The organism is Bacillus cereus group sp. BfR-BA-01356, assembly GCF_022663635.1.
Classification (GTDB): domain Bacteria; phylum Bacillota; class Bacilli; order Bacillales; family Bacillaceae_G; genus Bacillus_A; species Bacillus_A cereus.
Genome location: NZ_JAKUFX010000035.1, coordinates 1 through 45,338 on the forward strand (window position 1 = coordinate 1; position 45,338 = coordinate 45,338).

Sequence of the window (45,338 nt, forward strand, 5' to 3'; positions counted from 1 at the left end):
TATCTAGAAATATCTTGAGACGTCCAAGTATTTTCTTTATTACTGGACTCTTATTAGAGAGTAAAACTAAGCCTGAGATAGGGCTTAAATATTAATATACGAGGGGGATGTATATTGTGTACCAGTAATATAGCATCTACTAATGTTTCTTTTGAAAAATTGAAAAGTCAGGAAGAGAATGAAAAAAACATAGTGTCAATATGCCCGAATTGCAAGAAACGCTCATTTAGAGCACTTTATAATGATTATCCAAAATGGATACAGTATTGCCTATGTTGTAATTATCGAGAAGTAAATACAATAGAGAGTCCGTTTGTTTATTAGATGTAGCTATTTACGTATTTTGATTAGGAGGAAGAATTTCCGATATGAAAATATGAATTAAGGCTATTTGTATAACATCATTTGTATTTCAAATGACAGCATGTAGCAATTCGACGCAAACAAAAAATGATTCGAGACCTGCCCAAGCAGTACAAAACGGAATACAACAGCACGTAGAAGGGAAAGGTATTGTTGATATTCCAGGGGATTATAAGGGGGAATTAAAAGACTTAGAGACCGTTAAAGGGAAGGTATTACATATAAAAGACGGAGATACAATAGACGTAAACGTAAAGGGGCAGAAACAGATGGTAAGGTTACTGTTATTAGATACCCCTGAGTCTGTATCTCAAAAAATTCCACCACAAAAGATGGGAAAAGAACCATCTTCCTTTTTAAAGAAACAGCTAGAAGGGAAAAGTGTAACATTTGTTTATGATCGGGGACCAAAAGAAGACAAATACGGTAGAAAATTGGCTTATGTATTTTGCGATGGAATACACATCAACGAATTAATGGTCAAGTCGGGTTATGGGATTATAGCCTATATTTCTAGACCTAATACTACAATTCTATCTGAAATGAAAGAAGCAGAAAATGAAGCAAAAGAATCAAAGGTTGGCGTATGGAGCATTAAAGGCTTTGTAGATGAAAAGAACCAGCATTATAACCGTAAAGATGCAGCTTAACACCCTAACCCATTGCAATACAAATATTTGTGCAAAATGGAGGTTTTTTGAATGAATGAAAACAAAAGAAATATGCTCTTATCCTTTATCATTTCAATTTTATTTATTTTCGCGAGTCTATTGCCATTTAGTAATAATGAATATGTGTATGTTATCTCCAAAATTGGTGCTGCAGCAGGTGTAATAAATATTGTGATGATGAGCGTTTTCTTGTATTTTCAAAGCAAAAAAACGGGACATTTATTAAATTGGTAATTAAAGCTAAATAGTTTTCCTTACTCATATCCTTTTAAGTTTGGTAAGGAAAGCCGAAAAGGAGTGTGAAAGGTGAGTCAAGTACCTGGATTTTTAAAGTTTGTTTTAGCGAAAGAAAGACGGTATGTATATTTAGTTGTAGGAGAAAAGAAAAACAAAAAAGTACATACACACATGGTATATAGATTTGGTTCGCTAGAAAAAGCATTAGAAACCATGTACGAAATGCGTGGTGATTTTGAAAATCTTTTCCCTCTAGAATTAAAAGAGAGGGGATACGACTGAGAAGATATCAATGATTGGATACTTTCTATTGAAACAGGGTACTCGAAACACGGAAATAAACTAGTCATATACTAGCAAATGTTTTGTATTTTAAAAAATAGGTGAGGCGAAAATAAGATGTTGATCATTCAAAAGTATCACATTGTAATTGCTTGGACGATAGCTACTAGTGCAATGTTAATTAGTTTGTTTTTTAGTGAATGGATGAAGCTGCCGCCATGTGATTTGTGCTGGTACCAAAGAATGGCCATGTATCCATTAGTATTAATATTGGGGGTAGGGATATATAGAAAAGATTCGCACGTAAGCACGTATACATTTCCATTTGCGTGTATCGGTTTAATGTTATCTGTATATCAAATTACAATTCAAGCGTTTCCTAATAGTGAGATGCAGATTTGTTCAGTAGGAGTTTCTTGCACAAAAGATTACTTAAATTTATTCGGTTTCATCTCGATACCTATGCTATCTTTTGTTGGATTTTTAGCTATCATAATACTTCTATATATTAAATCTGAGAGAGACAAAAGAATAAACAATACAGCGATTATGAACAATATGCTCGAATAAACAAAAAATACCTATAAATAGATAAAAAATATAAAGAAATTAAAAAAGGAGAAATAAAAAATGACAACAATGCAAGTAAGTAATGAAATGTACAAAATTCCAGAGGCGGATATAGAACTATTAAAAATTATGGCCCATCCAGTTAGATTACAAATTGTGAAGGAGCTAGAACGCCACAAAATTTGTAATGTAACACAGTTAACAGAGCTACTAGATGTGCCTCAATCTACCGTATCTCAGCATTTATCTAAAATGCGCGGGAAAATTCTTCGCTCAGAAAGAAGGGGATTAGAGATGTATTATCATATTGTGAATTTCAAGGCATGTCAGATTGTCGGAGTATTAGGTCTATAATTCTAACTCGAAATAGGGTGATAGAAAGAGTGTTGTTAAATATAGCTGCAAAAGCTGATGTACTGCAGAATGATAAATTCATAAGCTTAGAGTGTAGTCCTTCTAATAATGGGGAGCTGACTGTGGTGAAAAATTGATACAAGAGTTAATAAAAAAGAATGCACATTTCTGCACTCTTTTTTATTGTGCCCTAGCTACAATAGATAAAGTATTTTGTTGTGTATGACTCTGAATAGGGGATGCTGTGTTTTGCTAAGCGAAAACGATATTTTTGACTTTTTAAGCAAAGAAAATGTTTAGTTTACTGATTTGTATAGTTTGAATTAAAGTTTAGAATATTCTGTTTCAACATTATCAATTTACTATAGTTTCCAATTGTGTAAAGATAGAATTGATTATAATTTTCCGTAAATATTAGATTAAAAACTATTATAAGGGGAATTTGAGTATTTATAGCTTGTTTATAAACGATGATTGGGGATACAGATAATAGGGTGATCAAGTACTGGTAGAATTTACCGAACGAAATGAGGTGACTTTAACTTGAGAGAAATTGCGAAAAAAGTACAAATGATACGTTTACAGGAGGAGCATTCCAGGCGTAAGGCAGACGCAGAACAGTATTCTGCCAAGCGATGTAAAATAGAAAGAGAGAGTATTAAATTAGAAAAACATAGAGTTAAAAAAAGAACTCAAAAATTTCAAACGACAGAAGAAAAGTGGGACACAAAATGTAAAAAAGCAGTACAATTATTTAATCAAGGAGAGGAATATCCAACTATTGCAAAAAAACTGAGGTGCAATGTGAGTAGTTTGTATAGAGAACTTAAGAAACGAGGTACATTACAAATACCAAAGCAGGTATCAGTATCTAAATCATTAAAATCACCCACAACATCAGCACAAACAAAAAAAACGAATTTTGAAAGATACAAAGAATATTATATGTACAAATAGAAGAATTCATGGCTATAAATCTATACTTGATTCTTTAGTGTTAAAAAGATCAGGTTATAAAGGGTACAATGAAAAAATGCATGTTTAGCAGCAAATCTTCTTACAGTATTGATAGAGCATCTTTTTATTTTTTAGAATATTTATTTTCTGATAATAACATCCAACAAATATTGAAGGCTATTACCTGTTACTTAGATCATAAAAATATTCATAAAATTAAATCCTTACTTATATTTGTTGAGTAGTTGGGTAAGAAAAGTTTTTTTACAAATGTTAAAATAAGAATAATTTGTCTAAAGCAAAAGAATCCCCATGTCATAAAGGATTCTTTTAGAAGAGTTAGAGAGATGTTGTCACTTGACTCATATTGATTTTATGTTAAAAAGAAAGAATATTCAATCTTATTTTATGTTTCTCAATATATTTCGTTTATTTTCATATTATAATATAGTCAATTCTTTTTATTGATGTATCTCATTATATATATTTTCCTGGAGTGAATCCTTTTACTAAGGATTCTTTTTTTATTATTAATAAAAATAAAAGCCCTCACAATGAAGTGAAGACCTTTGTTTATTTAGGCTAGTATGGCCGCGAGCATATTGTATGATTTTATCCTCGCTAAATTAAGATCTTAACCACCATGATTTCCATGAGCATATTGAATAACATCAATAGCTTTATGTGTTTCTGTAGGGGATTGGGCACCAAACATTAAAGTAAAAATAGTAATTACACCAACTAAACCGAGAATTGTCTTTTTCATTTTAATGCCTCCTTCTCAATAACTTTTTTTCCTGCTTGAGAACATGAATAGAAATAATGACTTGCTTTAATATGGTTATTCTCTTTATAAAATGCAGTAGCAAGATATTCTTCGTATTCCTCAATGAATTCGAAAAGTTCTTGCTCTTTAAAATATGATACGCCTTTTAACACTGTCATTTCAAGTGCTTCGGCAGGAAAACCTCCATTCATTGCATCTAATATTTTAAAATGGTGTAGATACTCTATATTTTCAATCTCTTGACAAACGGAATATCCCTTTGCTATGAGATCTTTGGCAACGGAGTGATTTCCTTCCTTCATGTGTTCCCTTGCCTCAATAAAAAGAGCCTTATAATTGTTAGGCATTTTTTGATTTACTTCTGAAAGATATCTAATGGCTAATGGCGAAAGATTTTGAGTAGCATACATTAACCCTAAATTTTGACGCACCATTAAAATAAATTGTTCTTCGTCTATTTTTTGGAACATATCCATTGCTTTCGTGAAATATTCTTCAGCGAGCTCCCATTCTCTCAAATGAGTACAAACTAAGCCTATAAGATTATCACAGAATGCTACATTGATCTCATACCCAGCATGTTGAGCAAAGATTTCTCTTGCCTCTGATACTTTTTTATAAGATAATAGCCCTTGATATATGTCATAATGGAAAGCTCCAACTTTATAATAAAATTCCGCTTTTTCCAATTCATCAGGAATGCAGTCTAAAAGTTTTTCTGCTTTTTCATAACTCTCCTTTGCGATTTGATATTCGCCAATAGTAGAGGCATGAATCCCTTTGAAAAAGTGATAATAATAAGCTAAGAAATTATCTGTAGGCATATCAAAAGCCTCAACTTTGTCAAAACTGCTTTTTGAAACGCTTAAATTATCAATTACAAATTGGTATCTAAAATCTAGTAGTGAGTAGTAGAGTAATAAATCTTGATCCTCTTCAATATTATGCATCTTAGAATCAATTATTTCTTTTAATTGATGTGCATTACCTATACGCCTTGAGCGGATTTCAACATACCAATCGCTTAATAGCTTTGTAATTTCATTATTCCCCTTAGCTGAAACCATCATTATATATTCCCCCATCCTATAAAAGTCTACTAATGTTATATATTACCATTATAGCAAAGTATCCAGTTCGTTTAATTGTATTATATTTATTTTTCAATAAAATTCAGAAAAATAAATTAATTGTGATGACCCAATTATATTTTATTCATGGTTTTCTCATTAACAATTCACGCAAACGTGATGTGATTGAAGTGAGTCGGAAAATATCATGTTTGCATGAAAGGGGAATGAATAAATATGAAAGCCTATCTCTACTATAGTGGCAGCTTATTGAAGTTTTAGGTTTATAATTAATAGACAGTTTTAGTTAAGGAAATTTAAAATCCCTGTCTTTAAAGACAGGGATTAAAAAAAGGGATGACAGTTAACAACTGAAGGTACCATTATATTACCATTATTGGAATTTTTATTCCATGTTTTTGTGTTGAGAAATAAATAATATATGATGTAAAAGGTGAGATGAGTAGAGGGTTCTTATAGGTTTAGCAATATGAGAAAGTAAATATTTCAATTAAATTTTTCTTGAAACGAGGAGTGGAAGTATTGTTTTTGCTTAGAAAGCATTATTCAAAGTTATGTAGAAATTATAATATGAATAAAAAGAGTCTAGTTAAAAAATTATAAGACACCAATTCATTGGAACGGTAAAAAACTGTTTTCGGAATAGGTGTCTTTTTGTATTGAGTAGAATGTATTTTCTCAACAGGAAAAATTGTAATTATCTATAAGTATTACTTATAAGGATAATAGGAAAGTAGAAATTAATAATAAAGGAGAATGCGAAATGTTAACAGTAATATCTAATAATGATCTAGCTAAAATCCGTGAAGAAGATGTAGATGTATTGAAGGTAATGGCGCATCCGGTTCGATTAAAAATCATAAGTGAATTAATACATCATAAAATGTGCAATGTTATACAGTTAACAGAAATATTAAAACTTCCACAATCCACTGTTTCACAACACTTAGCAAAGTTAAGAGGAATTGTACTCCGTGCAGAAAGAAAAGGACTAGAGATGCATTATTATATTGATAATACTAAAGCTCGTCAGATTGTAGAAATTTTAGGGCTATAGGTAAATTATAAGTAAAAGTTTCCTATTATAGGGGAAACTTTTTTCTATGTTGATCAAAGTATAATCATTTGAAGAATGAAATTTGGAAAGGGTGAATTTCAGAATATTATATTGAAGTGTAAGTTTTTAATTCAAGCTATGGAACGTATAATTTTTAAGTAAGAAAGGATGGTAGTTGAAGAAAGTCCAATAACTGTCACAATTTCTTTGTAAGCTTAATAAATTATTATGTGATAATTTAATTATAAAGTTATTCGAATGTTATAAAGATAAATGAATAGTTGAGTATGAAGTTATGTATATTTAGCTTTCATTTACATTCATGCTCTTAATAAAGTGAAGAAATTAGTAAGGGGGACTATTAAAATGAACAAAAAATTCTTTAAGCAGTTAAAAAAAATGGCTACAAATAAAAAAGGATTAAGTGCCGCTGCAGTAGCAGTAGGAATTATGGGTACAACTTTAATTCCTCAAAATGCCTATGCACATGGGTTCGTTGAAAAGCCAGGTAGCCGTGCTGCTTTATGCAGTCAAAATTATGGGGCGTTGAATTCAAATTGTGGAAATATAATGTATGAACCGCAAAGCTTAGAAGCACCTAAAGGATTTCCGCAAGGCGGGCCAGCTGATGGGAAAATTGCTTCAGCGGGAGGTCTATTTGGTGGAATTCTTGATCAACAAACAGCTGATCGATGGTTTAAGAATACTATTAAGGGCGGGGAGAATACATTCACTTGGAAATATACTGCTCCTCATTCAACAAGTCAGTGGCACTATTACATTACAAAAAAAGGATGGAATCCAAATAAACCTTTAACAAGAATGGATTTTGAACCAATAGGAACTGTAAAACACGATGGTTCTGCAGCATCTAATAATCTATCACATAAAATCAATGTACCAACTGATCGCAGTGGATATCATGTCATATTAGCAGTTTGGGATGTAGCTGATACTGTAAATGCTTTCTATAATGTGATCGATGTGAATCTAATAAATAATGAAAAAATAGATACAGAAGCGCCAACTCAGCCATCTGGAGTACAAGTCGTAAAAGCTACTTCAAATAGTTTAGAACTTAGTTGGAAGCCTGCAATCGATAATGTAGGGGTCAAAGAATATCAAGTATTACGTAATGGTCAATTAATTAATACTGTATTGGGTACAAGTGTAGTTGATAAAAAATTAAGCCCGAACACTGAGTATACGTATACAGTAAAAGCAGTAGACGCTGCAGGGAATATATCAAGGGAAAGTGAAGCATTAGTTGTTAAAACAACAGTGGAAAAACCAGATACAGAAGCACCAACTCAGCCTAAAGGATTACACAGCATGGGAACCACTACGAATAGTATCGACTTAATGTGGAGTCCGTCTGAAGATAACATAGATATGAATCATTATATTGTCTACAGAGAAGTTGGGGGTGTTATGAAAGAAATAGGCACTGCTAATACAACTTCATTTATGGACAAAGATTTGCAAGCGAATACAATATATAAGTATGTAGTTTCTGCTGTTGATACAGCTGGCAATGAATCAATGAAAAGTGATGCCTTAACAATTGCTACAAAAGGACAAGAAAACACTTATGAACAATGGGGTGCGTATAAAGCGTATAAAAAAGGGGATAAAGTAGTTCATGAGGGTAAGGTTTACGAGGCAGTTCAAAGTTATCAAGGGAATGGAGATCCAAACTGGATTTTTGCTTTGTCATTATGGAATGAAGTAAATAAATAATTTAAACAGTTGCTCATTTTAACGAATTTACCGAAAGAATTCGCCTTCCTTAACCGTGTGAAGAGCGATAATAAAGCGGTAGGTGCATTTCAGTTTGGTATAGCCAAAAGCTTATGATTATTGGTGGAAGAACACAAATCTTTCCAAAGTGAGTCTAGTATAATTAATTTCTAAACTCACATCTTTTTATGAAAATAAAGATGTGAATTCTGTTCATTCTCATTTGCTTTGTATGAATTGTAATGTATACTAAAAGTAGGTGCAAAAATGCACTATTTGAAAAAGAGTGCAAGGCAAAAAGGAATCCGAAAAGGATTCCTTTTTTGTTTTTCAGCAAATAAAGCAACTTTCTAATTAACTCTTTCTTTTTATAAACTTAAAATGTATTTTTGAAAAATTGCCATATTCCTGTAACAAAACAAAGGTAAGTTATGTTTGTAAAATATAAAGAGAAAGAAGGAAAAGTTGTGAAAAAAATTTTGCCAATTGTTGCGTTATTAGGCATGATGAGTTTTGGAGTACAGGAAATGAATGTAAGAGCTGATACTTATCATAAGAGCGATTCAAAAATTAGTTTTTGGGATTCGAAAAGAAAGGGTACTAATTTCATGAATAGTACGTCATTACCTGAAAACTATAAAAGTGCAAAAGAAGCTAATATTGAATATGTTCGTTTAGCACCTGATAAATGGGCGAAAGATAAAGATTTTATATTTGAAGATAAACCAGATACTTCTGGAAAGGATTTTCTGATAGGTAATTCAGATAATTATCAGGGATTAGTAAAGGAAGATCTAGAAAAATTAAAGGCGGATTTAGATTCCGCACAATCACAAGGAATGAAAGTCGTTGTTACAATGTTATCCTTACCTGGTGATCGATGGCGCCAATTTAATAATAATAAGAATGACGACAGAATATGGGAAGAAGAGAAGTATCAAGATCAAGCAAGTCAATTTTGGAAGGACCTCGCTCTGGAACTAAAAGATCACCCCGCGGTGGTTGGTTATAATATTATAAATGAACCACATCCAGAAACAGCTAAAAATAATAGATATAATGATTTTTGGACGGAAGATTACGAGAAATGGTATGCAAAAGTGGAGGGAACGACAGCGGATTTAAACAGATTTTATCAAAAGGTGATCAATTCCATTCGTGAAGTAGACCAAGAAACACCAGTTATTTTAGATTCAGGTTTATATGCTACTCCATGGGCCTTTAAATACTTAAAGCCAGTAAAGGATAAAAAAACGCTTTACGCATTTCATATGTATGAACCATATGAATTAACGAGTCAAGGTGAAAAGAAAAATAAAGAATATCAATATCCAGGATTAGTAAAAGTAGGAGACTTAGAGAAACCTGTAATGTGGAATAAGCAGGGATTAGAGAAGTTTTTGAAGCCAATCCAACAATGGTCTAAGAAAAATCATGTACCACCTAAAAGAATTATTGCAGAGGAGTTTGGAATTAACCGTACTGTTCCAGGTGCTACCCAATACATGCAAGATCTTATTTCTATCTTTAACCAAAAAGGATGGCATAAATCATTCTATGCATTCCGTGAAGACACATGGACAGGGATGAATTATGAATTGGGAACAGGAAAAATAAAATGGGATGAAGAGGGTAAACCGATGCGTCAAGATAATTCACTCTGGGATGTAATAAAAAAAGATTTACAAACGCGTAAATAGTTTAGAATATTAGGCTTAAGGACTAAATGTAAGCATCTAATTCAAATAGAATTAGATGCTTTTTATTTCGAAAAAAGGTGGAGTTGAATTAAAGATTCCATCTTTTCTTTTGCATAAAGAGTACCAATCAGGTTTATTTACAACGAAAAATAAGCTTTTTAGAGAATAGCTTAGAAAAAAATTGTGGAGGTTCAAACAAATGTGGTCGTAATTGTCTAAACCTTTAAAGAGAAAAAAGTTTTATGAATTTTTTGTGAGATTCCAATCCTTGAATGGTGTAATTTATTTACTTATTTCTGCAATTGGATATATTTCTCTAATTGGATGTAAGTTTAGAATACAGAATTAAAACATAATAGGCTGTTATCGGTGAGTTTGTCGTAAAGTTGTTATTTAATGTGTCATCAAATAACATTTATATACAATAATAAATAAAAAAGAGGAGATACTTATGAAAAAATATAGAGTAATAGACACAACTTAAATAGTATGAATAGTTTAGATTGTAAAAACATGAAGAAGAAAAAAATCCTTAAGAGTACTAAGGAATAATGAGGGAGAAAATATGGGGAATAATTCAAAACATAAAACTAGAAAAATACTTGCAGCTACTGCTACAGTAACTATGCTTGCCACTGGAATGATTTCTTCATCAGATGTCTTTGCGGAGCAAAAGGAGCAGCAAAAAAATTTATCGACATCACTGCAAAGTGAAAAATCGGTTAAATCAGAAAATAGAATATTTACAGTCCCAGGAAAAGGGGATGTTGAGGTACTGAAACAACAGGAAAGAAAAAGTATGGCATTTAGTCCATATGAACCAACTGGTTTATATGCAAAGCCAAATGAACAAATAACGATTAATGTAGAAGGTAATCAAGATATTCAGGTATATATTGGAACGTATTCGTATGATGCTTCTTGGAGAGAAGATTCTAAGATAAAATCATTTACATTAAAACCTGGTGTAAACACAATCCAATCTCCAAATGGGGGGCTGATTTATTTTTATAATAAACAGCAAGGTGGTAGCATTCGAACAACAATTACAACAGGTGGAACGACTACGCCTTTCTTTGAACTAGGAAAGCATACGAAACAAGATTTAATAAACATGCTGGACCAGTATCCTAATGCACATGCAGTAGAGTTAAAAGGAGAACGTGTATTAATTACGGCTAGTCCTGCACGTGTTAAGAAATATTTGTTGGGTTCTAATACAGATCCTGTACAACTCTTAAAAAAGATGGATGAAGCTACTCGAATTCAAGACAAAGTAGCTGGATTATCCGAAGAACAAGTAGATAAACATTATGTTCATTACGTAGAAGAAAATCATTCTCCTGATTATTATATGTATGCAACTTCTTATCGAACCGCATATGTAGGAGATGCAATCCAATACGTGTTAGATATTAATAAATTTATAACAGATGGCTGGGGCCCTTGGCATGAGGCAGGACATTTGAGACAACAATCGCCCTGGAAGTTTTATAATATGACAGAAGTACAAAATAATATATACAGCCTTTCTGTAGAAAAAGCATTTAATCAACCATCCAACTTAGAGAAAAGTGGAATTTATCCAAAAGCATTTCAATATCTAGAGCAAGTGAATAAAAATTATGATGAAATTAGCGATGTTTTTGTAAAGCTTGTTATGCTTTGGCAACTACAGTTAGCGTATGGAGAGGATTTCTATCCTAAATTACATCAATTGTATAGAGACATGCCTTCAAGTGAACTTCCACAAACTGATGAAAATAAAAAACAACTATTTATGATTTCAGCATCAAAAGTAGCCAAACAAAATTTAATTCCTTTCTTTGAGAAGTGGGGATTACGTCCAAATAACGATACAATTCAAAAAGTAGCTGCATTAGGATATCCGATTTTAACAGCAGAGATTTGGAAGGGTACGGATTCTAATCCAATTAAACCAGATATGCCTAATGTAAATAATATTTTAGAAGGAAACCAGTTTGCATGGTCACTAAAAGGAATTAGTGATTTCGAGTTTGCAAAAATCAATTTCAATAAATCAACAGAAGAAATGCAAATTGATTTAAAAGCAGGCGTACCACATCATTATTTTAATGAAACATATGCGAGTATTAAAGTACAAAATGCATCAGGTAAAGTAATGTACAATAAAGACATTTATGGGAACAAACAACAAAATGCTGAATCACAAAAGGTTCCAGTCAAAGTAGGAGATTATATTGAGCTGACACATTTAGAAGGTGTGCATAGAGCTACTTTAACAAATGTAGGCAACAGTAAACAAGAAAGCTTTGGAAAAAAAGTAATATACCAAGTTACAAAGGAAGGTCTGAAGAAAGTTGAAAAAATGCCAGAAGCAACAATTTTAGATGGAAATCAATTTGCATGGTCACTAAAAGGAATTAGTGATTTCGAGTTTGCAAAAATCAATTTCAATAAAACGACAGAAGAAATGCAAATTGATTTAAAGGCAGGCGTACCACATCATTATTTTAATGAAACATATGCGAGTATTAAAGTGCAAAATGCATCAGGTAAAGTAGTATACAATAAAGACATTTATGGGAACAAACAACAAAATGCTGAATCACAAAAGGTTCCAGTCAAAGTAGGAGATTATATTGAGCTGACACATTTAGAAGGTGTGCATAGAGCTACTTTAACAAATGTAGGCAACAGTAAACAAGAAAGCTTTGGAAAAAAAGTAATATACCAAGTTACAAAGGAAGGTCTGAAGAAAGTTGAAAAAATGCCAGAAACAACAGTTTTAGATGGAAATCATTTTGGTTGGTCTTTAAAAGGATATAGTGATAGAGAAATCGCAAAAGTAGATTATAATAGGACAACAGAGAAAATGCAGGTGAATTTAGAAGCAGGCGTACCACATTCTTACTTTAATAATACGTATGCAAGTATTACAGTAAAGAATTCAACCGGTAGTGTTGTATACAATAAGGATATAGTGGGAAATAGTCAACAAACTGCTGAAAGTCAAACCGTGCCGGTAAAAGTGGGAGATTACATTGAGTTGACCCATATAGAAGGGGAAGCAGTAAAGGAAAAGACACGCGCTACACTTATTAACTTTGAGAATAATAAACAAGAATATATAGGCAAAAAAAGAATCTATCAAGTTACTTCAACGGGATTAAACAAAATAGATTAATATGAAGAACATTCTAATTATTAGTTAGATGCAAATAGTCGTTCATTATGAACGGCTATTTGGCTTTTATTTAACAATACGCTCTCTTTTTTATATACTCTCGTTGCCATCAAATGCTACATTTTTTTATAAATATGTTTTTGAATTAATAAATGTTTAAGTGCAATAGATTTGAGAAAAAAGAAACAGAATAGTAGGGTATTTGTTGATAAATCCTCTCAAATATTACAATGTTTTACATATTTGATATGATGTAAATGAGTTCTATGTATATTAAGGGAGGAATGGGAATGAAAAGGTTTATAACACGTGCAAGAGGTAATACAGTCTCAAAAAATTTAGTTTTAATGGTGTTGTCGATGGTTTTAATGATATTTATGATTACACCATCCAATGATGTATCTGCAGCCAACCTATCAAAAGCAGCTACATTAAAAGGCGTGAATTTATTTAATGGAAGTTGGACAGTTGCTATACAGGCAGCAAATTTACAATATGTTTCTGCTGAGCCTTTGGGAAATGTAACAGCAAATCGTAATGCAGTTAATGAATGGGAGAAATTCGAATTAATTCCGACTGGAGAATTATATACGTACGCTTTAAAAGCCAAAAGTAATGGGAAATATGTTTCGTTTGAGCCAAATGGTAGAGTAGTAGCAGATCGTACATCAATTGGGGCATGGGAAAAGTTTATCTTATATAATGGTGGAGACAATAGGATATATGTATTACAAGCACTCAGTAATGGCAGGTATATATCAGCAAATGGTGGTAGAGAATTAACAGCTACTAGTTATGTAGCTGGAAGCTGGGAACGATTTGTTATTGTATACTTCTAAACTTTAAAGTGTTATATGTCTAAATGATAATGGCATGTTTAGTATGTATGAATGCCTAATACAATAAAGTGTTAAGTATTTAATACAAGTGTATATTAATGTGTAAAGGGCTGCAGGTAATTAGCAGTCCTTTTTGTATGGACTTACTGAGGTTATAATGAGAAGAAAAAGAACCCTATAGGGTTCTTTTTCAAGGCATATTAACAGTAAGGAGAATCATGAAATGCTACTTCAAATCTTTATTAGGGGAAAGATTTTGAAAAAGCTTAACATACATCCATTTTTACATATATGTAATATATAGTAAATTGATAATATTTATACTTACTATTACTAATATTCAATTAATATAGTTAACACTATTTATATGATGTTAAATGGCGCTTAGTACAGTATACATTTAGAAATCTAATAGTAGATTTCATTTGTTAAAAAAGGTAATAAATATATTATTTCACATTAAACTATAGGCATATCGAAATAGGTGAAAAAGCTTGAGTAACGTGATTAAATTGCCTTTAAAGATGAGGTTTAGATTAGAGGGCTAATTGGATCTTACTGAAAAGGAAAAATGTTTTTTAGATGAAAAGAAGAAAAGACACCTTTTGGGTGTCTTTTCTTTAGGCAAACAGTTCACATATTGCTGAATTAGATATGAAACCAAAATTCGACTATGAAGTAAATTTTAACATAATCTGAACAGAAAAAAATATGTAATAATCCATTTTTAGTTTTTAATTATTTTATGAAATATAGAGCAGCAACGTAAATAAAAAGGGCATGCAGTCGTATCTGCAGCCCTTATTAGGAGGAATTCAAGACACCATTAGGACACGTATTGGTAAACAGGTCCAAAAATAGTATATGTGAAAAGAAAAAGTCCTATACCAACAGTAGACAGGATCTTATCTTTTTTACATTTTCAAAAATGAAATTCCGTCCTTTTTGAAATCAGTACAGCACACACTTGGTTCGTAATGAATTTAGAAAAAGTATACTTGAACTACCCCCACTTTCACTTCGTTTAGAAGTGAGGGATTCCTAAGTAAAGAGTTCTATCGAACTCTAATTGATTAGGCTAACCCCGCAGTCCTTGCGGTTAGAAGCCTTATCGCTTCATTCTTTAGATTGATACTTGCGTAAATATCCCTATCATGGTGTGTACGACAAGAAGGACAGTCCCATTCACGTAGGTTTAGATTTTTAACGTCTTTATTTTGATATCCACAACAAGAACATAATTGGCTGGAAGCAAATGTTTTCGATACGACAATGACTTGTTTGCCATACCATTTTGCTTTGTATTCTAACATGGATCGAAATTGCGACCAAGATACCTCACTAATTGCTTTTGCTAACTTATGATTCTTTAACATATTGGATATTTGCAAATCCTCTATACCGATAACATCGTGGTTTTTGATGATTTCAGTTGAAATTTTGTCCAAGTAATCTTTTCTAGTATTTGATATGTATTCATGAATTCTAGCTACCTTTACTCGTTGTTTATTCCAGCGAGAAGATCCTTTCATTCTTCTAGAAAGAACACGCTGTGCTTTCGCCAACTTATCTTCTAATGATCGGAAAAACTTCGGATTTTCATAGTGTGTTCCATCTGACAAAATAGCGAAATCTTTTAGTCCTACATCTATTCCAATGTAAGAATGTGTTTTCGGAAGTTGTTGTACTTCTGTTTCAACTAATAGTGACACAAAATATCTACCAGAAGTGTTCCGTCTAACTGTAGCATTTACAATACGCCCCTCTACTTCGCGACTTTTGGCAAATCGAACAAGGCCTAGTTTTGGCAACTTTATTTTGTTCCCTACAACGGTGATGTTTTCATTTGTTTGTTTTGTGGTATAAGATTGTACGTTGTTCTTCTTAGATTTAAAGCGCGGTGCGCTGTTTTGTTTTTTGAAAAAGCGTGTATACGCATCCGCAAGGTTGCGAACAGACGACTGCATCGCAATACTATCCACTTCTTTTAGCCAAACAAGCTCTTTCTTCATGGCAGGTAGTTTGGCAGAGCATGTACCATAGGTCAAGCCTTTTCCTGTCTCTTTGTATGCTTGATCCCATAAGGATAGGAAATGATTGAATACAAAGCGAGAACACCCAATCGTTTTGTTGATTAGAATTGCTTGTGCCTGATTTGGATAGATACGAAACTTATAGGCTTTATTCATCATTATTTGATTCACCTCCATTTCGGTATATGACTATTATACACCAAACGTACATTCGATAGGTAGTGGAGTAACACTTTCTGTATGTCGAACAATTAAGATGGCTTCCTGCCACCCCTTGTTTGAAGCCAATTCATCTCCCACCTTACTCACTGGGCTGTGCCCCTACACGCTCCTTGAGGAAGGAGTCTTCTTGGCTAAAATGATAAAAATGGCAGACAACTATTTTGTTGCCTGCCGGTGCTAGTGGGTTGAATGAGTTAGTCAATTCAATAAATTGTGCTATCCCATTACCAGAAGAGTGAAGCCGCTAGTTCAAACGGCTTAGACATAGTTTGCCTAATAAAGAAAAAATTATAAGTCGAGATTTTGTTTGCTCTATATGAAAAGATAAATAGATATTCATCAGACAAGGATAATTTAGCATATCTTGAATAGGGTGTAGGAACTAATTAAGGAAAAGGAATTTTGTTTAGGAAGGGACTGACTCAGGAGTGGGACTTTCGGACAGGGTTTGGGGAGCGATGATTGCCTTTGGCATTGCGACTAATATCGTTGCTTGTATGATGGCAGTATACATTCAAAAATATGAGCTAATGATAAATCATCTTACAAATATTTTATTTTTAATAATTATCTCTTTAACGTTTATTAAGATGAAAATTAACAAATGGGTGGCTTTAGGATTTACATTTGTTGTAATAGAGAAAGGTATTAAGGCGGGATATGACTTCTACACACATGATTATTATGGTGTCAGTTGGAGTTTAGCTATCATTGTCTATTGCATATACGAGATGGAAAAGTATCATATTGAAATAAATGAATAGCCTCAACAATAAGGTGTTAGTAGGCGTGATTCTTTAAAAATACTATAAAAAAGACACTACAAGAGTGTCTTTTTTTTGAAAATACTCTATAATTAACTTTGGGGAAGGTAATGTTAGAGTATTCGTTTAGCATTATCTTTATATTTGATAAACCATGAAATCGAAAGATTTTGTGGTTTATTTTATGAACAATAGACATTACAGTATTGGCAGTGAGCTATTGATCATTATAAGCATTAAGAGAGAAGGGATTAAAAGTCTAACATCGAATAACAGTTCCGGAATATAGTGTTGCGAAATGATCTCCCATATCCCAAACGGTACTTGCCTGTATATAGCCCTTAAAGCCTTCTGAAGAATAATAAATCTCTTTTGGTATACTTTCTTTAGTTTGGAAATGTGCTTTAGAGTACTTTACATAATGATTTTTAATAACTTTTGATTCGGGAACAATAGTGTTTTTTTGTTCCAATGCTGGCCTAGCACTAGAAGGTGGTATGAATTTTACATTGTCTTGGTAATTAGGATCTAAGGTGTCAGCTTGTACACTGTGCGACGAAACAAAGGTACTTAAACTACTTCCCGCGATTAAAGTTGCAAATGCTAACTTTGAGAATTTTGTTAATCTACTCATTCTATAATCTCCTTTTTATTATTTTGTAAGATATCTCCTTACACCTCACAGTCTATATCCACTACAAAAGGGTGTACATACATATTGATAGACAAAATTCTACAAAATACCCCATGTTTTAGGGGTTGTGTATAATAATCCAATGTTTAATAATTTATCAGAAGTAAAAAAATAGGTGTTATATAAAAGAAAATGAATAATTTATGCAGGGAATGTATATATAATTATTGTTTAAATATTCTAAAATGAGTTGATAAAGATGTGGAATTGTTTTTTAGAAAATAATTGATTGTTGTCGAATGTACTTATAATTTAACGTATTTCCCGAAAGAATTCTCCTTCCTCAAGCGTGTGAAGAACATAGCACGACGATAGGTGAGAGATGAATTTTGGTTTGGTGGAGCCAAAAGGCTTTGCTTTTTATTTTTCCAATGTTGATATGTATTTATTGTAGCTAGGTACATAGAGCTAAAAATAAGATATTCTTGTGAACTCAAAAAGCCAAAATTCCTTAACTTAGGAATTTTGGCTTTGACGTTATATCATGGAATTGCAATTGGAATGGCATCTGGCATATCTACTGCACCAGAGTTATAATTTCTTCAGCTCTTTAAATTAGAAACTGGTACTTGATTTGCGTAGTTAAATTATTGCCTTTTAAAAGAACGGAAAGAGTTTTTTCGAGTTAGCACCTTTTACATGATAAATATTGAAGAGGAAAAAACCCACTTAGAAAGACTTTTGAGCAGAAAAATAGACTAGTCTATTTTAATTTCTAATGGTCCCAGTATCTTTTATTTTGACGTGCGTCTTTACATTTATTTTAGCCTCTGCTAACGCTTGCAACCAATCTCCTTTTACTTTTTTCCATTCTTTATATTGAAAAGCTCTAGCATATAGGGATAATCCGATTGGATCAATTTTATTCTGCTGTATTTCATTTAATATATTTTGTAAATTATTATTAATTTCTTTTTGAATAGCACTTTTTAAATGATATATATTTTTTTTATTATCATAGTACCCCTTAATTAAATTCGGATTGGTTTTTTCTATTAAAGCTACATTAGCATATATATCGAGATTAAATACAAACTTTCCGTTTTGAAAAGTAACATCTACTTTCCTTGTCGCGTTCTGTACGAAGATAGAAGTATTTGTTTTTTTGTTGGAATTTTTAGGAGGCAGTGCAAGGTGTAGTATCATTCGCCCGTTACTTTTTGACTTATTTAAAAGATTGAAAAATTTAACATCTTTTTTAGGGATATAAGTTAAATATTTCCCTTTTCGATTTAAAAATGCAATTCCTACTGTGTCGATTTCATTCTTTGTTTTTTTGATAATTGGAACAGTTTGCGTCATTCCATCTTCATTTTGTTCTCTCATTAATTGCTGAATTGTAGAAGAGACGGATTGGTTATTTTGAATTGAGGATTCGATTACACCATTTATATAAGATGATAGTGATGGTTTACTAGGCTTATAAATTTTAAAAATTTCTTCTGCAGGCCCATCTACAAGTACTACTTTAGCATTAATGGTAGCGTAAGGATCACGGTAAGAAGAATCAAGCTCCTGTAACCAATTTGCTTCTTGCGCTAATTTTTTCCCAATTAAAATGATTTCAGCTTTGGAAGCTGTCATAAAGCCCGTTAACTTCGTATCTATCTTACTGAATCCAGTATATACAGTTGATGCTTTTGTCCAATGTTCTATAGTACTTTGTTGCTGCTTATGATGAAAGAGTGGTATACTTGTTCCAACTTTTATGTCTCCATTAGCGGTTCTATCCAAGCCAATTAACAGGATTAATGAAACCTTCTCAAGAGGAATTCTTTGACTACAACCAATTATATATACACAACAAATTAAAACCCATATCCATTTTCGAATCAAAGTTGTTTCCTCCTAGTAACCCAAGTAAAAAGAATACTGTAAACGAAAAAAATAATTGGTAATAGAATAAAGAAAATGACATTTAAGATATCCATAAGAGAATATATAAACAAATATTGATCCACATCGGGATTTAGGAAAATAAATAGACCAACTATAAATAACATAAAAGCAAGTAGCGCCCAATTACGGACGTTTTTTTGAAGTGAAATGGTCACAGATTCAAAACTGAAAAATAAATACGGATATATTGTAGTGGAAAATACAATCAAGTAGTAAGCGATATATATAATTTCTAATCTTTCCATGAAAGAAAAACGAACCCCTTTTAACAGATGAAATACTGGCCAGATTACGTCTTTTATCCCCTCTGGACTAAAGTATATATAAGAAAGAATAGTCACATATAGATAGAAAAGCATAGTTCCAGTATTCGCTATTAGTAGCCCTTTTATGGCTTTTTGTTTTTTTTGTAAGAACGGGTATATATAATATGCAATTTCTAAGCCAGCATAAGGTGTAATGGTTTCTTTTGTTGCCTTTATAATAGGGTATAATCCATCTTTAAAAATAGGTAGTAGGTGTAAAGGGTTGTAGTTAGTCTTTAGTGAAAAAAGAAGAAATAGTGGCATCCAAGTAGTGAAGAAGAAAACAAGCATAGAATAACTAGTAAGAGCCCTTAACCCACTCAGAGCTAAAATAATAAAAGGTAATAGTAATAATATGGTGATTTGATAAGCAGGAGTGGAAGGGAATATCCAAACTTTTACAATATCAGTTGCCTTTAGTAAAGTATTAAAGCCAGCAAAAAATAGATAACAGGCATATAAAAGAAAAAGAATCGTCCCTAGCCATTTACCAAAGTATGTTTTTAAGATTTGCGAGAAATTTTTGTTGGGATTTTTTTGTAACATTAATATAATAAATACACCGATTATAGAAGTAACCATCCATCCAAGAATGATTGAAATCCAGCCATCTGTACCAGCAGTAGTAGCAAGTGGGCTTGGCATAATTAACATACCAGATGCAAGTTGCAGCGAATGGATGAAAATAATAAATTCGAATAAAGTTATATTTTTGAATTTAAGATTCCCCATGCGGACCACCTTCTTTTTTCTTTTCTTGTTTCGGCTGTCCAGTACTCGAGCGGGTGGTAATCATCGAAATAGGAAACCTTACAAAAGAATCTTTTAACTCTTGAAGCCGAAATGGCGCGATTGGCAATCCGTATGGTGAACCATAGGAAGTCAGTGAAACAAAATGAGCAAATAAGAGCATTAATCCACTAACAATACCTACAACCCCATAAAAGTATGCCAATAACATCATTGGAAAACGAATAAGGCGTATAGAACTTGATAAATCATAATTAGAAACAATAAATGATGCAATGGCTGTAATAGATACGATAATAACCATAACGTTACTCACAAGTCCAGCTTGAACAGCCGCCTGTCCAATTACAATCCCTCCAACAATACCAATAGTTTGTCCAATAGGTTGTGGTAAGCGAATACCAGCTTCACGTAGCATTTCCAGTGTAATTTCCATTATAAAAGCTTCCAATAAGGGAGAGAAGGGGACCTTAACTCTTGACGTTGCAATAGAAGTGTATAAATCTATAGGAATGATCTCAAAGTGAAAGGATACTATAGCAATATAAAATGCGGGTAAAAAAATAGCTATAATAAATCCTGCAAATCGTAATAAGCGAAAAAAAGATGCAATGAGCCAATGAATATTATAGTCATCTGGGGTTTGAAAAAATCCAATCAAATTCATAGGAACAACCATAGCACCAGGGGATCTATCCATTAACACTGCTACTTTCCCATCAAGTATATGGTTTGAAATGGCGTCTGGACGTTCGCTTAAATAAGCCTGTGGAAAAGGAGTCCAATTTTGATCTTTTGTATAATTAGATAGCTCTCCAATACTTAATACCGCATCTGTTTTGATTTTGCAGATTCTAGTTTCTATTTCTTGGACTACATCTGCGTTTGCTACATCACCTAAGTAAATTAAATAGACTAAAGAAGTGGCTCGTTCTCCAATCGTCAGCTTTTTGATTTTTAACTCTGTAGAAGGAATATATCGACGAATTAGGCCTATATTTTTTGTGACATTCTCAATAAAACCATCATGTGAGCCTTTAATAGTAACTTCTGAAATTGGTTCTTGAATGGCTCTCTCTGCCCAGCCTTTTGTATTTATTAGAAGTGACCGATTTTCTCCTTCCATAAACAGTACACATTGACCCTCAAGTAATCCTTCTTTAATTTCATTCCATGTATATACGATTTTTGTATGAGTAGCAATAATATTAGAATTAAAAATTTGACTGTCTTCATTTACTTCTTGTAATAATGGTGTAACAACATTGGCTTTTAATGCAACACCATCTGTAAGGCCTTCAAAATAATAAAGTAAAATATTCGTGTTTGTTTTTAATTGCAAAGGATGTTCAATCAAATCTGCACTAATATCAAAGATATTATCTAGTGTATTTTTAAGTTGTTTTAGGTTATTTGTTTCGATCTTTTCAATGGTTTTATATGTCTTAGTTTCTAAGGTCTCTTCATTTAAGGACAAAATTGACACCTCTTTAATATATACCGATTAGTTGTAGTTATTATTTTTATATAATTGAATTTTATTCATTATTTTAATCGAATTGGATGTAAGAATTGATAAATTTGATGTGCTATATTATTAATTCAATAATTGAGAGGAAAAAAGTAGAGGTAATTTGTGTGAAAATCTAAGTTTCAAGATAGAATTAAAATTTCAATGATTATAACAAAAAAGAACCATTGATAGGCTCTTTTTCATAGTTGGTAAATATGTTATCAACAATAGATGGCGATTAAGGTAGTAATTTAGATGCCTTTAAGTTAATCATCTGAATTTTGTAGGAAGAATTCTTTTTCCATACCTTAATGCTCAATGAAAAAGGATATTTCATTTATTTGGGTGTTCTAGTGTATTTGAATCTTGCGCACTAACAAATTTTGTTTAGGGACAAAATGTATTTTCTTAATAATCAGAAAAATAACGCGGCAAAATTCTTATTAATTATTTTGGTAGGTATCAAATATTCCTTTGGCCTTATTTTCATGATATTACCGTACGCTTATATGTTTCTAAGGGAAAGAAATACTTTCATTTTTATGACCATCTATTGTTTGATTAAGATGGTAACACGAAATAGAAGCGTTTACAACCAGAAAATAAAGAAAAAACATTAAAATAAGACTTTTTTCGACAATTATTTTATGTTTATATTTCATTTTATTATAGGAAAAGGCGGGGAAAGCGGACCTTTTCCTATAAAATGTTTTGTTGGAATTAGAAATAACTAAAAAAGTAATATTAGCTTAAAATTAAAATGAAATTCAATGATAAGATTATAATTGAATTTTTAAACCTCAGGTGTATTGAAAGTATGGTCAAATTTTAATCCACTTTGCGTTTCTTCCCTTTGTAACTAGCTTAATATGGCCAAACACTTGCAAGGAATTTAAAGCCTTACTGATTGTACTTTCTGCAATGTCTGGATAAGTGTTACGAATACTCTCCTTAGTAAAAGGTTGTTTTTGTTTAAGTATAAAATCTTGAATTCTCTCAACTTTAGTATGTTTACATATAGAATCTAGAACTGTGTTATGAAGATCTTTGTAAGCCTCTAATATAATTGTTAAAAACGTTTTTAACCAAAAGCTATTATTATGTTCCTCGCAGTACCAATTGACCGAAGATTTATAAATCGAATTGTAATAATCAGATTCGTTTTTCTTAATATATTTATCCAAACATACATATTTTACAAATGTATGTCCACTCTTAATTAACAGCAATTGCATTAACATAAATGCCAGCCTGTTATTACCTTGATTGAAAGGGACTATGCAATAAAAATTTAATATAAAACGAGCTATTAATAAAAGTGAATGTAGCCCCTTACTAGTATTTAATGAGTTGTATTGATCACATAATTGCTCCATAAACTGTGGAATGAGTTCATGCGGAAGAATGCGGTAACTATTCAAGTGCATTCCATGCTCAGGAATACCTGGAATAATAAAAGGTTTTTCACGCCATTTGGCACTGTCAGAGGTAAGGTAATGTATTAGTTGAAAATGTAATTCCTGTATAGTTGCTGGATTAATTGATAAAGTACAGGAGTTTTTATGTACAAAAGAAAGTGTTTGATAATAACAAAAAATAGCATCTTCAGAAATATTTTGAGGTACTATATCATCTAAAATAAGTTCTTTTAATCTTTTATTAGGAACTTTTATATCCTCATAAATAGTTGTGAAATTTTTTATGTAATGTAGTGGTATAGTTTTTTCTAAACTATTAAATATGTCAGGGTTTTGTTCCTGATAAGCAGCTAATTTTCCTTTGAATTCGCTAATTTCACTTATTAAATTGATTAACCTCCTTTTTAATTCAATATTTTTGTACTTATCATCAAAAAAGTCTCTCATTTTTGTTCCTCCTGTAACCCCTTAACAAGTTGTTGCATATATCTTTCCATTCTAAAGGTATGCTACGACATCATTGTAAAATAAAGATATTTTCGGTCTGATTTTGAATATATACCAGAATCTATATTTTTATTTAACAATTAAAATATGGAAATTATAAAGAAGAATCGTTAGGATTCAATTTTAATAGGCATAATCCTAACATCAAATGCACAAATGTACAATAAAAAAATAAAAAAAATAAAACTATCGACTCTTTTGAAATATTATCTAAAAGAGTTTTAAGAAATTGTAGGTATAGATGTGCTTTGGTTTAGGAGTAAATAATAAAGCGGTAATAGAGTTTTCATAGGTAATTAAAAAGTAGATAGACTATTAATTTGTGACAATTACGTGCCTAATCTATCATATGCTTTTATGAGAATTTTAAAATTAAATCCTAACGAGCTGAATTTTCTATATTTAGCATAAATATTAGGGAGGCGTGCTGATGAAATGTATCATTTTATATAGAAATATGTAACGTTTAACACTCGTATTGTAAAATATTTTGACATACGTTAATTTAAATATTAGGTACAGGAACATTTAATAAAAACTCAGTACTAAAGTACCCTTTAAACGTTTCACCCTAAGAACGTTTCTCAAGCACACTGAAGTTTACCCGTTGTTTCTGTGCCTTATTAGATAAAAATAATATAATAAATTTTTAGAATATGATAATGAAAAATGGGTTTTCAAATCTTTTCTCCTTAAATATTAACAATCTCTTGATAATCTGCTTAAAGTAAGAAAATGCAGTTAAGCTAGATACCTTAAGTCATTTTATAAGTAATTAAGCGTTAGATTGAATTAGTAAGAATATTATATGTGTTTGCTAAATGGCTTGTTTTAATTGTTCTGTTACTATTAATTTATGAATTTTAACATTTAGAAGCTAGTCAACATATAGGTTATATTGATTATGTGGGTTTTAACCTCAAGTGTATATGTTTAAGGTTAAGGGATTTGTGAGTGTTATAAAAGAAGTGAAAGTCTGGAAGTAACGGATATAATCGGTTTCTTCCAGACTTTTTTTGCTTTTTTGTAATATAAAAAAATTATTTTTCCTACATGATTTAATTATCTGTTTTAATATTTGGATTTTTTGTGAAATCAAACGAAGTTTTTATTCTTTTTTTAAAACATAATGTTACAAAATAGACTTATTGTATTTATTTTATTTTTATATGAGATTAAAAATAATAATAAACGTACCAATGTATGAGAGGTATTAGTATATTTATTAGTAATTTGTTCGTTTATCTCTATATTGCTATTATATTAGCGATAACAATAATATATTGGGGGGACAAGAATGAATTTGAAATTTACATCTAAATTGGAAAGATTAAGAAAAAGTAAAAAAGGAATTGGTGCTTGTGTTTTAGCTGCAGGGGTAACGGCTATTACTATGATTCCTCAAAGTGCTTATGCACATGGATTTGTTGAAAAGCCAAGTAGCCGTGCTGCTTTATGTAGTCAGAATTATGGAGCATTGAATTTAAATTGTGGAAATATAATGTACGAACCTCAAAGCCTAGAAGCACCTAAAGGATTCCCAGATGGGGGACCGATTGATGGAAAAATCGCTTCGGCAGGAGGACTGTTTGGAGGAATTCTTGACCAACAAACATCAAATCGCTGGTTCAAAAACACGATTAAGGGTGGAGCAAATACCTTTACATGGAAATATACAGCTGCACATCCTACAAGTAAATGGCATTATTACATTACAAAAAAGGGATGGGATCCTAATAAACCATTAACACGTGCTGAATTAGAACCAATTGGAACTGTGAAACATGATGGTTCTGCCGCATCAAATAATTTAACACATACAATTAATGTACCAACTGATCGCAATGGTTATCATGTTATTTTAGCTGTATGGGATGTAGCAGATACGTCAAATGCGTTTTATAATGTAATTGATGTAAATCTAGTAAATAATGAAACTCCCGATACAGTAGCTCCAAGTCAACCAACTGAATTAAATGCCTCTAAAGTTTCTGCCAATAGTGTTGAAATAACATGGAAGGCCTCTACTGATAATATAGGTGTAAAAGAATATCAAGTGTTACGTAATGGCGAAGTAATTGATACGGTACCAGGTACAACTTTTATTGATAAAAAACTAAAAGCAAATACGGAATATACCTATACAATAAAGGCATTAGACTCTGCTGGAAACATATCAAAAGAAAGTGAAAAACTAAAGGTTAAGACAACACATGCAATCCCAGATATAGAGGCTCCAACTCAACCAAAAGGATTACATAGTATGGGTACAACAGCGACAACTGTTGATTTGATGTGGAGTCCGTCTGAAGATAATGTAGGTGTTGACCATTATATTGTATATAGAGAAAGCGCTGGGGTTATGAATAAAATTGGGACAGCGGCTAATACATCCTTTATGGATAAAGATTTGAAGGCTAATACATCGTATAAATATGTAGTGACGGCGGTTGATTTAGCTGGAAATGAATCTAGTAGAAGTGATGTTTTGACTGTAACAACAAAGTCAGAGGATTCCACATATGAAAAATGGGATGCAAGAAAAGCATATACTAAAGGCGATAGAGTAGTACATGAGGGAAAAGTGTATGAAGCAGTTCAAGATCATCAAGGAAATGGCGACTCAAATTGGATTTTTGCCTTATCGCTTTGGAAGCCAGTTTTGAATAAGTGACAGGTGGGAAAAGGTAGTTAACATTTTTGGGTTTTCTTTTAAAAATTAAAGGCTGTTCCAAATATGAATTATCTTATGATTTAAATGTTGAACTACTCACCACTTAACGTCCTAACGGACTGTTTGAAGTGAGAGATTCCTGCGAACACCGATGTATCCATCAGTTATCTTAGCAGGCTCTACCCGCAGTCCCTACGGTGAGAACATAAGTATCTTGTACGCTGACTCACCACACTCCCTACTTTAGCTTGGTTTTCGCGATTTTGAGAAGCGTGGGGCGATAGAACGTTGAAGATTTTACGGTTGCAACGTTTTTCTGCAACCAACCTCATATCTTCAGTTTTCGAAGAGCAATCTGTACAAGTAAATGATAGCAAATATGTTGGCTTATGCCAACCGACATTCATCTCCCACCTAAAATTGGTGTTTCACACCTTCACATTTTTGAGGAAGGAGTCTTCTGTCGGAAAACGATAAATCAATAAGATTTAAACCCCATCCTAATGTTTACGAAATGAAATTAAAAAAGAATCCCAATGGAATTTCATTGGGATTCTTTATTTTCTAATTTGTAATAGCGTATATTTTCACTGTGAATTTGTTAGTGGCACCCATTGGACTTGCAATATAATATTTAGTATTTGTGTAAGCTTCAGTCCTAGATCCATGTGAAATGTTTTTCCAACGAGTAGAATCTATTCCTAGGGAAACATCAATCATTACATTGAAAGAGATAGTAGAAGAATAATCTTTTTCTGAAGGCTCAATAACCCATTTTAATTCTTTGGTACCTACAGGTAAACTATCAATTTTAAAGTTTTGACTGGATCGATTTTGTTGCCCGGATAAAGGACTAGATTCAGATGATATTTGCGAAATTAATATTTCTTTTTCATTAGAATGTATACCATTTAATTTAATGATACTATCAATTAAACCTGGACCAGGAAAATCAGCTGCGATGATACCAGAATGTTTAATTATGCCTTGTTGTAAGAGTTTGGTCCCAAGTGTATTCATTCCCCCATAGTATACTTGTCCGTTTCTATCGCGAGGGAAATCACTCCATGCATTTGTGGAATTCGTTTGAATCAATTTAGGACTACTATCAGTATTTCTGCTCTCTTTTCCGCTTGCAATAAACCAAGGATATACATTATTTAAAAATACCGCTACGCCCCCCGTACCACTAAAATGGTTGAGATAAATTTTTCCATTATTAAAATTAGTATTTGCATTTTGTAGATGGGTTTTTATCTCACTCCATTTTGCATATATTTCGTCTGGTCCGCTTCCAATTTCAAACTTATCTTGTATATTCAAACCTTCGTAATCAATACCGTACAATTGAGTGGATGTAAAGTTTTGTAAGATTACAATTTTCCCGCGGGTATCTCCTAAAGCAGGGGTATTTCTATCTGAAGTTGGTACGGAATTAGGATTCCAAAAATATGAAGCATTAACGTTTTTATATTTTAAAAATATCTCCTCAAATGATAGAGAGCCGCTTTCAGGAGTAGTTTCTTCTTTTAGGCGCATTAATATTGTTTCTGTTGGATGATCTTTTAAAAATTGAATTGTCTCTTTTAATACATCTTCAAACATAGCTTTTTGATTTACAATGCCATGATACATTGCAAAAGAATCTTTTACACGTTTAACACGCATATCTACATATCGGATTCCAGAATTTAATTGTTGGGATAGACTCATAGTTTGATTTCTTGTCAAATTTTCATCAAGAAAGCTTACTCCATGTAAAGCCATAGTACCATGAGTCCCTGGAATAGATATTTCACTTAATTTTGTAGAATCTTCTATTTTTGACATCCACGCTGGATTTTGATATCCTATATTGGATTCATAGGAATAACCTGAATGACTATCAGCTAAAATAGTAGATGGTGTACTTAAACTTGCTAGTGTAATACAAGTAAGGATGCTAATTTTAATGAAATTTCTCATTTTTATTTTCTTCATTTGATCTCTCCTGATATTTAAATAATCGCTAGATGATTTTTTACTATATTTATTGTTTTTCATTCTTAAGGTAATAAATTTTTGGAGTTGATAATAATTAAAAATAGGGGGAGTAAGTTATTTGAGACTTTAAGAATTTGTTTTTATGAATTGTACCTAATAGCCAAACGTATTCTTGAAAAATCGAAATATAGCCTCCAAAAACCAACCGTTGCTCGTATTGTATACAAACAAAACAGAAGCCTTAAAAAAGACTTCTATTTTGTGACATATAATGAATGATAAGGTGGTAAACAAATCAAGATAATGTGACTGAGTGGTAAAAATTTATTAATAGCTGTTTTAGAATCTCTTATAACAATGCTAATAAAAATTGGGAAATCCTACTCATTAAAACTTAGACTAACTACAGTTGCGATTGATTGGGCTGCATGTTCCCAGCTTCCGTCTATAACTTTACCAATCTGCTGACCAAGTGTATTTAAATCATTTGGATTAACTGGAATTCCATTATACGCAGCAAGAATTGATAAAAGTGGAGCAGCAAATGGTGTCCAACCACCTCTATCAATATTAAATACAGGTTTATCTAGTACCTTTCCATCTTGTACGGTAAACTCATAATAAAATTGATCATCTGGACGAAAACTTAAATGATGAGAAATTTGCCCCTTAACATATTTTTTTCCTGCACCTAGATTTACTACTTCTATTTCTTTCACATTAAATTCATGCTCAAATACTTTGATTTTTTTGACTTCTGGACCGTTTAAGGCAGCTTGAACGGCTGTTTCCAAATTATTTTGTGCAAAAGGTTGAATACTCATTTGTGCCTCTTTTTGTTGAATAGGAACCTCTTTTTCTGCAGCAAACACCGAGGTAGTAGGTATTGCACCTGTAGCTAATGTAGCTGCAAGGGCTGTTGTCATGATGCTTTTTCTTTTCATCTTCATAGTTTTCCTTCCTCTCTTAAAGTTATGATATATAATCTTTTAAAGATTGACACGGTACAATTTTTATTCATAATGTACGTAAAAGTCAGTTTAAGAATAATGTGAAATCGTGTCAGAAAATTAAAGTTAATTATATATGTATTTAAGATGATATCTATCTACACATATTTTTTCAATTTTTAGATAAATGTAATGGTAATGACTTCTTAAGAATTAATTTAGCACCTTGTTTATCTAGAAAAAAACTATAAAATACATTTAGTTCATAGTAAAAGTAATATATTTGATATCAAGTGCCTTACATAATGCGATAAAATTTCACAATTTTTTATTATTATATACAGAAAAAGGTAACGAAACATAAGTAATATGTAATACTTGTTATAGGTGTGAATTATGCGAATATACTTATTGTAACAGCTAAGATGTTAGATAATATTTTGCTTAAAAACATTACTTATTGGTTATCCAGTTAAATATGAAAATGTAATGCTTGTTTCAGCATTAAATAATTTAACAGTGGATCCATCTTTTATGGAATGGCAGTGTTGGAAGTACTTAGGTATTATCAATAAGAACCCAATTTAAAATTCTCTTGGATGCAAGAGAATTTTTTTATTAGGAATAGTAAGGGGGAGGGAAGGTGCATTACATATGGGAAAAGGTAGAAGTAATAATGCTGGTAAAAAGCAACAAATTTTTGATGATTCATCTAATTTTGCTAAACAAAGCCAGCCGACAGAAAAGAAGAAGAAATAAGAACAGGAGCTCTCTTGATAAAGGGAGCTCCTGTTAAAAGTATCCAGAACAACATATCGATGAATTAACCCAATAGTCTTAAAAACAAGGTTTAAATTTTTAAGAATGGCATTTAATTTAATATTATTTTCCCGCTTTTTTATACTAATTGACGCGTTAAATTCATTTGAAATGCTCCCTTAATGACGTTGGGCGTGACCTCAATTAAAATTTTTTAAATCTAATGGGACTAACCATTAAGAGAGCCAGAATTAATGTAATCCATGCATTGCTATATGAAAACAATCCCATAACAGCCAATGATAATCCTGCAGCTGGAATAGGTAATCCCTTAAAATATCCAATAGTTGGTTTAATACTAAATTTAGCTAATCTTAAAGCACCCATTGTTGGGAAAAGGATAAATGCCAAAGAAGTTAAAATAGAAGGTGTTGCTATCGTATGAAATAAAAGCGCAGGAGCAACGCCGAAACTAACAATATCAGCTAAGGAATACAATTCTACGCCAAACTCACTGTTTACTTTTAATTTTCTCGCAATTCTTCCATTAAGAAAATCTAAAACAGCTGAAAAGAAAATGAAAATGGAGGCTACTCCCAAATATTCACTCATATTCAAGGTGATTGAGAAAACACCGCACAATAAATTTCCAATCGTAAATAAATTCGGTATAACTTTTACAAGCTGATTAAACAAGTTTGCAAACGAACTGGTTAACACACATACGAAATAGATATAAAATATCGCAAAAAAAACAGAATTAATCAAATAGAAAAGACACGTAAATTATTAAAGGCTTAATGGATAGTGGAACCATGCAGAGTAGATTGGGGGCATACTAGCTATTCAAGTTTCTCCTATTCAATAATGAGATAATAAAATTTCACGTACCTTATGTAAAAATAAAGAAGAAATTTAAGCAATAGGGGATTTTAATAAAGAATGACCTTTGAATTATTTAATGTTAATATATAAAAATTATATTGATATAAATATATTTACTAGTTAAAAATGTAGATTAAATTTGATGTGGTTAAAGGTGAAAATTTCGATTTTACTTTACTTGAAACAAAATTGCTGAAAACTTTTAAAGAAGTGGATAATGTAGCAATAGTCGAAAAGGTCGAAGATAAACTTTTTGAAAGAGATGATGTGCGAACCCATTTAGCGGAAATTACTATCAATGTTACAGGAAAGAATATTGGATATAGATCAGTTTCAGCTAGTATATTTTTTGTTCTAGACAGTCTATCAATAAAGCTATTCAATATTAATATTAGTGTACATTAAGTATCCAAAATGGATGTTTTTAATTTGTTAAAAGTTAAAAAGAAATTCCGCATTGAACCAGTGAACATTCTAATTAGACAAGCATATGATGAATTCATGGGACGAATTATCATATGAGATGAAACTTTGGAGCACCATATTTATTTGTTGAAGGGTACCCTTTTTTTGCACTTTTTAATAAGGACAGGCATATATTAGAGAATGGGGTAGCCCCACTTCATATATTTGAGCACCTGGAATTGTCAGGTGCTATTTATTTTTTGGAAAAATAAATATTTATATTAAATGATTATATAAATAGATAAAATATAGTTATTTGATTCAGATTTAAACCAAGGGGTACAAATTCGCTGTGTCGTGAAAAGGATTTGTTTAAACAATGGAAGGCAGATTTACAAGCTGTTGTAGAAGAGAAGAGGGTGAAGAAAAAAGCTAAGAAAAAGAATATGAAGTATAGCATTCCTGGTAATACAGCTGACTTCATGAATGGAAAAGATACTTTTCGTAAAGAGAATGGATGGGTATTGAAGCAAAGTAATTAATAATTTGAGGATAAATGATTTTGATTAAGTGTATAGGAACTATAGTAGGCGCTGTCGTGATTTGGGCTGTGTCTTATTTTTTATTAAGAAAATATAACAAATTAAACAAACACAATGAACGAAAAAATACCTGAGACTATTGCCACAGGTAGACTTGTATAATTAATAAAAGCAATTATATTAATGTACTATTTTTGATGTCCACTAATACTTACCATCAGATTTGGTTCGGTTGCCACACAGACCTCATAAGCAAGAAATTGTACACAATATAAAATAGTAAAATAAATATCTAATCCCTTAACGTACAAGTTTCCTTTTTTGATATGGTGATCCTATGCACATCAAGCTAAGGTTTTTAATTACCCCCAAAGGAAAAATTTATCTCTCTACAGTCATTTATGAAAAATTAATCGAATTTCTTTTTTTAACAGATGATTAATTTTTAAAAAATATACTCAAAGGTTAGGGTTTTATAATAACTTTTATGTACTGTTAATATTTCATAAAAGTTATTGTGAATTTTGTGAATGAATGTTTTTGGCTTTCTACTTTAATAAATCCATGATGAGCTTCGATAATTGATTTTGATAGCGCTAAGCCAATTCCAATGGACCCTTCTTTATTAGAATTTTTTGTTTTGTAAAATCTATCAAATATATATGGCAAATCTTCTGATGCAATACCTTCACCAAAATCTTGAATTATAATTTCAGTATGAATAGAGGAGTTTGTGACTTCAATATAAATGGAACTATTATCATTTGAATGTTCAATGGAATTCTTTAAAATATTTAATAAAGCTTCTTGCATCCAAATACTGTCATGGAAAAGTAATATTTTTTCATTGGCTTTTAAATGTATGTTCATACTTTTTTTATTTAATTTACTTTTCAAACTAGCAATGACCTCATAAATTGTATCAATAATATCAGAGTTTTCTTTTTCAAATAGTATTGCCCTAGCATCTATTTTTGAAACTTTTAATAAATTATGTATTAAAAAGCTGATTCTTGAAATTTGAACATCATTATTGTGTAAAAAATGATATTGCTGTTCATTTAATTTACCTTGTAATAAGATATCATTGTTCACTGTTAGTGTTGAGAGTGGTGTTTTTAGTTGATGAGAAATATCTTGTAAAGTTTGAATTAAAAATTGTTTTTCTTCCGTTAAATTATGCATACTTTTTCTAATAACATTTTTCAGTTTATGAAAAGAATTAGCAAGTTTAGCTAGATCTCCTTCTCTATTTTCCTTGATATCAATGGTGTAATCACCTTCAATAATTTTATTCGCTGCAGTTGTTACATTTCTAATTTTTAAGAAAAAAGATTTATATTGTAAGTAATTTAGGAAAATTAGGATTATGCTGAATCCTATTGCTCCAAGGAACATGTATATATTGTTTTGAGATATATGTTTATTTAAATAAGGAAAAAGTCTTGAGTCTAATTCAGCAGATAGACCATATTGATTTAATAGCATTTCTCCATCACTGGAATACTCTTTTTTATTCGCTGTATCATTTGTAAGTGCTTGTATTATTTCATATTCATTTTCTGGGTTTTGTGCAATTAGTTTCCCGGTAATTTCACTCCAAATAGTAATATAATCATTCTTTAAATGGTCATATAGAATATGAACTGTGATACCTTGATATATAATAAATAAAAAAGTGATTAATGCTAACGTAAGTATATTAATTTTTATTTCTCTATTTATCATTAAATTACTCCTTACTGACGTCTTTATTCCAAAAATATCCAACACCTCTTTGTGTGATTATATAGTTAGGATTTTGGGGAATATCCTCAATTTTACTTCTTAATCTTTTTACATAAACGGAAAGAGTGTTTTCATCGAAAAACACTTCACTTTCATCTACTATTTTTTTCAATATCTCATTTCTTTGTAACACTTTATGAGGATTTAGCATTAACGTTAATAAGAGTTTGTATTCTAAATGTGTTAAATTTATACTTTTCTCATGCTTAAAAGCTCTAGCCGCTTCAACTTCAAGGTGTATCTTTTCAGACCTCAATATAGTATTAGAAGCTGTTTTAATTTTTTTTCTTAATTGTACTTTTACTCTAGATAATAGCTCTTTTACCCTGAAGGGTTTTGTTATATAATCATCTCCACCAATATCAAGGCCCATTACTACATTTGCCTCCTCATCCAGTGCTGTGAGAAAAATAATAGGTATATCACCTTTTCTTTTAAGGTAGGTACATAAATCATATCCATTTCCATCTGGTAGTCCAACATCCAATATAGCTAAGTCAAATTTATTATTTTCGTATTGGTCTTTTGCATCTTGTACAGTAGAAACTCTTATAACCTCAAGTCCTTCTCCTTTTAGAGTAAACTCAATAGCCATTCCTAGATCGTTATCGTCTTCAACGAATAATACTTTATCCATAGTATCTCTCCTCATTTGTCTTTGATTATAGCAGTATTTTAGATTATGACAGTTATTTTACACGTTGATTGGCTAATTTAAAATAGTTTAGTATGGAAATGGGCTTTTAGAGGCTGTTCTGAGTATATGCATAATACTCAAATCGGCTTTCAGTTTTTCAGCACATAATGAGATACAGCATTTATTTAAAACAGAATATTCACGTAATTAATACGTGTTCTTGCTTATATTTAAAAAAACTTGTAATAGAGTCTTGTTGAATTTGTACGTTTTTATAAAGTCAGTAGTATTTTATTTAAGTTAACTTATACAAAAATGTTAAATGAAAATGGGATCCACATTAATTATGTAAATGAATTTTAAAAAACAGATCATTGAGAAGAAGAGCCGAATGGAAGAGGATTTTCGAGAATTTGAAAAATATGTGTGTACTTAAATAAGTGTATAAAAGCCATTTAAGTGTACAATTTTAAAATATATCTTGAAAAGAGTTACGAGTATATAAAAAGTTAAATTTAGTAATCTTACTAAATTGTAAGATTACAGTATATATAGTAAGACAAGAGTTATTCAATTAGCAATTAAAGACGTCTATACTGAAGGTAATAATTCTTTATTAATACTTGTAGCATTTTAGCGCCTGTTTATATAAAGAAAAAACCTACTGTTCTAATCCCAGATTAAACAGAGTATATGAGGAGGAAGAAAATGAAAAAGATAATAGGATTTCTAGCAGTAACAGCAATTTTTATAGGTATAGGGTTTGCTGTAAATCGTTATATAAATGGTCCCTCACAACCAGTAGACGGTATTATGGTATCTGGAACGAAAGAAAATATATCTGCTGTTAAAAATCTGTATAAAGATCAAAACGTACAAACAGCAGATTATAGTTATAAATTGGTCACAGAAGTAATAAAACAAGAACTCACTACCGAACAGAAAGAAGATATTAAGAAAGAATGGAAAGAAAAAGGAGAAAATATGACTGAAGAAGAGATGGACAAAGACCTTGATAAGTCATCTGTTAGAAAGAAACAATACGCGGTTATTACAAAATCTACAGCAGAAAAATTCTTAAAAAAAGGAATTGTAAGAACACCCTTATCTAAAGAAGATAGTTCAATAACTTCAACCCCGGTAAAAGAAATAAAAGAATTAGCGAGTGAAAAAAATTTATTTTATAGAAAAGAAGCGGAAGATGAGGAATTTAAGGATGGAAATTTAAATTTAAATGGACAAATGATACCTGTTCAACATATTGAACAAAATAATTGGATTGGCTATTTTTCATCACCGATAGTAATTGTTAATGAGGAAACGTATAAACAATTAAAAGAAAAAGAAGTAAGCCTTTCGTTAATTCAGTTTGCAAATGAAAAGTTTGATTATAAAAATAAAAATAAGGTAAATAAGGTGGTGGAATACGTTTCAAAAGTGTATGCAGTGAAAGACGAGAATGGTGAGTACGATAAGGATAAAATCTATTTTGTAGAGATTCAAAATTAATCTGTGAAAAGGATGAGTTGTATGGAGGTTGTTAGATTAGAAAATGTAGTAAAAACATATGGAGAAGGAGAAACGCAAGTACAGGCGTTAAAAGGAATTAATCTTTCCATTCGTAGGGGAGAATTCGTAACCATAGTTGGAGCATCAGGTTCTGGTAAAAGTACCTTATTGCATATTTTAGGAGGGCTGGATCGTCCGAGTTCGGGAAATGTGTTTATAGGTGATGAAAATATCTACAATTATAAAGATAATGAACTCTCTATTTTTCGCCGAAGAAAAGTTGGCTTTATATTTCAGTTTTTTAATTTAATTCCTGTCTTGAATGTACAAGAAAATATTGCTTTGCCAGCTCTATTGGACGAAGAACAGGTAGATGATCATTACCTGGATGAAATTATAAGAACACTAGGGTTAAATGAAAGACGAGATCATTTGCCTTCTGAATTATCGGGTGGTCAACAACAAAGGGTATCTATTGGTAGATCTCTTATAAATAAACCCGATATTATCTTAGCGGATGAACCAACCGGAAATCTAGATACAAAAAATACAAAAGAAGTTCTGAATTTATTAAAAGTAACGGCTAAAAAATATAATCAGACGGTGATTTTAATTACTCATGATCCTGCTATCGCATCAAACTCTGATCGAATTATAACCATTACAGATGGCATGATTATTTCAGATAAACAATTAGTGCAAAATCAAGAAAAATGTGGAGGGGAGGAGTATTGATTCATAGTTACAAACAGTTAAGTCAAAAATATCTCAGAAGTAATATAAAACGTACTTTGCTAACATTAACAGGTATTATTCTAGCGTTGGCGCTAATAACAACGATTGGACTTTTTTTTAATAGTGGATACACTTCGGGAATTGAAAATGCTAAAAAAGGTTCTATGGGTTCTGCAAATATTTCAGTTGAAAATTATAATCAAAAGCTTTTCAATATGATAAAAAGTAATCCTAATATATCTTCTTATGGCATCATAACTCCAGGAGAGGTGATCCAATTTGATGAGATAGCTGTCTCTTATATGTATGCAGATCATCAAGCATTGAAGCTGTTAAAGTCTAGTATTCCTGTAGAAGGTAAGCTACCTTCAAATGAAAACGAGGCTGTTTTAGAAAAATGGATGCTGCCTTACTTCGGGCCTAATCTTAAATTAGGCGGTATGTTTACTATTCATGAAAAAAAATATAAACTTGTTGGTTTGTTAAATAAGTCTAGTAGTAATCAGGAAAATAAACCCGGTCAATTATTGACATATAAAAATAAGTTTAAAGTTGGAGAAGGTAGCGTATTGATTGAATTGCATAAGTACGCAAACTTTGATGAAGTTGAAAATCAATTTAAATTATTGACGAATAAAGAAAATATAAGAGTGAATGACCAATTAAAGAAAGCCTTAAAGCCTAGTGTGGAGATAATGGCGGCAGCCGCTATTAGTATTGGGATTGTTGTGATTTCTACAATTGTTATTATTTACAATGCATTTCAAATTAGTATAGTAGAGCGAATGAAACAGTTTGGGTTATTGAGGAGTATAGGAGCTACAAAAAAACAAATCAGAAAAATTGTGATAAGGGAAGCAACATTTCTTTCTATTATTGCTATCTTTTTTGGGGTTTTGTGCAGTATATTAGTAGTCTTTTTACTTAATCAAGTACTGATAAACGTACTTAAAAACTCTATGGGATATACAATTAAATTAGATTGGTTAATTATATGTGTAAGTTCTTTAATTACATTGATAACTGTTTATATTTCAAGCTATTTTCCTGCTTTTTTTGCAGGTAGAATTTCACCGCTACTGGCCGTAAGTAGCCGATTAGCTATAAAAAAAGAAAAAATAAAGAAAAAAAAGAGAACAAAACTAAAGAAACCACTATCTTTTCCGTTAAGTATGGCATTAAAAAATATCCAAAGGAATCCCAATAGATATACAGTTACAATTTTGTCTATTATTATAAGTAGTGTACTGTATATCACGTTTACGTTTCTCATAGATACTGTCATTCAGCGTAAACAACCGGAAATTCAAGCTCTAAAATCGGACATATCAGTTAGGGTTAATTCAAATTTAGACAAGCCTAGCATAGATCGTATGAGTCGAAATATTTATAAAGTTAATAACGTAGAGAATCTGTACAAGCAATATCAGGCAAATGATTTTTATACGAAAGTACCAAAAAATAAACAAATTAAAGAATTACAAGGAAATGAATCCCTGTATCAAAAAGTAAAATATAATAATCAAACTGTAGAAATTATGAAAACACAAATAAAAGCATATGATGAGAATAGTTTAAAGAAACTAGCTGAAAATGTAACTAGTGGAAGAATTGATATTTCAAAATTAAATCGTGAAAAAGAGGTTATTTTAGTAAAACAAGCTGCATCAAATGATATGAATACAAGTAAAAAATATATAGGTTCTCTAAGTACTTTTCAGGTAGGGGATGAAATCCAAATAACAAGTCAGCAGGAAAGAAAATCTACAGAGGAAATCTCCTACAATGAAGAAAAACTAGAAACTTTAAAAATAGCTGCTATTGTAGAATTGGACATTTTTAATATGAGCAGAGTGATGGATACCATAACTTTTATTACTAGTGAACAAATAGCCGAATATATTACACCATCTCCACAAAAATTAACAGGTTTTGAAATTGATTTAGAGAATCAATCTCGGGCTGATGCTACAATTTTAGATATACAAAAGAAACTGGGTGGAGATGCATCTATAGATGTACAAAATAATATTGTTCAAAGTAATTTCCATACAGACAATATACTTTATATAAAAATATTAGGGTACGGATTTATAGCTGTTATTACACTAATTGGTTGTGTAAATATTTTAAATACCATTACAGTCAGCATCATTATGAGAAGAAAAGAATTGGCTGCTTTAAAATCGATTGGTATGTCGCAGAAGGATTTGAAAAAGATGGTTATATATGAAGGACTTCTGTACGGTTTCTTTGGAAGCATACAAGGGATCTTTTTCGGCTGTATGCTGTCGTATATTCTTTATGTAGCACTGTCAAATACGGTGTCGTTTGAATGGATTATACCTTATCAATCTAGCTTTATCACATTTATAACTGCACTTTTGATTAGTTATGTATCGGTACTAATTCCGCTTCGGAAAATTAAAAAGGATAACGTTATAGATGTAATTAGAGAAGAATAGCAGTAGTTAAAACAATATGTGATTCTGCAGTTCAACTGAGATACGTATAAAACGGTTCGTAATCTGTATTATATGTTCAAATCGAGGAATTCTAAAACATAAAATACAAAAGTACCTTATATTATATAAGGTACTTTTGTATTTTTTAAAATGACATAAGATACGTTTACTTGAGTTTTTTAGGTAGTTAGGGTTTGATATACTAACTTAAAATAAAAATGTTGAGTAGTTCATTTTCATTATACATCAATATATCTGAATTAAAAATGCAATTTTGCATCGAAATATCTGCAGTACCAATTCCATAATAGTCTCAAGTCTATTAAAGTGGGAGCATTGTTGTTACTAGTTGGCGGAGTCATTTTCTTAAAACATAAAAATACATAAAAAGAGAAGTAAGGACGAGTTACGTAAAGTTGTATATGATTACATGCAGTGAGAAACAAGAATTAGAAACGTGTATGATGTATTGATGGCTACATGTTATGGGGGGAGGATACTTGTTATTGGAAAAAGTATTTAGTGAAAACATAAATTGAAGTGTTTGTATAAAAAACCTCCCAAAGGAGGCTTTTTATGAAGATAAACGTTTTGAAGCAGTCATCTTTTTAACGTTCATAATAATTTCACGTTCTAACATTTCATTTTTCTTACCAATTCGGCTTCCAATAAAGAAAACATCGATTAAAGCCCAGAAACCAAGCCCTCCAAGAGTCAGTGTCATGGCAATTGCCATACCAAAGTCACGTGCGTAGTAGCGGTGACCACCAAGTCCGCCTAGAAAAAACCAAATTAGGTAAGCAAGTCCTTTTGATTTTTTCTTTTTCTCAAACTCTGAAGTAACAAGAACCATTTGATCCGTTGTTAAGTCCTTTTTCAATAGTAGGTTATCCATTAAAATTCTCCCTTTAAATGTAAGATATAATTATTCCGAATATAAATATATCACAATATTAACTTTAATGTAATAAACCAGAAAAATATTATTGGTAATTCAAAAATTAATGGTTCAATACAATTTAAAGAATATGGTCAATCATTTGTGTGAAATAGCTTGTGTATATCATTTGGGATACTATAATTAATTTTCAATTTCATTTCAAGAACAACGGAAACAAAAGAGAAATCGAAACGAAATCATGAAAGAAACTATATTAAAAGCACTACGATTTAAAAATAGAAAAGGCCTCATCAAATAAAGATGACATTGGTGGATCAGTTTCAAGTTGTATAAAATTTAAAGCGCATTTGTAGAATCATGGAGAAATAAGAGATTGTTTGTTCGGTTCGCATAGCGAATCTGTTATTTAATTAAAACAAGAGATTTAGAAATATATAACATACATAATTATTATAGATGTCAATGGAATTCAAAAAGATGAAACTGTTGAATACAGAAATAGCTTTTTTGATGTTGCCTAGCTTTTTTAATGTCCTTTATAAAGGAGACAGATCACTTTATAAGAGTTCGTTGTTACTATATATATAATCATTAAGAGTATGTTTTGTTGGATCAGTATTTCTCAATAACAACAGCTATACATCCCATTTACATTTATTGTATGTAAAGCGTATGCTAGATTTAGTTGTAATAAATGGAAGGGAGCTGTATTTTTGAACAGAAAAGTTTTTTCTTCAGTTTTACTATCGTCACTTTTGTTTTTAGGAGTAACTGGTTCAGGAGGAGTAGAGGCTTCTATGATTACACAAATAAAGTATAACCAAGGCGGAGCAAAGTACATATATACAAATGCACCAGAAAGTGTATATGATAATCCAAATATGGGATCAAACTTTGAAGTTGGTAAGTATGCTTACTACACAAATGAAAGAATATTAGAAGCAAATCAAGAGTATAGTGCTGAATTTTTTAATCGAAATTATACTGGAGGTCAATTGAAATTTGGATATGCTATACACAATGAAGATCGTCAACCGCAAACTATAAGAATTAAAAATAGTGCTGTAAATGCAGCATATCCGGTTAGTTCTGATGGTTCATGGGATATAATGGGCATTACATCTAGTACTATAGTTCAATATGGAAATAGTAACAATGATCAAGTTATTACTATTCCAGCAGATGGGCATGTATTTATATTAGAAAAAGATGTAGAAGATACTTTTGCAGTTAATGGAAAAATTAAGTTTATTCCGAACGCAAAATTAACCCTACGTCAATTTGTTTCAAAGAAAAAACCAGATAGACAGTTCTCTAGCCCCGCAGAAATTTTTGATCCCTTAAAAACAACACAGGTTAAAAATTATAATAAAACTACTTCAACTGCTAATTATAATTACGATGAAAGGTATGCTGTTATTGATAATGTAACAACAAGTACCTTTTATGTAGGTTCAAAGACAAGTAAAGCCTATCCTCAACCTCGTGTTGGTATTAATGAATACGAAGCACCTATATGGTATCTAGAAAATTCTAACCCGACGCTTGAAGGAAACTATGGAATTGTTTATGATTTTCAATTTAAAAATGCGGCAGGAAAGAAAATTAGAATTAAGCCTGAAATTATATCAGAAAATGATAAGTCAACCGATCCAGAGAAATTCCCGCCACTAGCATTTTTTTCACAAGTAACGTACTGGACTTCAGGAACTTGGAAAAGTACAACCAAATTAACTAAACCTGATCAATATCATTATATAACTATTCCAGCAGATCAACATGTGAAATTTATATTACCGGGTGGTAATAATGGCAATAACCTTTTTGAAATTATAGAATAATGTTTTGGAAGTTAGAATTAAATAAATAGACAGAGTCATATTGTTGATGCCAATTTAAATAAAAATGTAAGAGAATAAAAAAATCGTCAGTTGCTTTTTAAAAGCGCTGACGATTTTTTGTATAGTCTCATAGCTAGACTTAATTATTAAAAGTTAAATAAATTTCTATATAGTGTAAATTTAAAGAAATTAAATAGGAATTTGGGACTATATTTGTTTTAAAGGGATTGAGGTGGATCTAATTTCATTGAATCTATCATAACTTTAATATTTTTCGAATTACCTTTAACAGATAGTTTCACTTTTTCAATTTCCAATGTTTTTGAAAAATCTTCATTTCCTATTGAGCCAATTAACTGATCTAATTCATTAGTCCATGTAATGTTAGTAGCTTGAATCATTGCCTTAATCGTAGGTATATCTGCGTAGCCAGTATACATAATTCCATCAATTACTTTTCCGTTTTCTCCTAACATGACACTTACCCATTTCATATCTTGATCTGATTTATCTACTTCTTTAGGGTAATAAAACCTATATGTATTGGATTTCTTTTCTAGTTCAAAATTAAATGGAAGAATTTCAATACCTTGAGTAGATACAGTACTCTTAATTTTATTATAGTTTTTTAAATATTCTTCTGCTGTCATATGTTTAAGTGCAACTTTTTCTTTTACATCCACTGGTTCTTTTTCGGGTGCTTCAATTTTGTTGAGAGTATCTTTGTGTTCTATATCTGTGCAACCTAAAAGGCTAGCCGCTATCAGGAAGGTTCCGAGTATAAGTATTTTCTTTGGCATAAAAATCTCTCCTTAAGTAATATAGGAAAAATGCCGAAAGAGTTGATATCCTTAACAATTTCGGCATTTTTCAAGTTTGGATATTTGAATTTTTTTATAACGAAAAAGAATCATTTATATGATCTAATTGATTTAAGAAAGAACAGTACAATTAGTCCTGAAATAAATAATAAGACCCCATTTATTAATAAGATTAATGGTGGACCATAAATGTCAGCGAAAAATGAGGAAATTGCTAAAGCGACTGGTGATGCAATACTCGTAAGAGAACCAAGTGTTCCAAAAGTCCTTCCCTGTAACTCAGGATCTACCTCAACTTTAATAATCACATTGACAAGCAATGTACAAAATGAAAAAAGTATTCCTAAGAGGAGAATTAATGGTACTGCATAAAGAACAGATGGAGCAAAAGATAGCCCTACAAAGATTGGAGCTAGTAAAACCATACTAAGGATTATCCACCAACCCCGTCGATGTAACTTATTATCAAAAAAGATAATAATGCCTGCGCCTAACATATAACCTATTGGAATGCTAGATTCAATTATCCCAAATTCAATCGGATTTGCCTTCCACACTTTTACAGACATTACTTGAATAAGCATTAATGAAGCAGTGAAAAATGTGATTAAAGTAGGCGAGAGTATAATAACAGATTTAGCAAAAGGGTTCTGCCATATATACTTGAATCCTGCAACAAGGTCCTCTTGAAATGAATTTTTGATCCTGTTTTTTTTGTAGAATTAGGAAACTTTCCACTTAACAACACTAAAATAGCGGATAACATAAAAGTAACTGCGTCAACTGAGATAGCAATGCTACCACCAAATGCTGCAACTACAACTCCTCCTATTGCTAGCCCCGAAATACGAGATACATTATCTGCTACATTTAATACTCCAGTAGCTTGTTGAACTTTGTCTTTTCCTACAATATCAACTAAGGAAGCATGGAATGCAGGTGACTGAAATAATCCTGCACAGGAAGTAAGAGCGGTTAAGATAATAATAAGAATAAAGGGGGTACCGGGTATTGCAATACAAAATGCGATGCTTAGTATTAAAAGACTTCTTATTATATCTGTTATCCACATTAGTTTTCTACGATCTACCCTATCTGCAACAGTACCTGCAATGGAAGAAAACAACATGCTCATGACCATATGAGTTATGGCAATTGTAGACATTAATTTGGCACTTCCTGTTGCTTGCAGTACCCAGAGGTTTAAAGCAATACTGTGAAATGAATTTCCAAACATTGATAAGGTATAACCTGTAAATACAAAAGTAAATGTACGATTTTTCCATAATGTCTTTTTCGAAGAAACAGCAAGAGCGGAATCTAATTCGACCTGTTGTTGCATAGTATTGTCACCTCACAAATTTAAGTATCTCATTTATAAAAATTTGTTTGCAAACTAATGGTGATGAACTTTAGTAATCGAGTTAGTTAGATGATTAATGAAATGGAATCTAATTGTAAAAGAGCTATATTAATATATGATATTGTTATTTTGAGGTAAAAACGGTAGGTATGAAATCGATTTAAGTACATAAATGTTTGAAAAATAAAAAACAATATAAATTAACCATAGAAATCTTAGAATGTAAGTGAATTTAAATTGTTATGAAATTAAATTACTAGAAAATATCTACTAATGGCATTATCAAATTTGTAAAAGTAAATCTTTAATTTATAAAGAAAATTTTAATTAGCATTTAGGAAGGAACATTTTAACTGTACAATAATGTTTTAATTTTTATATAAGATTTTTAAAAATAAAATATTTCTCCAGATTATTTTGGAAATTCTTTACAGCTTTTCCCTAGATTTTTAATATTTGTAAGATTGGAAGCTATATTTATATTTTATAGTTTATTTTGGAGTATAAGATTGGTATTAGTAGTAGAAATAGTATTTTTATTAATAATCTAGTATTTACTTTTAATACTCCTCTCCGTATAAAGTTTTACCAAATATTTTCAGGTGAATATTACCAAATAAAAAATGTTTTGTCTATGTATTTTATTGGGGCTATATTTTGTAAGCATAATTCAATGTAAGAATTTTCTATATTTATCCTCCCTATATAATGACATTTTTTCCCTTACTTCGACATAAATCAAATGGTACAGTTTATAGGACAAATATAGAACCCACTTGTAGACATTATTTTGTGTGAAAAATTGAATCGAAACATGAGTTACTAGTTAGGAGGCGAAATATATTGTAACTATTTTTCAAATAGTACTTAAGGGTAGAGTGCTAAACGTTTGAAAATAGCTGGTAAATGCTTCTATGGGATGGAGGTTGTCATTTGAAAGAAAAAGATAAGCTTAAGGTGAATAGGAACAACGTTAATTTTTCTAAGGATATAATATATCAAATTGTAACGGACAGATTCTATAATGGATGTCCATCATATAATCCCAAAGACCTGCGGTAGTATGTCAACTGAAAAATAATATCTTTTGAAGTTATCAAAGGACAAATTGCTTAAAAAAGACATCACGAAACTAGACCAGTATTTTATGTAAAATAC

The 45,338-nt window shown here is 31.2% G+C and carries 36 protein-coding genes and 2 pseudogenes; 21 read left to right on the forward strand and 17 right to left on the reverse strand.

Going from position 1 to position 45,338, the window contains the following annotated elements:
- The first annotated feature begins 114 nt into the window (after positions 1 to 114).
- From MR168_RS33660 to MR168_RS14220, 7 genes and pseudogenes are all read left to right on the forward strand, one after another.
- Complete coding sequence (locus MR168_RS33660) at positions 115 to 324, forward strand: hypothetical protein (protein ID WP_000337626.1); 210 nt, start codon at positions 115 to 117, stop codon at positions 322 to 324.
- 92 nt (positions 325 to 416) lie between these two features.
- On the forward strand, positions 417 to 1,013 hold the full coding sequence (locus MR168_RS14195; protein ID WP_086412015.1) for a thermonuclease family protein: 597 nt from the start codon (positions 417 to 419) through the stop codon (positions 1,011 to 1,013).
- 51 nt (positions 1,014 to 1,064) lie between these two features.
- Positions 1,065 to 1,268 carry a hypothetical protein gene (locus tag MR168_RS14200; RefSeq protein WP_001004894.1) on the forward strand — a complete coding sequence of 68 codons (204 nt, stop codon included), beginning with the start codon at positions 1,065 to 1,067 and terminating at the stop codon, positions 1,266 to 1,268.
- Between the two features lie 72 nt (positions 1,269 to 1,340).
- A pseudogene (locus MR168_RS14205) lies at positions 1,341 to 1,628 on the forward strand (hypothetical protein).
- A 42-nt stretch (positions 1,629 to 1,670) separates the two neighbouring features.
- Complete coding sequence (locus MR168_RS14210) at positions 1,671 to 2,123, forward strand: disulfide oxidoreductase (RefSeq protein WP_242291398.1); 453 nt, start codon at positions 1,671 to 1,673, stop codon at positions 2,121 to 2,123.
- Between the two features lie 60 nt (positions 2,124 to 2,183).
- On the forward strand, positions 2,184 to 2,477 hold the full coding sequence (locus tag MR168_RS14215; protein ID WP_000210392.1) for an ArsR/SmtB family transcription factor: 294 nt from the start codon (positions 2,184 to 2,186) through the stop codon (positions 2,475 to 2,477).
- A 543-nt stretch (positions 2,478 to 3,020) separates the two neighbouring features.
- A complete protein-coding gene (locus tag MR168_RS14220; protein ID WP_086412014.1) occupies positions 3,021 to 3,434 on the forward strand; it encodes a hypothetical protein in 414 nt (137 codons plus the stop codon).
- Positions 3,435 to 4,068: 634 nt separating this feature from the next.
- On the opposite strand, the gene MR168_RS14225 is transcribed toward MR168_RS14220, so the two are convergent.
- Positions 4,069 to 4,200, reverse strand: a complete 132-nt coding sequence (locus MR168_RS14225; protein WP_000751016.1) for a hypothetical protein — start codon at positions 4,198 to 4,200, stop codon at positions 4,069 to 4,071.
- The gene (locus MR168_RS14230; protein WP_174402582.1) at positions 4,197 to 5,291 is read right to left on the reverse strand and encodes a response regulator aspartate phosphatase; all 1,095 of its coding nucleotides are present in this window, start codon (positions 5,289 to 5,291) and stop codon (positions 4,197 to 4,199) included. Before MR168_RS14230 ends, MR168_RS14225 begins: the two co-directional genes overlap by 4 nt.
- Positions 5,292 to 6,075: 784 nt before the next feature.
- On the opposite strand from MR168_RS14230, the gene MR168_RS14235 reads away from it, so the two are divergent.
- The 5 genes from MR168_RS14235 (at position 6,076) to MR168_RS14255 (ending at position 13,817) form a co-directional block, all read left to right on the forward strand.
- Positions 6,076 to 6,369 (forward strand): ArsR/SmtB family transcription factor, encoded by a 294-nt coding sequence (locus MR168_RS14235; RefSeq protein WP_242291399.1) that lies wholly within the window; start codon positions 6,076 to 6,078, stop codon positions 6,367 to 6,369.
- A 366-nt stretch (positions 6,370 to 6,735) separates the two neighbouring features.
- Positions 6,736 to 8,109 (forward strand): lytic polysaccharide monooxygenase, encoded by a 1,374-nt coding sequence (locus MR168_RS14240; protein WP_086412713.1) that lies wholly within the window; start codon positions 6,736 to 6,738, stop codon positions 8,107 to 8,109.
- 431 nt (positions 8,110 to 8,540) lie between these two features.
- Positions 8,541 to 9,809: a glycoside hydrolase family 5 protein gene (locus tag MR168_RS14245; protein ID WP_086412712.1), complete on the forward strand. Its 1,269-nt coding sequence runs from the start codon at positions 8,541 to 8,543 to the stop codon at positions 9,807 to 9,809.
- Between the two features lie 565 nt (positions 9,810 to 10,374).
- Positions 10,375 to 12,978, forward strand: a complete 2,604-nt coding sequence (locus MR168_RS14250) for a putative mucin/carbohydrate-binding domain-containing protein (protein ID WP_086412711.1) — start codon at positions 10,375 to 10,377, stop codon at positions 12,976 to 12,978.
- 290 nt (positions 12,979 to 13,268) lie between these two features.
- Entirely contained in the window at positions 13,269 to 13,817 is a 549-nt protein-coding gene (locus tag MR168_RS14255; RefSeq protein ID WP_000819427.1) for a fascin domain-containing protein, read from the forward strand.
- A gap of 1,073 nt (positions 13,818 to 14,890) precedes the next feature.
- Here the strand turns inward: MR168_RS14255 and tnpB are convergent.
- Complete coding sequence (tnpB, locus tag MR168_RS14260; protein WP_242291400.1) at positions 14,891 to 16,009, reverse strand: IS200/IS605 family element RNA-guided endonuclease TnpB; 1,119 nt, start codon at positions 16,007 to 16,009, stop codon at positions 14,891 to 14,893.
- Between the two features lie 491 nt (positions 16,010 to 16,500).
- Between tnpB and MR168_RS14265 the strand changes: the two genes are divergently transcribed.
- A complete protein-coding gene (locus tag MR168_RS14265; RefSeq protein WP_000524427.1) occupies positions 16,501 to 16,836 on the forward strand; it encodes a hypothetical protein in 336 nt (111 codons plus the stop codon).
- Between the two features lie 259 nt (positions 16,837 to 17,095).
- Here the strand turns inward: MR168_RS14265 and MR168_RS14270 are convergent, their stop codons facing one another.
- The 5 genes from MR168_RS14270 to MR168_RS14290 form a co-directional block, all read right to left on the reverse strand.
- The gene (locus tag MR168_RS14270) at positions 17,096 to 17,470 is read right to left on the reverse strand and encodes a hypothetical protein (protein ID WP_000088950.1); all 375 of its coding nucleotides are present in this window, start codon (positions 17,468 to 17,470) and stop codon (positions 17,096 to 17,098) included.
- Positions 17,471 to 18,238: 768 nt separating this feature from the next.
- Positions 18,239 to 19,366, reverse strand: a complete 1,128-nt coding sequence (locus MR168_RS14275; RefSeq protein ID WP_086412575.1) for a Ger(x)C family spore germination protein — start codon at positions 19,364 to 19,366, stop codon at positions 18,239 to 18,241.
- Positions 19,363 to 20,466, reverse strand: a complete 1,104-nt coding sequence (locus MR168_RS14280; protein WP_087948276.1) for a GerAB/ArcD/ProY family transporter — start codon at positions 20,464 to 20,466, stop codon at positions 19,363 to 19,365. Before MR168_RS14280 ends, MR168_RS14275 begins: the two co-directional genes overlap by 4 nt.
- A complete protein-coding gene (locus MR168_RS14285) occupies positions 20,453 to 21,961 on the reverse strand; it encodes a spore germination protein (protein ID WP_047387432.1) in 1,509 nt (502 codons plus the stop codon). Before MR168_RS14285 ends, MR168_RS14280 begins: the two co-directional genes overlap by 14 nt.
- An 857-nt stretch (positions 21,962 to 22,818) precedes the next feature.
- Positions 22,819 to 23,862 (reverse strand): Fic family protein, encoded by a 1,044-nt coding sequence (locus MR168_RS14290; protein ID WP_001204220.1) that lies wholly within the window; start codon positions 23,860 to 23,862, stop codon positions 22,819 to 22,821.
- A 1,357-nt stretch (positions 23,863 to 25,219) separates the two neighbouring features.
- Here MR168_RS14290 and MR168_RS14295 point away from each other — a divergent pair.
- Positions 25,220 to 26,596, forward strand: a complete 1,377-nt coding sequence (locus tag MR168_RS14295) for a lytic polysaccharide monooxygenase (RefSeq protein WP_086412572.1) — start codon at positions 25,220 to 25,222, stop codon at positions 26,594 to 26,596.
- Between the two features lie 564 nt (positions 26,597 to 27,160).
- On the opposite strand, the gene MR168_RS14300 is transcribed toward MR168_RS14295, so the two are convergent.
- The 3 genes from MR168_RS14300 to pssA all read right to left on the reverse strand — a co-directional run bounded on the left by MR168_RS14300 (position 27,161) and on the right by pssA (position 30,984).
- Complete coding sequence (locus MR168_RS14300) at positions 27,161 to 28,576, reverse strand: phosphatidylinositol-specific phospholipase C (protein ID WP_086412571.1); 1,416 nt, start codon at positions 28,574 to 28,576, stop codon at positions 27,161 to 27,163.
- 383 nt (positions 28,577 to 28,959) lie between these two features.
- Positions 28,960 to 29,529, reverse strand: a complete 570-nt coding sequence (locus MR168_RS14305) for a hypothetical protein (RefSeq protein WP_061662966.1) — start codon at positions 29,527 to 29,529, stop codon at positions 28,960 to 28,962.
- Positions 29,530 to 30,492: 963 nt separating this feature from the next.
- Positions 30,493 to 30,984 (reverse strand): CDP-diacylglycerol--serine O-phosphatidyltransferase, encoded by a 492-nt coding sequence (gene pssA, locus MR168_RS14310; protein WP_086412576.1) that lies wholly within the window; start codon positions 30,982 to 30,984, stop codon positions 30,493 to 30,495.
- 321 nt (positions 30,985 to 31,305) lie between these two features.
- Here pssA and MR168_RS14315 point away from each other — a divergent pair, with 321 nt between their 5' ends.
- Positions 31,306 to 31,578, forward strand: coding sequence for a hypothetical protein (locus MR168_RS14315; RefSeq protein WP_227593391.1), 273 nt, complete (start codon positions 31,306 to 31,308; stop codon positions 31,576 to 31,578).
- 350 nt (positions 31,579 to 31,928) lie between these two features.
- Positions 31,929 to 32,120, forward strand: a complete 192-nt coding sequence (locus MR168_RS14320) for a hypothetical protein (RefSeq protein WP_061664234.1) — start codon at positions 31,929 to 31,931, stop codon at positions 32,118 to 32,120.
- A gap of 495 nt (positions 32,121 to 32,615) precedes the next feature.
- Here MR168_RS14320 and MR168_RS14325 read toward each other — a convergent pair whose 3' ends face one another.
- Positions 32,616 to 33,848, reverse strand: coding sequence for a sensor histidine kinase (locus MR168_RS14325; protein ID WP_086411943.1), 1,233 nt, complete (start codon positions 33,846 to 33,848; stop codon positions 32,616 to 32,618).
- Positions 33,849 to 33,852: 4 nt separating this feature from the next.
- Positions 33,853 to 34,545, reverse strand: coding sequence for a response regulator transcription factor (locus MR168_RS14330; RefSeq protein WP_086411942.1), 693 nt, complete (start codon positions 34,543 to 34,545; stop codon positions 33,853 to 33,855).
- A 708-nt stretch (positions 34,546 to 35,253) separates the two neighbouring features.
- Here MR168_RS14330 and MR168_RS14335 point away from each other — a divergent pair.
- From MR168_RS14335 to MR168_RS14345, 3 genes are read left to right on the forward strand one after another with little or no spacing between them, the layout of a single operon-like run.
- Complete coding sequence (locus MR168_RS14335; RefSeq protein WP_086411941.1) at positions 35,254 to 36,054, forward strand: lipoprotein BA_5634 family protein; 801 nt, start codon at positions 35,254 to 35,256, stop codon at positions 36,052 to 36,054.
- Between the two features lie 21 nt (positions 36,055 to 36,075).
- Entirely contained in the window at positions 36,076 to 36,789 is a 714-nt protein-coding gene (locus tag MR168_RS14340) for an ABC transporter ATP-binding protein (protein WP_065230008.1), read from the forward strand.
- On the forward strand, positions 36,786 to 39,254 hold the full coding sequence (locus tag MR168_RS14345; protein WP_086411940.1) for an ABC transporter permease: 2,469 nt from the start codon (positions 36,786 to 36,788) through the stop codon (positions 39,252 to 39,254). Before MR168_RS14340 ends, MR168_RS14345 begins: the two co-directional genes overlap by 4 nt.
- Before the next feature lie 574 nt (positions 39,255 to 39,828).
- Here MR168_RS14345 and MR168_RS14350 read toward each other — a convergent pair.
- Positions 39,829 to 40,149 (reverse strand): TM2 domain-containing protein, encoded by a 321-nt coding sequence (locus tag MR168_RS14350; protein ID WP_086411939.1) that lies wholly within the window; start codon positions 40,147 to 40,149, stop codon positions 39,829 to 39,831.
- A gap of 115 nt (positions 40,150 to 40,264) precedes the next feature.
- Here MR168_RS14350 and MR168_RS14355 point away from each other — a divergent pair.
- Together MR168_RS14355 and MR168_RS14360 are read left to right on the forward strand one after the other, a co-directional pair.
- Positions 40,265 to 40,521 (forward strand): annotated as a pseudogene (locus MR168_RS14355) (IS3 family transposase); the annotation flags it as partial.
- Positions 40,522 to 40,868: 347 nt separating this feature from the next.
- A complete protein-coding gene (locus MR168_RS14360) occupies positions 40,869 to 41,996 on the forward strand; it encodes a copper amine oxidase (RefSeq protein WP_086411938.1) in 1,128 nt (375 codons plus the stop codon).
- Positions 41,997 to 42,214: 218 nt separating this feature from the next.
- On the opposite strand, the gene MR168_RS14365 is transcribed toward MR168_RS14360, so the two are convergent.
- The 3 genes from MR168_RS14365 to MR168_RS33345 all read right to left on the reverse strand — a co-directional run bounded on the left by MR168_RS14365 (position 42,215) and on the right by MR168_RS33345 (position 44,159).
- Complete coding sequence (locus MR168_RS14365) at positions 42,215 to 42,796, reverse strand: hypothetical protein (protein ID WP_086411937.1); 582 nt, start codon at positions 42,794 to 42,796, stop codon at positions 42,215 to 42,217.
- A 110-nt stretch (positions 42,797 to 42,906) separates the two neighbouring features.
- Positions 42,907 to 43,521 (reverse strand): MFS transporter, encoded by a 615-nt coding sequence (locus tag MR168_RS33340; RefSeq protein ID WP_348980674.1) that lies wholly within the window; start codon positions 43,519 to 43,521, stop codon positions 42,907 to 42,909.
- A complete protein-coding gene (locus MR168_RS33345) occupies positions 43,425 to 44,159 on the reverse strand; it encodes an MFS transporter (RefSeq protein WP_348980673.1) in 735 nt (244 codons plus the stop codon). The genes MR168_RS33340 and MR168_RS33345 overlap by 97 nt, the downstream gene beginning before the upstream one ends.
- Positions 44,160 to 45,338: the final 1,179 nt, after the last annotated feature.

What these genes read in the sequence shown, in the direction of transcription:
- MR168_RS14295 (WP_086412572.1), top strand. Translation starts at nt 25,220, where the DNA reads ATGAATTTGAAATTTACATCTAAATTGGAAAGATTAAGAAAAAGTAAA.
- MR168_RS14270 (WP_000088950.1), bottom strand. Translation starts at nt 17,470, where the DNA reads ATGAGTAGATTAACAAAATTCTCAAAGTTAGCATTTGCAACTTTAATC.
- MR168_RS14365 (WP_086411937.1), bottom strand. Translation starts at nt 42,796, where the DNA reads ATGCCAAAGAAAATACTTATACTCGGAACCTTCCTGATAGCGGCTAGC.
- MR168_RS14210 (WP_242291398.1), top strand. Translation starts at nt 1,671, where the DNA reads ATGTTGATCATTCAAAAGTATCACATTGTAATTGCTTGGACGATAGCT.
- MR168_RS14215 (WP_000210392.1), top strand. Translation starts at nt 2,184, where the DNA reads ATGACAACAATGCAAGTAAGTAATGAAATGTACAAAATTCCAGAGGCG.
- MR168_RS14290 (WP_001204220.1), bottom strand. Translation starts at nt 23,862, where the DNA reads ATGAGAGACTTTTTTGATGATAAGTACAAAAATATTGAATTAAAAAGG.
- MR168_RS14245 (WP_086412712.1), top strand. Translation starts at nt 8,541, where the DNA reads ATGTTTGTAAAATATAAAGAGAAAGAAGGAAAAGTTGTGAAAAAAATT.
- MR168_RS14200 (WP_001004894.1), top strand. Translation starts at nt 1,065, where the DNA reads ATGAATGAAAACAAAAGAAATATGCTCTTATCCTTTATCATTTCAATT.
- MR168_RS14250 (WP_086412711.1), top strand. Translation starts at nt 10,375, where the DNA reads ATGGGGAATAATTCAAAACATAAAACTAGAAAAATACTTGCAGCTACT.
- MR168_RS14280 (WP_087948276.1), bottom strand. Translation starts at nt 20,466, where the DNA reads ATGGGGAATCTTAAATTCAAAAATATAACTTTATTCGAATTTATTATT.
- MR168_RS14350 (WP_086411939.1), bottom strand. Translation starts at nt 40,149, where the DNA reads ATGGATAACCTACTATTGAAAAAGGACTTAACAACGGATCAAATGGTT.
- MR168_RS14225 (WP_000751016.1), bottom strand. Translation starts at nt 4,200, where the DNA reads ATGAAAAAGACAATTCTCGGTTTAGTTGGTGTAATTACTATTTTTACT.
- MR168_RS14335 (WP_086411941.1), top strand. Translation starts at nt 35,254, where the DNA reads ATGAAAAAGATAATAGGATTTCTAGCAGTAACAGCAATTTTTATAGGT.
- MR168_RS14340 (WP_065230008.1), top strand. Translation starts at nt 36,076, where the DNA reads ATGGAGGTTGTTAGATTAGAAAATGTAGTAAAAACATATGGAGAAGGA.
- MR168_RS14330 (WP_086411942.1), bottom strand. Translation starts at nt 34,545, where the DNA reads ATGGATAAAGTATTATTCGTTGAAGACGATAACGATCTAGGAATGGCT.
- MR168_RS14300 (WP_086412571.1), bottom strand. Translation starts at nt 28,576, where the DNA reads ATGAAGAAAATAAAAATGAGAAATTTCATTAAAATTAGCATCCTTACT.
- MR168_RS14195 (WP_086412015.1), top strand. Translation starts at nt 417, where the DNA reads ATGACAGCATGTAGCAATTCGACGCAAACAAAAAATGATTCGAGACCT.
- MR168_RS14325 (WP_086411943.1), bottom strand. Translation starts at nt 33,848, where the DNA reads ATGATAAATAGAGAAATAAAAATTAATATACTTACGTTAGCATTAATC.
- MR168_RS14240 (WP_086412713.1), top strand. Translation starts at nt 6,736, where the DNA reads ATGAACAAAAAATTCTTTAAGCAGTTAAAAAAAATGGCTACAAATAAA.
- MR168_RS14255 (WP_000819427.1), top strand. Translation starts at nt 13,269, where the DNA reads ATGAAAAGGTTTATAACACGTGCAAGAGGTAATACAGTCTCAAAAAAT.
- MR168_RS33345 (WP_348980673.1), bottom strand. Translation starts at nt 44,159, where the DNA reads ATGCAACAACAGGTCGAATTAGATTCCGCTCTTGCTGTTTCTTCGAAA.
- MR168_RS14305 (WP_061662966.1), bottom strand. Translation starts at nt 29,529, where the DNA reads ATGAAGATGAAAAGAAAAAGCATCATGACAACAGCCCTTGCAGCTACA.
- MR168_RS14235 (WP_242291399.1), top strand. Translation starts at nt 6,076, where the DNA reads ATGTTAACAGTAATATCTAATAATGATCTAGCTAAAATCCGTGAAGAA.
- tnpB (WP_242291400.1), bottom strand. Translation starts at nt 16,009, where the DNA reads ATGATGAATAAAGCCTATAAGTTTCGTATCTATCCAAATCAGGCACAA.
- MR168_RS14230 (WP_174402582.1), bottom strand. Translation starts at nt 5,291, where the DNA reads ATGATGGTTTCAGCTAAGGGGAATAATGAAATTACAAAGCTATTAAGC.